The organism is Brevundimonas sp. KH_058 (genome assembly GCF_057838505.1).
Window position 1 is genome coordinate 1,904,469 of the sequence record NZ_CM174469.1, and the last position, 54,506, is coordinate 1,958,974.

Annotated in this window: 61 protein-coding genes (2 of these 61 cut by a window edge); 40 read left to right on the forward strand and 21 right to left on the reverse strand. The window is 67.4% G+C overall.

Annotated features, from left to right (window positions below; translation table 11 throughout):
• Together AC3ISA_RS09085 and AC3ISA_RS09090 are read left to right on the forward strand one after the other, a co-directional pair.
• Window positions 1-296: the 3' portion of a DUF2231 domain-containing protein gene (locus AC3ISA_RS09085; RefSeq protein WP_489177625.1), read on the forward strand. Its footprint begins 118 nt before the window's first position; the window shows 296 of its 414 coding nt (coding positions 119-414); the start codon falls outside the window, past its left edge; it ends in the stop codon at window positions 294-296.
• Between the two features lie 38 nt (window positions 297-334).
• Window positions 335-1,600: a PQQ-dependent sugar dehydrogenase gene (locus AC3ISA_RS09090; protein ID WP_489180087.1), complete on the forward strand. Its 1,266-nt coding sequence runs from the start codon at window positions 335-337 to the stop codon at window positions 1,598-1,600.
• Between the two features lie 16 nt (window positions 1,601-1,616).
• Here the strand turns inward: AC3ISA_RS09090 and AC3ISA_RS09095 are convergent, their stop codons facing one another.
• On the reverse strand, window positions 1,617-2,144 hold the full coding sequence (locus AC3ISA_RS09095; protein WP_489177626.1) for a MarR family winged helix-turn-helix transcriptional regulator: 528 nt from the start codon (window positions 2,142-2,144) through the stop codon (window positions 1,617-1,619).
• A gap of 64 nt (window positions 2,145-2,208) precedes the next feature.
• Here AC3ISA_RS09095 and AC3ISA_RS09100 point away from each other — a divergent pair, with 64 nt between their 5' ends.
• The 3 genes from AC3ISA_RS09100 to AC3ISA_RS09110 are packed head-to-tail and all read left to right on the forward strand — an operon-like array spanning window position 2,209 to window position 6,878.
• Window positions 2,209-3,984 (forward strand): N-acetylglutaminylglutamine amidotransferase, encoded by a 1,776-nt coding sequence (locus tag AC3ISA_RS09100; protein WP_489177627.1) that lies wholly within the window; start codon window positions 2,209-2,211, stop codon window positions 3,982-3,984.
• A complete protein-coding gene (ngg, locus tag AC3ISA_RS09105; protein ID WP_489177628.1) occupies window positions 3,974-5,743 on the forward strand; it encodes an N-acetylglutaminylglutamine synthetase in 1,770 nt (589 codons plus the stop codon). Before AC3ISA_RS09100 ends, ngg begins: the two co-directional genes overlap by 11 nt.
• A gap of 10 nt (window positions 5,744-5,753) precedes the next feature.
• A complete protein-coding gene (locus AC3ISA_RS09110) occupies window positions 5,754-6,878 on the forward strand; it encodes an osmoprotectant NAGGN system M42 family peptidase (protein WP_489177629.1) in 1,125 nt (374 codons plus the stop codon).
• 181 nt (window positions 6,879-7,059) lie between these two features.
• On the opposite strand, the gene AC3ISA_RS09115 is transcribed toward AC3ISA_RS09110, so the two are convergent.
• The 6 genes from AC3ISA_RS09115 to AC3ISA_RS09140 all read right to left on the reverse strand — a co-directional run bounded on the left by AC3ISA_RS09115 (window position 7,060) and on the right by AC3ISA_RS09140 (window position 17,089).
• Window positions 7,060-10,017 (reverse strand): TonB-dependent receptor, encoded by a 2,958-nt coding sequence (locus tag AC3ISA_RS09115; protein ID WP_489177630.1) that lies wholly within the window; start codon window positions 10,015-10,017, stop codon window positions 7,060-7,062.
• A gap of 105 nt (window positions 10,018-10,122) precedes the next feature.
• Window positions 10,123-11,115, reverse strand: a complete 993-nt coding sequence (locus AC3ISA_RS09120; protein WP_489177631.1) for a FecR family protein — start codon at window positions 11,113-11,115, stop codon at window positions 10,123-10,125.
• Window positions 11,116-11,202: 87 nt separating this feature from the next.
• A complete protein-coding gene (locus AC3ISA_RS09125; protein WP_489177632.1) occupies window positions 11,203-11,784 on the reverse strand; it encodes an RNA polymerase sigma factor in 582 nt (193 codons plus the stop codon).
• 45 nt (window positions 11,785-11,829) lie between these two features.
• Window positions 11,830-14,583 (reverse strand): TonB-dependent receptor, encoded by a 2,754-nt coding sequence (locus tag AC3ISA_RS09130; protein ID WP_489177633.1) that lies wholly within the window; start codon window positions 14,581-14,583, stop codon window positions 11,830-11,832.
• A gap of 141 nt (window positions 14,584-14,724) precedes the next feature.
• Window positions 14,725-16,560, reverse strand: coding sequence for a Ca2+-dependent phosphoinositide-specific phospholipase C (locus AC3ISA_RS09135; RefSeq protein ID WP_489177634.1), 1,836 nt, complete (start codon window positions 16,558-16,560; stop codon window positions 14,725-14,727).
• Between the two features lie 154 nt (window positions 16,561-16,714).
• Window positions 16,715-17,089 (reverse strand): hypothetical protein, encoded by a 375-nt coding sequence (locus AC3ISA_RS09140; RefSeq protein WP_489177635.1) that lies wholly within the window; start codon window positions 17,087-17,089, stop codon window positions 16,715-16,717.
• A gap of 217 nt (window positions 17,090-17,306) precedes the next feature.
• Between AC3ISA_RS09140 and AC3ISA_RS09145 the strand changes: the two genes are divergently transcribed.
• The 3 genes from AC3ISA_RS09145 to AC3ISA_RS09155 are packed head-to-tail and all read left to right on the forward strand — an operon-like array spanning window position 17,307 to window position 19,788.
• Complete coding sequence (locus tag AC3ISA_RS09145; protein ID WP_372692725.1) at window positions 17,307-17,654, forward strand: hypothetical protein; 348 nt, start codon at window positions 17,307-17,309, stop codon at window positions 17,652-17,654.
• Window positions 17,654-18,334: a response regulator transcription factor gene (locus AC3ISA_RS09150; RefSeq protein WP_372692724.1), complete on the forward strand. Its 681-nt coding sequence runs from the start codon at window positions 17,654-17,656 to the stop codon at window positions 18,332-18,334. The genes AC3ISA_RS09145 and AC3ISA_RS09150 overlap by 1 nt, the downstream gene beginning before the upstream one ends.
• Complete coding sequence (locus AC3ISA_RS09155) at window positions 18,331-19,788, forward strand: sensor histidine kinase (protein WP_489177636.1); 1,458 nt, start codon at window positions 18,331-18,333, stop codon at window positions 19,786-19,788. Before AC3ISA_RS09150 ends, AC3ISA_RS09155 begins: the two co-directional genes overlap by 4 nt.
• On the opposite strand, the gene AC3ISA_RS09160 is transcribed toward AC3ISA_RS09155, so the two are convergent.
• Both AC3ISA_RS09160 and AC3ISA_RS09165 read right to left on the reverse strand, forming a co-directional pair.
• The gene (locus AC3ISA_RS09160; RefSeq protein WP_489177637.1) at window positions 19,785-20,513 is read right to left on the reverse strand and encodes a Crp/Fnr family transcriptional regulator; all 729 of its coding nucleotides are present in this window, start codon (window positions 20,511-20,513) and stop codon (window positions 19,785-19,787) included. The two genes, AC3ISA_RS09155 and AC3ISA_RS09160, sit on opposite strands and share 4 nt — an antisense overlap.
• A gap of 107 nt (window positions 20,514-20,620) precedes the next feature.
• Window positions 20,621-20,821: a hypothetical protein gene (locus AC3ISA_RS09165; protein WP_489177638.1), complete on the reverse strand. Its 201-nt coding sequence runs from the start codon at window positions 20,819-20,821 to the stop codon at window positions 20,621-20,623.
• A gap of 128 nt (window positions 20,822-20,949) precedes the next feature.
• On the opposite strand from AC3ISA_RS09165, the gene AC3ISA_RS09170 reads away from it, so the two are divergent.
• Both AC3ISA_RS09170 and AC3ISA_RS09175 read left to right on the forward strand, forming a co-directional pair.
• Window positions 20,950-21,849 (forward strand): DUF1206 domain-containing protein, encoded by a 900-nt coding sequence (locus tag AC3ISA_RS09170; protein WP_489177639.1) that lies wholly within the window; start codon window positions 20,950-20,952, stop codon window positions 21,847-21,849.
• A 68-nt stretch (window positions 21,850-21,917) separates the two neighbouring features.
• Window positions 21,918-22,583, forward strand: coding sequence for a DsbA family oxidoreductase (locus tag AC3ISA_RS09175; protein WP_489177640.1), 666 nt, complete (start codon window positions 21,918-21,920; stop codon window positions 22,581-22,583).
• A gap of 79 nt (window positions 22,584-22,662) precedes the next feature.
• Here AC3ISA_RS09175 and AC3ISA_RS09180 read toward each other — a convergent pair whose 3' ends face one another.
• The 6 genes from AC3ISA_RS09180 to thiC all read right to left on the reverse strand — a co-directional run bounded on the left by AC3ISA_RS09180 (window position 22,663) and on the right by thiC (window position 28,221).
• Window positions 22,663-23,553 (reverse strand): hypothetical protein, encoded by an 891-nt coding sequence (locus AC3ISA_RS09180; RefSeq protein ID WP_489177641.1) that lies wholly within the window; start codon window positions 23,551-23,553, stop codon window positions 22,663-22,665.
• A gap of 334 nt (window positions 23,554-23,887) precedes the next feature.
• Window positions 23,888-24,064, reverse strand: a complete 177-nt coding sequence (locus AC3ISA_RS09185; protein WP_426020268.1) for a hypothetical protein — start codon at window positions 24,062-24,064, stop codon at window positions 23,888-23,890.
• Complete coding sequence (locus AC3ISA_RS09190) at window positions 24,061-24,570, reverse strand: ATPase (protein WP_489177642.1); 510 nt, start codon at window positions 24,568-24,570, stop codon at window positions 24,061-24,063. The genes AC3ISA_RS09185 and AC3ISA_RS09190 overlap by 4 nt, the downstream gene beginning before the upstream one ends.
• A 1-nt stretch (window position 24,571) precedes the next feature.
• Complete coding sequence (locus AC3ISA_RS09195; RefSeq protein WP_489177643.1) at window positions 24,572-25,516, reverse strand: hypothetical protein; 945 nt, start codon at window positions 25,514-25,516, stop codon at window positions 24,572-24,574.
• Window positions 25,517-25,583: 67 nt separating this feature from the next.
• The gene (locus AC3ISA_RS09200; RefSeq protein WP_489177644.1) at window positions 25,584-26,342 is read right to left on the reverse strand and encodes a hypothetical protein; all 759 of its coding nucleotides are present in this window, start codon (window positions 26,340-26,342) and stop codon (window positions 25,584-25,586) included.
• A gap of 49 nt (window positions 26,343-26,391) precedes the next feature.
• Window positions 26,392-28,221 (reverse strand): phosphomethylpyrimidine synthase ThiC, encoded by a 1,830-nt coding sequence (thiC, locus tag AC3ISA_RS09205; RefSeq protein ID WP_489177645.1) that lies wholly within the window; start codon window positions 28,219-28,221, stop codon window positions 26,392-26,394.
• Between the two features lie 465 nt (window positions 28,222-28,686).
• Between thiC and cuyA the strand changes: the two genes are divergently transcribed.
• The 3 genes from cuyA to AC3ISA_RS09220 are packed head-to-tail and all read left to right on the forward strand — an operon-like array spanning window position 28,687 to window position 30,087.
• A complete protein-coding gene (cuyA, locus tag AC3ISA_RS09210; RefSeq protein WP_489177646.1) occupies window positions 28,687-29,685 on the forward strand; it encodes a D-cysteate sulfo-lyase in 999 nt (332 codons plus the stop codon).
• A 14-nt stretch (window positions 29,686-29,699) separates the two neighbouring features.
• A complete protein-coding gene (locus AC3ISA_RS09215; RefSeq protein WP_489177647.1) occupies window positions 29,700-29,936 on the forward strand; it encodes a DUF3253 domain-containing protein in 237 nt (78 codons plus the stop codon).
• A 10-nt stretch (window positions 29,937-29,946) separates the two neighbouring features.
• Window positions 29,947-30,087, forward strand: coding sequence for a hypothetical protein (locus AC3ISA_RS09220; protein ID WP_489177648.1), 141 nt, complete (start codon window positions 29,947-29,949; stop codon window positions 30,085-30,087).
• A gap of 77 nt (window positions 30,088-30,164) precedes the next feature.
• Here the strand turns inward: AC3ISA_RS09220 and AC3ISA_RS09225 are convergent, their stop codons facing one another.
• Together AC3ISA_RS09225 and AC3ISA_RS09230 are read right to left on the reverse strand one after the other, a co-directional pair.
• Window positions 30,165-30,482, reverse strand: a complete 318-nt coding sequence (locus AC3ISA_RS09225) for a hypothetical protein (protein WP_489177649.1) — start codon at window positions 30,480-30,482, stop codon at window positions 30,165-30,167.
• Between the two features lie 132 nt (window positions 30,483-30,614).
• A complete protein-coding gene (locus AC3ISA_RS09230) occupies window positions 30,615-30,905 on the reverse strand; it encodes a DUF7684 family protein (RefSeq protein ID WP_489177650.1) in 291 nt (96 codons plus the stop codon).
• Between the two features lie 330 nt (window positions 30,906-31,235).
• Between AC3ISA_RS09230 and AC3ISA_RS09235 the strand changes: the two genes are divergently transcribed.
• From AC3ISA_RS09235 to AC3ISA_RS09260, 6 genes are all read left to right on the forward strand, one after another.
• Window positions 31,236-31,451, forward strand: a complete 216-nt coding sequence (locus AC3ISA_RS09235) for a hypothetical protein (RefSeq protein ID WP_489177651.1) — start codon at window positions 31,236-31,238, stop codon at window positions 31,449-31,451.
• Window positions 31,452-31,575: 124 nt separating this feature from the next.
• On the forward strand, window positions 31,576-32,265 hold the full coding sequence (gene cuyB, locus AC3ISA_RS09240; protein ID WP_489177652.1) for a cysteate racemase: 690 nt from the start codon (window positions 31,576-31,578) through the stop codon (window positions 32,263-32,265).
• An 81-nt stretch (window positions 32,266-32,346) separates the two neighbouring features.
• Window positions 32,347-33,285: a nucleoside hydrolase gene (locus tag AC3ISA_RS09245; RefSeq protein ID WP_489177653.1), complete on the forward strand. Its 939-nt coding sequence runs from the start codon at window positions 32,347-32,349 to the stop codon at window positions 33,283-33,285.
• Window positions 33,282-34,127 carry a ribokinase gene (locus AC3ISA_RS09250; RefSeq protein ID WP_489177654.1) on the forward strand — a complete coding sequence of 282 codons (846 nt, stop codon included), beginning with the start codon at window positions 33,282-33,284 and terminating at the stop codon, window positions 34,125-34,127. The genes AC3ISA_RS09245 and AC3ISA_RS09250 overlap by 4 nt, the downstream gene beginning before the upstream one ends.
• Before the next feature lie 201 nt (window positions 34,128-34,328).
• A complete protein-coding gene (locus tag AC3ISA_RS09255; protein ID WP_489177655.1) occupies window positions 34,329-35,330 on the forward strand; it encodes an energy transducer TonB in 1,002 nt (333 codons plus the stop codon).
• A 30-nt stretch (window positions 35,331-35,360) separates the two neighbouring features.
• A complete protein-coding gene (locus AC3ISA_RS09260; RefSeq protein WP_489177656.1) occupies window positions 35,361-36,089 on the forward strand; it encodes a hypothetical protein in 729 nt (242 codons plus the stop codon).
• A gap of 186 nt (window positions 36,090-36,275) precedes the next feature.
• Here the strand turns inward: AC3ISA_RS09260 and AC3ISA_RS09265 are convergent, their stop codons facing one another.
• On the reverse strand, window positions 36,276-37,406 hold the full coding sequence (locus tag AC3ISA_RS09265) for a zinc-dependent alcohol dehydrogenase family protein (RefSeq protein WP_489177657.1): 1,131 nt from the start codon (window positions 37,404-37,406) through the stop codon (window positions 36,276-36,278).
• 136 nt (window positions 37,407-37,542) lie between these two features.
• Here AC3ISA_RS09265 and AC3ISA_RS09270 point away from each other — a divergent pair, with 136 nt between their 5' ends.
• Window positions 37,543-37,977 (forward strand): acyl-CoA thioesterase, encoded by a 435-nt coding sequence (locus tag AC3ISA_RS09270; protein ID WP_489177658.1) that lies wholly within the window; start codon window positions 37,543-37,545, stop codon window positions 37,975-37,977.
• A 115-nt stretch (window positions 37,978-38,092) separates the two neighbouring features.
• Window positions 38,093-39,382: an acetamidase/formamidase family protein gene (locus tag AC3ISA_RS09275; protein ID WP_489177659.1), complete on the forward strand. Its 1,290-nt coding sequence runs from the start codon at window positions 38,093-38,095 to the stop codon at window positions 39,380-39,382.
• Here the strand turns inward: AC3ISA_RS09275 and AC3ISA_RS09280 are convergent.
• Window positions 39,379-39,579, reverse strand: coding sequence for a hypothetical protein (locus tag AC3ISA_RS09280; protein WP_489177660.1), 201 nt, complete (start codon window positions 39,577-39,579; stop codon window positions 39,379-39,381). The two genes, AC3ISA_RS09275 and AC3ISA_RS09280, sit on opposite strands and share 4 nt — an antisense overlap.
• A gap of 136 nt (window positions 39,580-39,715) precedes the next feature.
• Here AC3ISA_RS09280 and AC3ISA_RS09285 point away from each other — a divergent pair, with 136 nt between their 5' ends.
• The 16 genes from AC3ISA_RS09285 (at window position 39,716) to AC3ISA_RS09360 (ending at window position 51,401) form a co-directional block, all read left to right on the forward strand.
• Window positions 39,716-40,489, forward strand: a complete 774-nt coding sequence (locus tag AC3ISA_RS09285) for a YebC/PmpR family DNA-binding transcriptional regulator (protein ID WP_489177661.1) — start codon at window positions 39,716-39,718, stop codon at window positions 40,487-40,489.
• Between the two features lie 170 nt (window positions 40,490-40,659).
• Window positions 40,660-42,006, forward strand: a complete 1,347-nt coding sequence (locus tag AC3ISA_RS09290; RefSeq protein ID WP_489177662.1) for a hypothetical protein — start codon at window positions 40,660-40,662, stop codon at window positions 42,004-42,006.
• Window positions 42,007-42,105: 99 nt separating this feature from the next.
• Window positions 42,106-42,624: a hemerythrin domain-containing protein gene (locus tag AC3ISA_RS09295; RefSeq protein WP_489177663.1), complete on the forward strand. Its 519-nt coding sequence runs from the start codon at window positions 42,106-42,108 to the stop codon at window positions 42,622-42,624.
• 23 nt (window positions 42,625-42,647) lie between these two features.
• Window positions 42,648-43,019 carry a hypothetical protein gene (locus AC3ISA_RS09300; RefSeq protein WP_489177664.1) on the forward strand — a complete coding sequence of 124 codons (372 nt, stop codon included), beginning with the start codon at window positions 42,648-42,650 and terminating at the stop codon, window positions 43,017-43,019.
• Window positions 43,020-43,078: 59 nt separating this feature from the next.
• The gene (ruvC, locus tag AC3ISA_RS09305) at window positions 43,079-43,597 is read left to right on the forward strand and encodes a crossover junction endodeoxyribonuclease RuvC (protein ID WP_372692695.1); all 519 of its coding nucleotides are present in this window, start codon (window positions 43,079-43,081) and stop codon (window positions 43,595-43,597) included.
• Complete coding sequence (gene ruvA, locus AC3ISA_RS09310) at window positions 43,594-44,211, forward strand: Holliday junction branch migration protein RuvA (protein ID WP_372692694.1); 618 nt, start codon at window positions 43,594-43,596, stop codon at window positions 44,209-44,211. The genes ruvC and ruvA overlap by 4 nt, the downstream gene beginning before the upstream one ends.
• An 88-nt stretch (window positions 44,212-44,299) precedes the next feature.
• The gene (gene ruvB, locus AC3ISA_RS09315) at window positions 44,300-45,328 is read left to right on the forward strand and encodes a Holliday junction branch migration DNA helicase RuvB (RefSeq protein WP_489177665.1); all 1,029 of its coding nucleotides are present in this window, start codon (window positions 44,300-44,302) and stop codon (window positions 45,326-45,328) included.
• Window positions 45,325-45,600 (forward strand): BrnT family toxin, encoded by a 276-nt coding sequence (locus tag AC3ISA_RS09320; protein WP_489177666.1) that lies wholly within the window; start codon window positions 45,325-45,327, stop codon window positions 45,598-45,600. The genes ruvB and AC3ISA_RS09320 overlap by 4 nt, the downstream gene beginning before the upstream one ends.
• Window positions 45,578-45,829 carry a BrnA antitoxin family protein gene (locus tag AC3ISA_RS09325; protein WP_372692690.1) on the forward strand — a complete coding sequence of 84 codons (252 nt, stop codon included), beginning with the start codon at window positions 45,578-45,580 and terminating at the stop codon, window positions 45,827-45,829. The genes AC3ISA_RS09320 and AC3ISA_RS09325 overlap by 23 nt, the downstream gene beginning before the upstream one ends.
• Before the next feature lie 98 nt (window positions 45,830-45,927).
• Entirely contained in the window at window positions 45,928-47,394 is a 1,467-nt protein-coding gene (locus AC3ISA_RS09330) for an alpha/beta fold hydrolase (protein ID WP_489177667.1), read from the forward strand.
• Window positions 47,391-47,774, forward strand: a complete 384-nt coding sequence (locus tag AC3ISA_RS09335) for a hypothetical protein (RefSeq protein ID WP_489177668.1) — start codon at window positions 47,391-47,393, stop codon at window positions 47,772-47,774. Before AC3ISA_RS09330 ends, AC3ISA_RS09335 begins: the two co-directional genes overlap by 4 nt.
• Window positions 47,775-48,065: 291 nt before the next feature.
• A complete protein-coding gene (gene ybgC / locus AC3ISA_RS09340; protein WP_489177669.1) occupies window positions 48,066-48,533 on the forward strand; it encodes a tol-pal system-associated acyl-CoA thioesterase in 468 nt (155 codons plus the stop codon).
• 204 nt (window positions 48,534-48,737) lie between these two features.
• Window positions 48,738-49,169: a hypothetical protein gene (locus AC3ISA_RS09345; RefSeq protein WP_489177670.1), complete on the forward strand. Its 432-nt coding sequence runs from the start codon at window positions 48,738-48,740 to the stop codon at window positions 49,167-49,169.
• A gap of 139 nt (window positions 49,170-49,308) precedes the next feature.
• Window positions 49,309-50,061, forward strand: coding sequence for a protein TolQ (tolQ, locus tag AC3ISA_RS09350; protein ID WP_346494221.1), 753 nt, complete (start codon window positions 49,309-49,311; stop codon window positions 50,059-50,061).
• Window positions 50,062-50,064: 3 nt separating this feature from the next.
• On the forward strand, window positions 50,065-50,520 hold the full coding sequence (locus AC3ISA_RS09355; protein WP_489177671.1) for an ExbD/TolR family protein: 456 nt from the start codon (window positions 50,065-50,067) through the stop codon (window positions 50,518-50,520).
• A gap of 5 nt (window positions 50,521-50,525) precedes the next feature.
• Window positions 50,526-51,401, forward strand: a complete 876-nt coding sequence (locus tag AC3ISA_RS09360) for a hypothetical protein (RefSeq protein ID WP_489177672.1) — start codon at window positions 50,526-50,528, stop codon at window positions 51,399-51,401.
• On the opposite strand, the gene AC3ISA_RS09365 is transcribed toward AC3ISA_RS09360, so the two are convergent.
• Together AC3ISA_RS09365 and AC3ISA_RS09370 are read right to left on the reverse strand one after the other, a co-directional pair.
• On the reverse strand, window positions 51,398-51,838 hold the full coding sequence (locus tag AC3ISA_RS09365) for a TA system VapC family ribonuclease toxin (protein ID WP_489177673.1): 441 nt from the start codon (window positions 51,836-51,838) through the stop codon (window positions 51,398-51,400). The two genes, AC3ISA_RS09360 and AC3ISA_RS09365, sit on opposite strands and share 4 nt — an antisense overlap.
• Window positions 51,835-52,068 (reverse strand): CopG family transcriptional regulator, encoded by a 234-nt coding sequence (locus tag AC3ISA_RS09370; protein WP_489177674.1) that lies wholly within the window; start codon window positions 52,066-52,068, stop codon window positions 51,835-51,837. The genes AC3ISA_RS09365 and AC3ISA_RS09370 overlap by 4 nt, the downstream gene beginning before the upstream one ends.
• A gap of 143 nt (window positions 52,069-52,211) precedes the next feature.
• Between AC3ISA_RS09370 and tolB the strand changes: the two genes are divergently transcribed.
• From tolB to AC3ISA_RS09385, 3 genes are all read left to right on the forward strand, one after another.
• Entirely contained in the window at window positions 52,212-53,576 is a 1,365-nt protein-coding gene (gene tolB / locus AC3ISA_RS09375) for a Tol-Pal system beta propeller repeat protein TolB (RefSeq protein WP_489177675.1), read from the forward strand.
• A gap of 141 nt (window positions 53,577-53,717) precedes the next feature.
• Entirely contained in the window at window positions 53,718-54,281 is a 564-nt protein-coding gene (gene pal, locus AC3ISA_RS09380; protein WP_372692677.1) for a peptidoglycan-associated lipoprotein Pal, read from the forward strand.
• Window positions 54,282-54,406: 125 nt separating this feature from the next.
• Window positions 54,407-54,506, forward strand: partial view of a DUF3667 domain-containing protein gene (locus tag AC3ISA_RS09385; protein WP_489177676.1) — the 5' portion only. Its footprint extends 1,043 nt past the window's final position; 100 of the gene's 1,143 nt are visible here — the first part of the coding sequence; it begins with the start codon at window positions 54,407-54,409; the stop codon falls past the right edge of the window.

Genomic DNA, 54,506 nt, shown 5'->3' on the forward strand with positions numbered 1-54,506 from the left:
CCGAGGTTCAGTGGACCAACTTCTCGGCCTGGTTGATCACCGGCGCTCTGGTGTTCGGCGGGTTGGCGGGCGTCTTTTCTATCCTCGATTTCATTTTCGGCCGGTCGCGTCGCGCGCTGATCCATGTCGTCGCCCTGGCCCTGGCCTGGGTGCTGGGCCTGGTGAACGCCTTTAAACACAGCCAGGACGCCTGGAGCTCGGTCGGCGCCTTTGGCCTGATCCTGTCCATCCTCTGCACAATCCTGGTTCTGGTCGCCGGCTGGACCGCCTATGCCGCGCGGGAAAGCGTCCGATGAACAAGAACCTTCTCGCCGCCAGCGCCGCAACCCTCGCCATGGCCCTGACCGTCGCCTCGTGCGGGAACGCCAGCGATCCCAAGCTGAACCAGACCGGCGCCACGCCCGACCTGCCCCAGGTCAACGAGACCCTGGTTCCGGCGATGAAGATCAGCCCGCCTGCCGGCTGGAACGGCGAGACGCCGATCGTGCCTGCCGGCTTCACCGTCAGCGCCTTCGCCACCGACCTCAAAATCCCGCGCCAGATGCTGGTCCTGCCCAACGGCGACGTCCTGATCGCCGAGGGGCGCGGCGGCCACGCTCCGGCCATGCGGCCCAAGGACGTGATCGCCGGCGTTATCAAGAAACAGGGCAACACCAAGATCGCCGGCGGCAACCGCATCACCCTGCTGCGCGACGCCAATAACGACGGCGTGCCAGAACTGCGCACCGTTCTGGTCGAGAACCTGGATGCACCCTACGGCATGGCCTATGTGGACGGCTTCCTCTACGTCGCCGAACAGGGGGCGCTGGTTCGCTTCGCCTTCCAGCCGGGCCAGACCGGCATCGCGACGCCGGCCCAGCGGGTCACCGCGTTGCCCTCGCGGATCAACCACCACTGGACCAAGTCCCTGACCGTGAGCGCCGACGGGACCAAGCTCTATGTCGGCATCGGCTCCAACTCCAACATCGGCGAACGCGGCATGGCCGTGGAGGAAGAGCGCGCCGTGGTCTGGGAAATCGACCGCGCGACCGGCGCGCGCCGCACCCTCGCCACCGGCATCCGCAACCCGACCGCCCTGGCGATCGAGCCGACGACCAGCCTGTTGTGGTCGGTGGTCAACGAGCGTGACGAGCTGGGTCCGCAACTGGTGCCGGACTACCTGACCCAGGTGAAGGACGGCGCCTTCTACGGCTGGCCCTACAGCTATTGGGGCCAGAACCGCGATCCGCGCGTGATGCCGCAGAACCCGGAGATGGTCGCCAGGGCCATCGCGCCTGACTACGCCCTGGGTTCGCACGTGGCGGCGTTGGGTATCGACTTCGCCCGCAATGGCGGCTTTGGCGGCGCGTTCTCGAACGGCGCCTTCATCGGCATGCACGGCAGCTGGAACCGCCAGGACCCGTCCGGCTACAAGGTCGCCTGGGTGCCCTTCAACGGTGGCCGCCCCGCCGGCCCGCCAGTCGATTTCGCCATCGGCTTCCTGAAGAACGGCGAGGCGCGCGGCCGCCCGGTCGGCGTGGCGTTCGACCCGAACAAGCGCGTTCTGCTGGTCGCCGACGACCTGTCCAACACGGTGTGGCGCATCGCTCCGAGGGGTTAAGAGGCACGGGAGGGCTTCAAGCCTGATCGTGCGGCGAGGCAGGTCCGTCATCCACGCCGCCTTGCCCCGAAGCCGGCGATGTCCGCACCTGCATCATCGTCGCCAGGCGATCCACGGCCATCGCCATGGCGGCCTGGTCGTCCAGCGACAGGCGGGCCAGGCCGGAGATGAAGCCGTCGCCGAGCAGGCCGGGCGAGGTGCTCAGCGCCTGTCGTCCTGCATCCGTCAGCCGCACATGAACCACGCGGCGGTCGATGGTGGAGCGATAGCGGACGGCCATGCCCTTGGCCTCCAGCTTGTCCAGCACGGCGACCACCGTTGGCGGCGACATGGAGACATCGCGCGAGATGGCGCTGGTGCTGACCTCTCCCAGGGCGCGGATGGATTGCAGCACCAGCAGTTGCGGCAGAGTCAGACCCGTCAGGCGGGCGATCTCTCGTGACCGGACGTCGATGGCCTGGGCGATGCGCCGGACCGATCGAACCAGGGACGCCGTGGGATCAGCCGCTACATCGGGAAACGGCTGAAGGGAAATATCGCTCATTCGGTTGAACTCTTTCGTGTCCGAACCATTTGTACGCGCTGCTTCCACAATTCAAGGAGGGCCCATGTGCGGTCTTAGCGGCGAGATCAATTTCGACGGACGACCGGCCGACGCCGGCGCCGTTCAACGCATGACCGATGCGCTCTCGCCCCGTGGACCGGACGGGTCCGGCATCGTGATGCGCGGCCCGGTGGGGCTGGGTCACCGCCGCCTGAAGATCATCGACCTGTCGGAAAAGGCGCAGCAGCCGATGGTGGACGCCGACCTGGGCGTGACCTTGGCGTTCAACGGCTGCATCTACAACTATCCCGAGCTGCGCGAAGAACTGCAGGGGATGGGCTTCCGCTTCTTTTCGCACGGCGACACCGAGGTCATCATCAAGGCCTGGAAGGTCTGGGGCGAGGCCTGCGTCGAGCGGTTCAAGGGCATGTTCGCCTTCGTCCTGCATGAACGCGACACCGGCCGCACCGTGATCGCCCGCGACCGGTTCGGCATCAAGCCGCTGTATCTGGCCGAACAGGGCAAGCGCCTGCGCTTCGCCTCGACCCTGCCGGCCCTGCTGGCGGCGGGCGATGTGGACAAGACCATCGATCCGGTCGGCCTGCACCACTACATGACCTTCCACGCCGTGGTGCCGCCGCCGCACACAATCCTGAAGGGCGTGAAGAAGTTTCCGCCGGGGACCATCCGCGTGATCGAGGCGGACGGAACGGCCAAGGACCGCCTCTACTGGCAGCCCGACATGACCCGCCATGGCGAGGACGCATCCCTGACGGCCGAGGACTGGCGCGACCGGGTTCTGGACAGTCTGCGCGAGGCGGTGAAGCGCCGCATGGTCGCGGACGTGCCGGTCGGCGTCCTGCTGTCGGGCGGCGTGGATTCCAGCCTGATCGTCGGCCTGCTGGCGGAACTGGGCCAGAAGGATTTGATGACCTTCTCGGTCGGCTTCGAAGAAGCCAATGGCGAGAAGGGCGACGAGTTCGTCTATTCCGACCTGATCGCCAAACACTATGGCACCAAGCACCACCAGATCTTCGTGCCGCACCAGCGCCTGATGGAGGCCCTGCCGGGCACCATCGGCGCCATGTCGGAGCCGATGGTCAGTTACGACAATGTCGGCTTCTACCTGTTGAGTCAGGAAGTCTCGAAACACATCAAGGTGGTGCAGTCGGGGCAGGGGGCGGATGAGGTCTTCGCCGGCTATCACTGGTACCCGCCGATGCTGGATACGACCGACCCGGTCGAGACCTACGCCAAGGCCTTCTTCGACCGCAGCCACGCCACGCTGAAGACCCAGCTGAACGGCGCCTATATGGCCGACACCGACGTCAGCCGCGCCCTGGTCGAGGCTCATTTCGCCCAAGGCCGCGCGGCGACCCCGGTCGACCAGGCCCTGCGCCTGGACAGCCAGGTGATGCTGGTCGACGACCCGGTGAAGCGCGTGGACAATATGACCATGGCCTGGGGTCTGGAGGCGCGCGTGCCCTTCCTCGACCACGAGCTGGTCGAACTGGCGGGCCGCATCCCGCCCGAGCACAAGCTGTCTCAGGGCGGCAAGGGGGTGCTGAAGGAGGCCGCCCGCCTGGTGATCCCGTCCGAGGTGATCGACCGCAAGAAGGGCTACTTCCCCGTCCCCGCGCTGAAATACATCCAGGGCCCTTATCTGGAGATGGTGCGCGAGGCCCTGACCAATCAGGCGGCGCGCGACCGGGGCCTGTTCGACAAGGGCTATCTGGACACCCTGTTCGCCAATCCGACCGAGCACATCACGCCCCTGCGCGGGTCGGAGCTGTGGCAGGTCGCGGTCCTCGAAATGTGGATGCAGCAGCATGGCGTCTGACATCCGCCCCGAGCGGTCAAAGGCGCACCGGCTCAAACGCCTGCGCCACGAAGGCCTGAAGCCGCCGGTGCAGTCCGGCGACGGACCGACCCCCGACGCCGTGCTGGACTGCGGGTGGGGGCGGCTGCTGTTCGCCCAGACCTTCGAGACGGCCGAGCCCCTGGTCGAGGCCTTGCGCGCCGAGGGGCCGGACCGCCGCGACATCGCCTTCTATGTCCGCAATCCGCACGTCCTGCTGGCCTCGGCGCCGCAGGAGCTGTTCCTGGATCCGTCGCACACCTATCGGCTGGAACTGGCCACCTATCGCGCCAGCCGCCGCCAGCCCAGGGGCTTCACCGTGCGTCGCCTGACGTCGGAAATGGATGCCCAGGCGGTCAACGACATCTACGCCAAGCGCAAGATGGTGCCGGTTCCGCCCGACTTCTTCTGGTCCCATCGCGACGACAGGACCATCACCTATTTCGTCGCCGAGGATACGGCGACCGGCGTGGTCATCGGCACCGTGACGGGCGTCAACCATGCCCGCGCGTTTCAGGATCCCGAGTGCGGCTCGTCTCTCTGGTGTCTGGCGGTCGATCCCCAGGCGACCCAGCCCGGCGTCGGCGAGGCTCTGGTCCGACGTCTGGCCGAGCATTTCAAGACGCAAGGCCTGGCGCACATGGACCTGTCGGTCATGCACGACAACGACCAGGCCATCGCCCTGTATGAGAAGCTGGGTTTTCGCCGCGTCTCCTTCTTCGGGGTCAAGCGCAAGAACCCGATCAATGAGGCCCTGTTCGTCGGCCCGACCGACGATCACGACCTGAACCCCTATGCCCGGATCATCGTCGACGAGGCGCGTCGGCGCGGCATCCACACCGAGATCATCGACGCCGAGGGCGGACTGTTCCGCCTGAACTGGGGCGGCCGGTCGGTGCGGTGTCGGGAAAGTCTGTCGGAACTGACTTCGGCCGTCGCGCTCAGCATCTGCGACGACAAGCGGATGACGCGCCGCATCGTCGAGGCGGCCGGGGTGCGCGTGCCCGAGCGGATCGACCCCGAAAACCCCTCGGCCATCGATGCGGCTCTGGCCCGCTTCGGCGCCCTGGTGGTCAAGCCCGCGCGCGGCGAACAGGGGCAGGGCGTCGCGGTGGGCCTGACGACGATGAACGAAGTCCAGACGGCCCTGACCCGCGCGCGCCGCATCTGTTCCGAGGTTCTGATCGAGGAACAGGTCCAGGGCGAGGACCTGCGTCTGGTGGTGATCGACTACAAGGTCGTCGCCTGCGCCCTGCGTCGTCCGCCGCGCGTCATCGGCGACGGGCGCTCGACTCTGCGCACCCTGATCGAACATCAGAGCCGCCGCCGCGCCGCCGCGACCGGCGGGGAATCCACCATCCCCATCGACGGCGAGACCGAACGCACCCTGGCCGAGGCGGGCTATGGTCTCGAAGACGTGGCGCCTGAGGGGGCCGAGGTGCTGGTGCGCAAGGCGGCCAATCTTCACCTGGGCGGCACCATCCACGATGTGACGGAGGAGGTGCATCCCGCCCTGATCCGCGCCGCCATCGCCGCCGCCCGCGCCATCGACATTCCGGTCACCGGCATCGACCTGATGGTGAAGTCGCCGCGCGAGCCTGACTACGCCTTCATCGAGGCGAACGAACGTCCCGGCCTGGCCAACCACGAACCCCAACCGACCGCAGAGCGTTTCGTCGATCTGCTGTTTCCCCTGTCCGCGCCGGCCGCCGCGCGGACATTCCCGAGATCCGAAGCCTGAAGGAGGCCCCTTGGCCCGCCCCGCGATAGACCTCGACTACCTGAAGGCCCGCCTGGCGGACCTGCTGAACACGCCCAGCCCGACCGGCTATACGGACGAGGCCGTCTGGCTCTTGTGCCGCGAGCTGGATCGGCTGGGCCTCGACTATGAAATGACCCGACGCGGCGCCATCCGCGCGCGCCTGCCGGGCCGTGCGCCAAAGCCGGCGCGGGCCATCGTCGCCCACGTCGATACCCTGGGCGCCCAGGTCAAACAGGTGAAGGCCAACGGTCGGCTGGAACTGGTCGCCGTCGGTCACTGGTCCTCGCGTTTCGCCGAGGGCGCGCGGGCGACGATCTTTTCCGAAGGCGGCGCCTATCGCGGGACCATCCTGCCGCTGAAGGCGTCTGGCCACACCTTCAACGAGGAGGTGGACACCCAACCGGTGAACTGGCCCCAGGTCGAACTGCGCATCGACGCCGTGACCCATGGTCGTGAGGACACCCTGGCCCTGGGCGTGGACGTCGGCGACATCGTCGCCATCGACCCCCAGCCCGAGTTCATCGACACCGGCTTCATCGTCTCGCGCCATCTGGACGACAAGGCGGGCGTCGCCACCCTGTTGGCCGCGCTGGAATGCATGATCCGCGAGGAACGCACGCCCACCGTCGATACCTGGTGGTTGTTCACCATCGCCGAGGAGGTCGGGTTGGGCGCCTCGTCCGTGCTGATCCCGGACGTGGCCGCCATGGTCACGGTGGACAACGGCACCACCGCGCCGGGCCAGAACTCGTCCGAGTTCGGCGTCACCATCGCCATGGCCGACCAGACGGGGCCGTTCGACTGGCACCTGTCGCGCAAACTGGTCCAGCTGGCCCGCGACCACGACATCCCGCACCAGAAGGACGTGTTCCGCTATTACCGTTCGGACTCGGCCTCTGCGCTGGAGGCGGGCGCCGACATCCGCACGGCGCTTGTCACCTTCGGCATCGACGCCAGCCACGGCTATGAACGCATCCACGAAAGCGCGCTGGAAGACCTGTCGCGCCTGCTGATCGCCTATGCCGAAAGCGACGTCGAAATCGGTCGCGACGCCAAACCCATGAGCGGCGTCAAAGGCTTCACCCACCAGCCGCTGGATGAGGAGCGGGAGTAGCGCGTTCGTCAGAGCAAGGCAGACGCCGGCCAGGTGAAGGGCGCCTCGACGTCCGCCCTTGACCCTGCTCGTGCTGCCGACGTTTGCCGCCAAGGCGGTGCGGCGGTGCGGCGGTGCGGCGGTGCGGCGTCGCAAGGAGGAGGATCAGGCGGACTGACCCCGTCGTACGCCGCGCCGACAGCTACCAGTTCAGCTCCAGGCCGAACGAAAGCTGTCGGCCGGCCGAGCCGATCTGGAGCAGGCGGGCGGGCGTGCGCTCATAGGCCAGGTCGCGGGTGTCGGTCAGGTTTGTGGCGGCGATGGACAGGCGGGTGCGGGCGTCGATCCGGTAAGTGGCCTGCGCGTCCAGATAGCCTGCGGGGCCGACGATGAAGGCCGATACGCCGCCGCCCTGCAGGTCGGCCTCGGAGCGGAAGGCGGACCGCCACGACCAGGACAGGTTCAGCGCGAAGGGACCGCGTTCCAGGTAGGGATTGATCGACCAGGCCAGGTCCGACACGCCGGTCAGACGCTCGCCGCCCGCCAGGCGGCTGTCGGTCCAGGTGGCGCTGGCCCAGACGCCTAGTCCGCCGCCCAATCGGTGGTGCAGGCCGGCCTCCAGTCCGTCGATCCGGGCGTGACCGACATTGCGCGGGCGCGACATCAGGACCGGCGCCTGGACCGCCGCACCGGTCTGGGTCTCGAACGTCAGGATCTCGGTCGCCCAGGTCGCCTGGATGAAGTCGCGGATCGTCTTGTGGAACAGGGCCAGGCTGAAACTGGTCCGGCGGCCGGTGACCTCATAGGACAGATCCAGATTGGTCGAGACGTAGGGCGTCAGTTCGGGGTTGCCGCCGATCCCGCTGAAGATCACGCCCGGTTCGGGGTCGTCGACGGCCGCCTGCCCGTATTGGTAGATGGCCGAGACCAGGACGCTGGCAGGCACCGTCGAGGCGCGCAGGTCGGCCAGGGACGGGCGGGTGATCGTGCGCGACGCCGCCAGGCGCACGACGGCGTCGTCCGCGATGTCGAAGGCCAGGTTCAGACTGGGCAGCAGGATGGCGTCCTCGCCGTGGTGGCTCAGGGGCGTGACCTGCGCCACGCCGCCGACGGCAGACATGCGCGCGCCCTGGACATAGGTGCGTGTCCCGACCAGCCGCAGCCCGGCGTTGCCGAAATAGGACAGGCCGCCCCCGCGCCCGTCGAAGTCCGCCCGGACATAGGCCGCCGCAACCCGCTCCTCGACGCCGTAGGAATTCTGGAGGTCCGAGCCGGTCGGCGTCAGGTCGTCGGGCCGAAAGACCACGTCGTCGCGTTCGCCGGGCAGGACGAAGGCGGCGCGCAGCCGGTCGAACGCCGGCGTGATCCAGGGGCCCGGACGCGCCGCGATCAGGTCGGAAAACACATCCCCCGGCGTGGCGCTGTCATAGAGTTCGGCGATGTCGCCATGGCCGGGGCGCAAGGCCGCGCGTCGGTCGCGGCGCTGATAATCGCGGCTGCGCGTGCTGAACTGACCCCCCATCCGAACGGTCGAAAGCCGAAGGCCGCTCCAGGTTCGGTCCAGGGTGCGGCGGGCGTCTAGGACCGCGGTCACGTCCTCGTCGCGGGATTGGACCGCCCTGATGTTCAACTGGGCCAGAACCAGTTTCGAGGGATCGAGCAGGTCGAAGTCGGTCGTCAGCCGGTCTGCCCGCCGCGCGTCGGCGGCGCCCTTCAGATCGAAAACGTAGGCGACGCCTTCCGGCGACTGGGCCGACAGTCGCTCCAGCGGCGTGTCGAGCACGGAACGGGCGCTGGAGACGCTGAGGCGCGGGGTCAGCCGCCAGTTCCCGAGCTTCAGTTCGGCCCCCAGCGAGGTGGCGATGTTCAGGTGCGACTGGTCCGAAAACTCGGTGTTGTTGTCGATCCGTCCGGCGGCGATCCGCCCGGCCGTGACGACCCCATCCTGAACCCGCTGGATCGCGCCTGGCGTCGTCAACCGCTCGCCCAGGCCGAAGACCAGCCGGTCCTCGCGGATGGCGTTGTCGAAGGTCGAGACCAGGGCGTCGAGATCCAGACGAAGGTCCGGCGAGACCTGCCAGTCCGCGCCGACGAAGCCGCTGCGCCGGCGTCGATCCTCGCTTTCGACCGTGGTGCGCAGGTCGTTGGGAACCGCCAGGGTGCGGCCGTCCACGACGATGTCGCCATACCGCATGACCTGAAACCGGTCGTAGCGGACCGACCTCTGCTCCTGTGAAAGACCGGCGACCAGGCCAGCGAAACCGCTCGATGAGACCCATCGTCCGCCTACGGACAGATTGGGGCTGATGCGTCCGTCGCGCGTTGTCGCCTCGCCGCCCAGCCGAAGCGTCAGGAAAGGATCGCCGTCAAGCCCGCCGGCCGTTTCGATGTCGATGTTGGAGCCTATGCCGCCCTCGGTCATGTCCGCCGTCGCGGACTTGGTCAGGCGCGCGCCCGCCAGCAGATCGACCGACAGGGCGCGAAACCGGAACTGCCGTCCGCTCTGGGTCGAGTTGCGGATATTCTCGTTGAAGGCCACGGGCGCGCCGTTCAGGGTCACGGACTGGAACAGCGGCCCCAGACCCCGCACGCTGACGAATTGACCCTCGCCGACCTCGCGCTCGATGGCCACGCCCGGCACACGCTGCAGGGCCTCGGCCAGATTGGCGGAGGGCAGGTCGCCGATCCGTTCGGACGACAGGCCGTCGGAGATGACGTCGGCGTCGCGCTTGCGCCGCAAGGCCTCGTCGATCCGGTCCGACAGACGACCGACGACCTCGACGGCTTCCAGTTCGGTCGTTTCGGCCGGGGGCGGCGCGGCCGGGGGGACTGTCGGGGCGACGGCCCAGATGCGCACGCCCCGCGACCCGACGAAGCGATAGCGCAGGTCGGTCCCCTCCAGCATCCGCGCCAGGGCGGCGCGCCAGCTCATTCGTCCATTGACTGCGCGCGTGCGCACGTCCCGGCCGGGCCGTTGGACGAAGGCCAGTTCGCACCCCGCCTCAAGGCATAGACGCAACAGGGCGGACGAGGCGCCCTGGCCGGCGATGTCGAAGGTCTGAACGCGCGACTTGGACTGGGCCAAAGCAGGCTGGGCGAGCGCCGACATCACGGCGGCGGCCGCAAACCCGCAGACGACGCGCCGAGGCTTGCGTCGCACGCCGGCGGGCAGCGATGCAGCGGGCGGTTTCAAACAGCGGGCCTCGGGGAGATGTTCCGTGAAGCCCTTAGCGCAGTCCCATGACAGGTCTGCGATACGGTCGCCTCACTCCGCGCGGATCAGCCTTCGGCCCTCTCGGTCCTGCACGATTCGGATCGGCAGCAGGGTCGCCATCCGGTCCTCCAGCGCGTCCTCACCTTCAAGCGGCAGGACCACCGTCACGCGCGTCCGGCCAAGCACAGGATCGGCCAGGATCAGGGGATGGTCCGAGTAGCGGGCGACGGCGGCGACCACGGCCGACAGGGGCGCATCCTGAAACACCAGGCGACGCTTGCGCCAGGCCGTCGCCATCTCGACGTCGTCGGCGGTCTTGCGGATGCCCGGCTTGCCCGGCTGGAAGTCCGCGCGCTCGCCCGGCGACAGCGTCAGGGCGTCGTCCAGCGCAGCCTTGGCCGTCACGTCGCGCGTCCCCACCGCGACCCGCCCCTGCAACAGCGAAATCTGCGCGCCGTCGCCTGTCAGGGCGGTGACGAAGCGCGTGCCGGTCACGATCACCCGACGATCCCCGACCGCCACCTGGAAAGGACGCGCGGTGTTGTGGGCCACCTCGAAATAGGCCGCGCCCCGCTCCAGCGTCGCACGGCGCGCATCGTCTGCCATTTTCACGCGGATTGCGGACCCGGCGTCCAGCGTCACCCGCGACCCGTCGTCCAGGGCGATGTCGGTGATCCGGCCGGGTGCGGCCTCGTAAAGCCGACCCTGTTCGGCGCCGTTCAACATCGGGACCAGCACCACCGCTGCGGCGACGGCCGCCATCGCGAGACCGCCCGCAAACAGAGGACGGCGCGTCACGGCGGTCTTCCGCTCGGTGCGACGCAGGGCCGCCAGGTCGCCGGCGAAGGCGCCCCGCAGCGGTTCCAGCGCGGCCTGGTCGGCCTTGGCCTGTTCATATTGACGCAGATGGTCGGGGTCGGCCTCCAGCCACGCCATCAAGCCCGCCTGCTCGCGCGCGCCCGCGCCCGGCCTCGCCATACGAGCCAGCCACGCCTCGGCCGTCCGTGGACCAGCGGCGATCAGGATGTTCAGGCGCTCCAGCATCAGCGTGGCGATTTCCTCTTCAATGCGCGGTGCAGGTCGCCTTTGCGGCCCGCCTCAAAAAGCACAACGATCCAGATGCGAGACACCTCAGTCGCCCCGCGATTTCTTCAGTTGACGGAGGGCTTCGGCGATATGTTTTTCGACCATACTGACCGATACGCCCAGCCGTCCGGCGATCTGGCGATAGGTCAGGGCTTCGAACCGGTGCAGCAGAAAGGCGTCGCGTGTCTTGGGCGGCAGGGCGCGGATCACGGCGGCGGCGGCGGCCAAGTCCTGGCGGCGGATCAGGCCCGTCTCGGCGTCGGGCGTCTCGCTGGCGATCGCGCGCGGTCCGTTGTCCAGGTCATGGATGTCATGGGCGCTGCGTCGGGCGCTCTCGCGTCCGTCGGACTTCCATCGGTCCAGCTGGATGTTGCGCGCGATGACGAACAGCAGGGGCCGGGCGTCGGCGCTGTTCAGGTCGTGGCCAGCGCGGTGGAAGCGCACGAAGGCCTCCTGAACCACGTCCTCGGCGTCGCCGGCGCCGCGGGTCTTGCGCAGCAGATAGGCGACCAGATCGGCCCGCAGACGGTTCACCTCGGCCTCGACGCCCGTGTCCGCCGCAGGCGCAAAGACGCCCCCTCCTGAACAGGACGAGGCGTCACGGCGAGGCGAACGCGCGGGGATCACGCGCTCGCCTGACAGTCAGGGCAGAGGTTCAGGTCCACGAACGGATCAGAACTCCATCCGCAGGCCCAGATTGATCCGGCGTCCCGACATTTCGTACATCGTGGGGAAGGACGGATCCATCGTGTAGCCCTTGGTCGCCTCGTCGGTGACGTTGATGCCTTCCAGGTTGATCTGGATGGCGTCAGTCACGCGGTAGCTGGCCGACAGATCGACCTGGCCGTAACCCTCGCGCCAGATCGGATACATTTCGTAGCCGATGGCTTCGACGTATTTGTCCTTGAAGTTGTAGGACGCACGCGCCTGGAACCTGGCGTTCTCGTAGAACAGGGTGACGTTGTAGGTGTTGTCGGCCAGGCCGACCGGCGGGGTGGGAATACCCAGTTTCGACGTGCCGGTCAGCGAGCTGTCCAGAACGGTATAGTTGGCGTTGATCCCGAACCCTTCCAGCGGCGCGTAGAACTGGCCGAACGGCACCACGGCGACCAGCTCGACCCCGCTTACCTCATAGGAGCCCGGCTCGTTGATCGGCTGATAGACGTCGAAGGTATAGACGCCGTCGATCGTACCGTTGGCGTTGTATTTGGTCACGTTCGGCACGGTGCCCGTCAGGGCCTGACGCACCACGCCCTCGATTTCCTTCCAGAAGTACGAGACCGCCAGCAGGCCGCCGTCGCCCAGATATTGCTCCAGCCCGACTTCCCACTGTTTGGCGTAGGTCGGCTTCAGGTTGGGGTTGCCGTCGGTGAAGCGGAAGGAGTTGAAGCTGGCCGTGCGCTTGTAGGCCAGGTCGGTCAGGGCCGGGCGGATCAGGGTCTCCGAAGCCGCCGCGCGGAAGATCAGGCTGTCGGTCAGTTCGGCCGTGAGGTTCAGGCTGGGCAGGAGCTTGTCGTAGCCGCCGTCGCTCGAAATGGGCGCAGGCGTGAAGCCGGTCGTGCCATTCGGGTTCTGGATCTGGTGATAGCCCGACGAGGTGATCGAGGTGTCGACATAACGCGCGCCGCCGTTGACCGAGACCGGCACCGGGCCGATGTCGAAGTTCAGGTCCGCCATAGCGTAGAGCGACAGGACTTTTTCCGACACTTCGTAGTAGTCGCCAGGCGTGAACGGCGTGAAGAAACCGTCGTAGCGGAAGGTGCGCCGCGCATAGTCGTTCGACACCTGGCTCCAGTTCAGATCACGAATGCTGAAGGCGCCTCCGGGAACCAGCTCGCCGATCGGCGTCAGTTCGCTTTGCGACATCGGGCGGTTCAGATAGTCGACGCGCCCCGGTCCGGTCCCCTGGATGTTCAGGGCGCCGTACTGACGCTCCTTGGACTTGTCGGTATAGCGCGCGCCGAACTGAACGCTGGTCAGGGCCGGGAAGAAATCCAGGCCGAGATATTTGGTGAAGTCGATCTGGGCGGCGTATTTGTCGTCGGTGATCTGTTCCAGCGTCGTCTCATAGGCTTCGAACAGATAGCTCTGAGGCGAGTTGTACATGTCGATCGAGGCGGGGTTGGCGCTCTTGATCGTTTCGCCGCCATCGGCGGTCCAGCGCGTCCGCGACGGCGCATAGGCGACGTGCTTCAGGTTGGCGTAGTCCAGCGTCTTCTCGGCGCCGGAATAGCCGGCCAGGGCGTGCAGCTTCCAGCTGTCGCCGCTCCAGTTCAGCTCGGTCCCGAACTGGCGATAGTCGGTCTCGTTGATCTGCTCCTTGCTGAGCATCTCGTGCTGGGTGGCGGTATAGGAGACGTCGCGCAGCACGACCATGCCGTACTCAGCCAGGGTGGTCTTGTCGGACTCGTGGATCGTCTCCAGCGTCGAACGGCTGGAGGCCGAATAGGCCGCCGCATCGTACTGGTCTTCGGTGGTCTCGTAGCGACCGATCAGGGCGTCGAACGCCAGGCTGAAGTTGGCCGACGGACGATACTGCAGCGAAAGAGAGCCGCCCCACTGGTCCTGGGTGTTCAGATAGGCGCGGTCGCCCACCTTGTCCTGGAAGATGATCCGGTCGGTCTCGGCGGCGTTCAGACGATTGTTGACGATGACGCCGGCGTCGCGCGCCAAGACGGCCTGGGCCTGGGTTCCTCGTGTGCCGCCGGCGCTGAGGAAACGCGTCAGGGGACGGAAGTTGATGCCTGATTCCGAGTCCGTGCGGTTGGTCCGGCGTGCGGTCGAGAAGGACACCAGCGCGCCCCAGTCGCCCCAGGTGTCGCTGGCCAGGAAGGACAGTTTCGGATCGGTCTTTTCCGAGATGGAGTTGTAGGCGCCCTCTGCGGACGCCACGACGCGACGCCCCTCGTAGTCGAACGGACGCGCGGTCGAGATGTTGATCGAACCGGCGATGCCGCCTTCCTCGTCCGCCGCGCGGGGGGACTTCTGGACCGTGACCTGCTGGATGATTTCAGAGGCGAAGATGTCGAACTCGACATCGCGGCCGCCGCTGCCCGAGGCGGTCGCCAGGCCGTTGATGGAGACGAAGGTGAACTCGCTGGGCAGGCCGCGCACCGACACGCGCTGGCCCAGGCCCCTGTTGCGTTCGATGGTCACGCCGGGGATGCGCTGCAGCGCCTCCGCCAGGTTCTGCTCGGGGAAGTTGGCCACGTCGGTCGCCACGATCGAGTCGGAGAAGCCGACCGTCTTGCGCTTGATGTCGACGGCCTCTTCCAGGCTGCGGCGATAGCTGCCGGTGACGATGATCTCGTCGACCTGGGACACATCAGACTGCGTCGCGACTTGATCGGCCGTTTGCGCGAACGCGGCGAACGGCGAGACGGCCGCGACGACCAGCGCCGTCGTGCCGAGAATTCGGTTCTTCATTTGGACTACCCCCAGAGAGCTTGACGCGTTTCACCCGCGAAACACGTCGACCGGCCCATGGCGTCACGCCGGCCGATCTACCGCCCTCAACGACGGCGTCACCCCGCCCCTCAGCGTGTGACAGCCGATTTCATCCAATGTTCACGGCGCTGTCGCGTTCGACCCCGCAACAGCCTCTGGACGGCCCCAGGCCAGCGCCGCCTGCACCTCCGCGCGCGCCGCCTCCATGTCGCGACGGAAGGTCTCCGAGCGTTGTTCGGCGCCATAGATGACCGCGCCCGACAGGATGCCGGCTTCGGCAGCGCTGTAGCTGTGGGAGCCGCAGATGAAGCGGCTTTCGGCGAACTCACGACCGCGGGCATACAGGGCGTCGGCCCGCTGGGGCGCCAGTTCGGCCAGGATCATGGCGATGTGCATCCCATGCGCCGAATGGCCCGACGGATAGTCGGGATTGCCCGCCAGGTGATTGCTCTTCGCCTCGCAGATCGGCAGTTCAGTGCCGATATAGGGCCGCTTGGTTCCCCAGTATTCCTTGGCCACGCCGACGACTGACCGGTCATCGCCCGATCGGTCCAGCAGGGCCGTCAGCACCGGCGCCTGTTCCGGCGTCAGGCGCACGCCCAGCGCCTGGGCGAAATGGTCGTATTTGTCACCCGTGACATCGGCGGTCGCTACGTCCCAGCGCGCCGTGCCCTGAAGCGCGCGGGTCTCGCGGAACACCTCGGCGTTGGCGCGGTCGCGGGGCGAGCCCGGCTCGGGCGGCGGGGCCAGCACCATCGTCAGGTCCGGCCGATCCCCTGGCGCCAGATAGCCGCGCACGGGCGCGCCCGTGATCATCTCGACCGCCAGCCCGTCGCAGCGCGCCGCAGCCCGCACCGGATTGCACGCCGCCGCCTGGGCGCCCGGCAGTCGCACCTCATAGGTCGGGAAGCGTGGATCGGCCCAATAGTAGTCGGTCGACACATATTGCGCCCCGCTGGCGAAGGCGGCGGTGCGGCGCGCCACGTCGGCAGCCCTGGCCTCGACCGTGTCGGCGTCGGCGCGGGTGCGTACGATGAAGCCCTGGCGCACGGCCGCGCGGATGCGATCCTGCTGGGCCACCGGATCGTTCAGCGTCAGATAGGCGGCGGCGGGGCTGGCCTCGTCGGTGTTGACGAACATCGCCCGGCCCTGAAGCGACGGCCGGCCGGCCGCATAGGCCGCGACCTTTTCCGGGCCTTCGTCCAAGGCGAAGAAGACCTTGCCGCGCGCCTCGCCCACCGTCGGCCATCCGCCTGCCAGCACGCCCTCGCGCAGGGTGGCGTGGTCGCCGCGCACCTGGTCCGGCGTGATCAGGCGACCGGCGTCGAACACCGCGCGAATCTCGGCGTCCAGCGCGTCCCAGGCCGCCGCGTCGAAAGCCATCGGCGACACGCCGCCCGGCATGGAGGCCGCGCCCGTCTTGGCGTTCAGCATGATCAGGATCGGCGCGTGATCGGGATGGGCGGTCGACCAGTCGCGAACCTGCGTCAGACAGGCGACGAAGGTCAGGCAGGAACTGCGAAAATCCACGTCGGGCATATGCAGCACCTTCATCCCGGGCCGCGACATGGCGTCCTGGAAGCGCGCGCTCGTCGGCGCGCTGTGGTCCGCCTGACCCAAAGCCGAGGCCGGACGCGCATAACGCCCGCCCTGGGGATCGTTCAGCACGTCGATCTCCAGCTGACGCGCGCCGGCGTCCAGTTGCTCCGTTAACGGACGATGAGCGTAGTCCAGCCCCATCGCGCGCGGATCGACCGCCGTCATCGCCGCCAGTTCCGCCTCGGGAATGGCCAGTTTGTAGCTGTTGTGGGTGCCGACCGCGGCGATGTCGTTCATCCGCAGCGACCGATCCATCCAGACCCGAGCACAGCCATCCCCGCCCGCCGAGCCCACATCGGCGGCGGCCGGATCGCAGGACGACGCGCCCAGAAGCAGGGCGATGACAAGAGCGCTCATGATCGATCTCCGGGGGGACGCCGCTGGAAATCGCGCGTCCTTCAGACAACGACCGTGAACCACGCTTCCTCAACAGCGGCGTGACAGGCGCCGCGTGAACGCAAAAGGGCGCGACTTTTCGGCCGCGCCCTCAGGGCGTCAACGGGACGGGGCCTCAGCCGCGACGGTGGTCGCGGTCGTTGCGCTCGTTGCGGATCTGGGCCGACAGGCGGTCGAAGCGACGGTCTAGGTCCTGGCGCTCCCAGGCGGTCAGGCCGCCGCGGCGATAGTTGGCTTCCAGGCGCAGCAGGCTGTTGAACTCGCCGCGCAGGCGGGTGGATTCACGACGGCTGATCTGACCATTGCGGACGCCCTGGTCGATGCGGCGGTCCAGGTTGGCCTGACGGGCGTTGATCGACTGCCACGAGCCATAGCCGGCGTGCTGGGCGCCATGATGGGGCGGGGGCGGACGGTTGTAGGACTGGGCGAAGGACGGGGCGGCGACCGAGGCGGCGGCCAGGACGAGGGCGGGGACGATGAGCTTGCGCATAGCGATCTCCTCAAATGTTCTGTCGGTCGGGGTGACCAGCGATGAGGAAAGTTGACCACCCGGCGACTGAGCCGGTTCTGAACAGCGACGATCAGGTTCGGTTCATCGGCATGACAAGGACGACAGGATCGGCGTTCGCCGGTTTGGCGCGAAGGTCGCTTTAAACTATACGACGTATTCAGCGCCCGTTCAGATGATTGGGCCTAGATCGGTCGCCATGTCCCGTAAACCCGCCAGTCTTATCCTCGCTCCCCCGGCCCTGGCCTTGGCTTTGACCCTGGCCTTTGCTCCCGTCATGACGACGCAGGCGCTCGCCCAGTCGCGCGACCCGGATCCTCGCTCGCAGGACCGCGGCCCCCGCGTCAGCCCGGACGAGGCGCGTCGTCGTGGCGGCGAGGCCGGGGGCGGCCGACCGATCGACACCCAGCCGCGCCGCGACGGCAACTATTCCGTCCTGGTCGAGCGCGACGGCCGCGTGCGCGAGGTCGTGGTCGACGGCCGGACCGGCCAGGCCCGTCAGGGCGGCTCGGACGACAACAACAATCAACGTCGCAGGCCCAACTGATGCGCGTGCTTCTGGTCGAGGACGACGCGGACCTGTCGCGTCAGCTGAAGGCGGCGTTGGGCGACGCGGGCTATGCCGTGGATCACGCCCCGGACGGCGAGGAAGCCCATTATCTGGGCCAGAACGAACCCTATGACGTCATCGTCCTGGACCTGGGCCTGCCCAAGATCGACGGGGTGTCGGTGCTGGAACGCTGGCGCCGCGAGGGCAAGGCCACGCCGGTCCTGATCCTGACGGCGCGCGGCGCCTGGTCGGACAAGGTGGCGGGCTTCGACGCCGGCGCCGACGACTATCTGACCAAGCCCTTCCATACCGAGGAGCTGCTGGCGCGCCTCAGGGCGCTTCTGCGCCGGTCGGCCGGCATCGCCTCGGCGACCCTGGCGTGCGGCGGTTTAAGGCTGGATCCACGCGCGGCGCGGGCCAGCGTCAACGGCGAACCCCTGCGCCTGACCTCGCTGGAATACCGGCTGCTGCACTATATGATGATGCACCAGGGGCGGGTCATCAGTCGCACCGAACTGGTCGAACATCTGTACGATCAGGACTTCGACCGCGACTCCAACACCATCGAGGTCTTCATCGGCCGGGTGCGCAAGAAGGTCGGATCGGACCGGATCGAGACCGTGCGCGGCCTCGGCTATCGGCTGACGCCTCTGGCGGGCGAATCCGAAGCGGCGTGACCGGCCAGGCGGCTTCGAACCGACGAGCCAAACGACCCCAGGATTGGGGCCGCTGGTTCGGGCGGCCCGGCCGTTCGCTGACCCGGCGGCTGATCTGGCTGGCCTCGGCCTGGATCCTGGTGGCCCTGGTCGTCGCCGCCCTGGTCCTGACCCAGGCCTTCCAGGAATCGGCGTTGCGGCGTCTGGGGGCCATGCTGAACGAGACCATCGACGAGATCGTGGTCGGCGCCAGCCGCACGCCTCACGGGGGCTTGGCGCCCCAGATCCAGGACGCCCGCACGCTGCGCCTGCTGTCGGGCAAATACTGGCAGATCATGGAGGTGCGGCCGGATGGGCGGCTGGTCAGCCTGGCGCGCTCCAACTCGCTGTGGAGCTATGATCTGACCCTGCCGCCCGACCTGCCCGAACGGCTGAATGCGGCGTTCGGGGACGTCATCACCTTCAACACCACCGGCCCCAAGGGCGACGCCGAGACACGCGAGCCGTTGCGCGTCGCCGCCAGCATGAAGTCCATCCCACGGCACGAACATCCGGTCATCTTCATCGCCGCCATCGACCGATCCGAGGTGGACGCCGACACGCGCCAGTTCGCCCGCGTCACCTTGACGGCGCTGTTGATCCTGGGCCTGGGCCTGGTGTCGGCGGTCTTCATCCAGGTTCGGATCGGCCTGCGCCCCCTGTTCGACCTGCGCGACGAGATCGCCGATGTGCGCAAGGGCAAGTCGGCCCGGATCGGACGATCCTATCCGCTGGAGATCAAGCCCCTGGCCGAACAGGTCAATCGTCTGCTGGACCACAACCAGGAGGTCGTGGACCGCCAGCGCACCCACGTCGGCAACCTGGCCCATGCGCTGAAGACGCCGATCTCCGTCATGCTGGCCGAGGCGGGGACCACCCAGGGCGACCTGCCCGAACTGGTGCGGCGTCAGACCAAGGTCATGCAGGGCCAGGTCGATCACCACCTGCGTCGCGCCCGCGCCGCCGCCCGCGCCGCCCACGGCCTGGGCGAGACCACGCCTGTCGCCGAGGTGCTGGACGAGCTGGCTGTGATGATCGAACAGGTGTTCCGCACCAAGGACGTCGAGATCGACTGGCGTGCGCCCGACAGTCTGTCCTTTCTGGGCGAGCGTCAGGATCTGCAGGAAATCCTGGGCAATCTGATCGAGAACGCCGCGAAGTTCTCCAAACGCCGGGTTCGCATCTCGGCCGGCGGTAACGGCCTGGGGCAGATGGTCCTGGTGGTCGAGGACGACGGCCAGGGTCTTCCCGCCGATCAGCGCGACACGGTCATGCAACGCGGCGCGCGGCTGGACGAGAGTGCGCCGGGCTCGGGCCTGGGCCTGTCGATCGTGGACGACCTGACCCGCGCCTATGGCGGTCGGCTGACGCTGGCGGACAGCGACATGGGCGGGCTGAAGGCCGTGCTGGAACTGCCCGCCGCCCAGGCGGACTAAGGTTGGTCGCCGCCGCGACGGTGGCATTCGCAGGCCGCCCGTTCCAGCGCCGCCCGGTCCAGAACGGTGATCCGGCCGCGCGAATAGGCGATGGCGCCGGCCTTCTGCAGCCCCTGCGCCGCCTCGTTCACCGTGGTCCGCTGCGACCCCAGCATCGACGCCAGATACTCCTGCGTCAGGCTGAGCGTATCGCCCTCGACCCGATCGTGGCAGCGCAGCAGCCATTTGGCGAACCGCTGGCCGGCGTGGTGCAGGGCGTTGCAGGCGGTGGATTGCTCCAACTCGCCCTGAAGCCGCGCCATATAGTCGCCCACGGCGTCGCGCACGCTCGGCCGCTGGGCCGACAGGGCGTCGCGCACGCCCGGCCGCTGGGCCGACAGGGCGCGAAAGCGCGCGGCATCCACCCGCCGCGCCGTGCCGGCGACCTGGGCCACGCTGCGGGTGTGGGCGTGGTGCGGCACGACCGAGGCGACGACGCCCAGCACGCCCTCGCGCCCGATCATCACCGTCTCCACCGTGCGCCCGTCCTCCAGCACCGCCACCGAGGAGCAGAAGCCGCTGTCGATGAAATGCAGGTGTTCGATGGCGTCGTCCGGCTCGTTGAACACATGGCCCAGGGCGAATTCGACGGGGGTGGCGATCGCAACGAGGGCGTCGCGGTCTTCGGGATTCAGGCCGTGGATCAACCGGTTGCCCGGCGGGAGGCTGCGCATGAGTTCGCGCATAAGGCGATCCGTCGGCCTCGTCTGTCGGAACCCGACACAGCGTGGCTGTATCTGGCGATAGTTCTTGGGGAAAAGTTCTGACTTAACTGGGCTGTGTACGCAAGCGGTCAGATTTTAGCCGGCGCCGTCCGCTCGATTCGGGCCACCAGACGTTCCGCCTCATGAACCTCGACCCCGATACAGGAGGCGTGGTCGGCCAGGCGGTTGCGGGCCGCCGCCAATGCGATGTCGTCGTCGGCCCCGTCGAAGAAGTCGAGCAGGGGGCGGCGGTCGGCTTCGTCGAAGAAATGAAACTCGTAGATGCGCAAGCTTGGCTCCTGAGGCTTGACCGTAGCGGCATACGCGGGCCGGCGTCTGTCGGATGTCGACACAGCGCAGGGTCGGGAGCCTTTGCTGTGCGACAGGCGTTAGGCAGCCTCTCGCCGCCGGAGACGCGATGACCGCCGCCAAGACCCTTCGCCACGCCGCCGCCGACCTGGGCCGCGCCTTTCGCCTGCCGCCTCTGGCGACGCTGGTCGAGTGGGCGGCGCGGGTCGGATACGGCGCGCGGGGCTTCGTCTATCTGTCGGCCGGGGCGCTGACCCTGCTGGCGGCGACCGACCGGATCGGCGAGGCGGTGGGGACCAGCGGGGCGGCGGGCTGGCTGGCGGCCCAGCCGTTCGGCAAGGTCTGGCTGGTGCTGCTGGGCCTGGGCCTGTGGGCCTTCGTCGGCTGGCGCGTGCTGCAGGCCGTGTTCGACGCCGACCACGAGGGAACGGACCTCAAGGGCTGGATGACGCGGGCGGGCCAGGCGATCAGCGGCCTGTTCTACGCGCTGCTGGCGTCGGGCGTGTTCGAGTATCTGGACGAGTTCGGCGAGGCGACCAGCGCATCGTCCGCCCAGGCGGAGAGCGTGGCCGAGAACCAGCAGAAGGCGGCCATGCTGCTGGGTTTGCCGTTCGGCGAGGTGCTGCTGATCGGGGCGGGACTGACCGTGCTGGGCGTCGGCATAGGCAACATCGTTCGCGCCTTTCGCGACGACTTCGACGACGCCCTGGCCTGTCCCGAGGGCTTCTGCGGCACGGCGACGGCCCTGGCGCGGACGGGCTATGCGGCGCGGGGGTTCGCCTATCTGCCGCTGGGCGTGTTCGTGGTTCTGGCGGGGCTGCATGCAAGCTCCGGCGACGTCACGACGACGGCGTCAGCGCTGGACGCGCTGGAGGGCCAGCCGGGCGGATCGTGGATCCTGGGGCTGACCGCGGCGGGGCTGATGGCCTTCGGCGCCTTCGCTTTCGTGGAGGCGCGCTGGCGCAGAATCCGGCCGCCCAAAAACCTGGCGCGTGAACTGCTGGGCTAGGCCTTGTCGCCTGACACGGCGTCGCCATATGGTTCGCAACACACGCTGTTCCAGAAGAGGCCGCGCCGATGACCGCTCCGCTCAAGACCCTGAAGATCGACTTCGTCTCCGACGTGGTCTGCCCCTGGTGCGTGGTCGGCCTGGGCGGGCTGGAGACGGCGCTGGACGCCCTCAAGAGCGAGGGGATCGCCGCCGACATCGCCTTCCAGCCGTTCGAGCTGAACCCCCAGATGGCGGCTGAGGGCGAAAACATCGTCGAGCACATCGGCCGCAAATACGGCGCGTCGCCTGAGCAGTCCGCCGCCAACCGGGCCATGATCCGCGAGCGGGCCGGCGAGGTCGGCTTCGACATGCGGATGACCGACGATAGCCGGATCTGGAACACCTTCGACGCTCACCGCCTGCTGCACTGGGCGCACGAGACGGCGCCGGACAAGCAGAAGGCCCTGAAACAGGCGCTGTTCACCGCCCACTTCACCGAGAACAAGAACCTGACCGACGCTGGTGTCCTGACCACCGCCGCCGAGGCCGCAGGGCTGGACCGGGCCGAGGCGGCAGAGGTGCTGGCCTCGGGCCGCTATGCCCAGGCCGTGCGGGCGTCCGAGGAGCTGTGGCGATCGCGCGGCATCACTTCGGTCCCCGCCGTGGTGGTGGAGGGCAAATACCTGATCAGCGGCGGCCAGCCGGCGCAGGCGTTCGAGGACGCCCTGAGGAAGATCGCGTCGGAGGTTTAGCGGGTGAGTAGTGAAGGGTGATTCGTGAGTGGAGTTATTTACGCGGCCGCCTCTTCACTTACGATTCACCCGTCACGCGTCACGGCGAAGCCTGTGGCTCGGTTTCAGACGCTCCCTCCGCAAAAACACCGTCTGAATGGTGCAATTCGTCTGAAATCGGGGACGGCTTCAGGTCGTCCAGCGCATCCACGCGGGCCATCAGGGCGTCGCGGCCGGCATAGTCGCCGGGGGTCAGGGCGGCGGCCTCCAGGGCGATGACCTCAATCTGCCGCGCGACGGCCGTGGCGCGCTCGGCCATGTCGGGTTCTTTCGGTTTGGGTTCGGGCTTCGGGGCAGGCGGCTCCGCCTCGCGCGCCAGGCGGGTCAGATGGGCGTGCAGCCGCACCCAACGCGCCGCCTCCATCGCGCGCCCGGCCTGGACCGCCCGGCCCATCCGCACCAGGGCGTGGGCCGCCATCTCGGCAAAGTCGGGCAGGCCCTGCGCCGTCTCGAACGGCAGGTCGATCGGTTCATCCATAGGCAGGGGAGAGGGATCGTCCTGGTCCTCGCGCCGCCAGCCTTCGTCCCTGGCGCGGGCGCGGAAGGTGCTGACCCCCATGCCGTAACGGGCGCTGACCGCCTCGGCCGTGGCGCCCTCCAGATAGGCCTCGCCCGCCGCCTGCCAGGCCTCTTTCGACAGGCGGCGATAGCCGCGATTCCGGCCCCGGTCGGCGTCGCGCGCGGCGTCGGAGGCCGGGAGGACCGGCGGCCGCAACAGATGCATCGGCAGGCCGTGCGTGCGCCAGAACCGCACCTCGGCCTCGGCCGAGCAGTCCAGATGAAGCGCGTCGCGATACGCCTGTTCCAGACCCGCCGCGCGCAGGACGCGGATCTGATCCAGCCCCTGCTGCGTCGCCGCATCGTAATGCGGGTCTCGCGGCCCATCGAACCCGCCGCCCTCGCCGTCGTCATAGGCCTGATCGTCGTCCATCCCGTCCCCCGGCTGTCGCCCACGCCCGATCCCAGGACGCGCCCCCAGTCTAAGGCCGTCCCGAACCGTGATAGGGTAGAGGCCGTCGATTTCGCGAAAGCCGAGGGATTTCAGAGGGCCGAAGGTCGGCATCGTGTATAGGAAGGCGGTCTTCCTGCCCATTTCTTTCGTCATCCTCCGGCGCGAAGCGACCGGGGGACCCAGCGGCGCCGCAGGCGATCTGTTCACGCAGGATATTGGGCGTCAGCCGCCGCGACAGGGTCCTGCTCGCGCAGGCCGCTGGGTCCCCCGGTCAGCGCCGCGAAGACGCAGCTTGCCGGAGGATGACGAAAGCTTAAGCGCGCTTCTTCTTCGGCGCAGCCGGGGCGTCGGCGGCGGTGACCAGATGCCCCTTCCAGCCGGGCGGCGGCAGGAACTTGCCGGACTTCTCCTCGCGCGTGCCGGTGCGCGCGATCAGGGCGGCGTCGCGCCCAGCCTTCAGGACGGTTTCGGTGTCGAAGATCTTGCTCATCGCGGGCTCATTTCTAGCAGTTCCAGGCCTTCGTCGCTACTCGCATAGACCTCCCACGAGTCCACCAGCGGTTTGTAGACCGTCTCCAGATAGTCGAGGCTGAGCGTGAAGCGGCGGCGTAGCGTGTTTTCGGGAATGCCGTGACCGCCTTGGGCCACGCGGCGCGCCACGCGGGCGACGGAGAAGTCCGCCGAGGGCGGACGCAGATAGATCAGTTCGACCCGGTATCCGGCGGCCTTGAACCGGCGGATGCGCGGGGCGTGGGAGCGGGTGGCCAGGGTCGTCTCCAGCACCACGTCCGCCCGCTCGACGAACAGGGCGTTCAACCGCTCCAGCACCAGCCGCCCAGCCGCCAGATCACGCGCCGCGCCTTCGCCGTTCAGGCCGCGCGCGACCTCGTCCGGGTTCACGAACCGAAACGCCTCCGCCCTCTGACGCAGGAAGCGGTTGATGAAGGTGGTCTTGCCGGCACCGTTCGGCCCGGCGAGGAGGACGAGGGTGGGCATGCTAGGGCTCGGCCGGTCGGGCGATCTCGTCGTCCCAAGCTTGGAGCCGCTCATGAAGGCCATCTATGGCACTCCTAAGCCCAGCAACGACGGCGTCCCACTGATCTTCCGGCACCTGATCATTTTCTGCTTCGGTCGCCAATCTCCGCAAAAGCTGAGCGGCGCCCGATGCTGTGTCGAGCGCCCATAGCGTGCCATCGACAAGAAAATTGCGCTCGGCTAGGCCTTCGCGAACTCGGTCGAGATGGTTCACCGTCATTGAGAGTTCGCTCAAAGCAAGCGATAAGCGATCAGGATCGCGTGCTGCCGCTGAAATCTTTCCCAGCGAGTAGGTGAAATCGAACTTGAGAAGGTCGATCAGCGGACTTTCGCGCTCTGCGGCTCGGAACGACTCTTCTCTGGATATCATTGCGACCTCCACAGCGATCAAGGCCGACGTCAGCCCGAGTTTCATCCGACGAATGTAATCGTGGACATCGATCATGACGACCTCAAACCCATCGTCGTAATAGATGCCACCTTCGAGCCTAAGTCCTTCGGCCGTGCGCATGAGCGACAAAATGCCTGTCGAAGGTCTAATCTTGCCACGTTCACGTCGAGCGGGATGGCCCACCAGCCGATTACGAATATCGCGTATCTTGGCTACATCTGCGTGATCAAGGGCTTTCTTGGGAAGTCCAAGTGCATTTTCCATCTCCGCGACGGCGTCGCCCTGAACGTAAAGCGCTTGCAGAAATCCATAGGCAGCGAGTTTCGCCGCAGCCTCTGTTGCCGGAAGCCCGTTCGAGAGGCTTAGAAGCGCTTCTTCAGTGTCATGAAGCGCGTCCAAACCGCCGGTCAGACGATTGCGTTCTACGCCTCTCCACCGGCGCGGGGAGAAGGAAATGTAGAGGTTGAGATGGTTGTAAATCCGCTCTCGAACTGCGGAGAACGCATCTTGCGTCATTGGTATTTTTTTCTTTACACCGGTCGTGGCGGACGAGATTATGAAAGGGTAAGCTGTAGAGCGTCAGTTAGACGTACTTTCCACTGTCACGTTCTTCTACCAAGGCCTCCAGAACGAAAATCGTTTCTGGATCTGGCTCGCCATTATAAGAGCGAATAATCATGAGAGCTTCGGAGGCGGTGATTTTCACATCAGGCAGGCGCGACGGAATGTTGTTGGCGACACTCTGAAGGGCCAAGGACGCATGATAAAAGATGAAGGGAGCGTCTTCTGAAAAGCGTCGCAACAGCCAGTTCAGATCAGCTTTTTCTGGCTGAATCTGCATCATGGCGACCGCAGCCAGGCGACTGCCAGCAGAGCTAGAGGACGTGTAGACGTTCATGTTATCGGATACCGACGGACCCAACATTCTCATTCGAACGAGCACCTGCGTCATTGCGCGAGTTCTGCTAGCGCTTGGCGGCATGATGCGACGTATGGTGTCATACTCGACGCACAGCTTGTCTAACTGCGACAAAAGGGGTTGTTGCCCAATCTCATGCGCCTCGCCTTTGATTTTTCCTGCAACTATTAGTTCGCTTGGGCTGATACTTCCGCCTTTGTTGGCATCACTTTTGACAGCTTCGTCAGCGACTTTTTCTAGCTCCGCTTCGATCTCGAATATCTTTATGGATTTCATACGGTCGAAAAGGTTGGGCACCTTCTCGATTGCGTGACGAATTTCCTTCTTGAACGTTAGAAGCCCCGCAAGAAGCGCTGCCGGCCAGGCGACTGCAGCGAGCAGGGCGGCAAGAGCTGTCACGAGTTCTGCAATGGATTTGATCATAAGGCCAAGCTAGACCTCCACGCGCACCCTCGCAACTGGTCCGCGAGCGTCACACCTTCACCTCCACCACCCCGCCGCCGGCGCGGAACTTCGCGCTCATCTCCGCCATGCCGGCCTCGGCCTCCGCCAGCGAGCCCCCGGCATCGTTCTGGGCCTGGGCATCGCGGCGGATGTCCTGGCTGATCTTCATGCTGCAGAATTTGGGGCCGCACATGGAGCAGAAGTGGGCGGTCTTGTGGGCCTCCTTGGGCAGGGTGGCGTCGTGGTATTTGCGGGCGGTTTCGGGGTCTAGGCCCAGGTTGAACTGGTCTTCCCAGCGGAACTCGAACCGGGCGCGCGACAGGGCGTCGTCGTGCAGGCGGGCGGCGGGGTGGCCCTTGGCCAGGTCGGCGGCGTGGGCGGCGATCTTGTAGGTGATGACGCCGTCCTTGACGTCCTGACGGTCGGGCAGGCCCAGATGCTCCTTGGGCGTGACGTAGCAGAGCATGGCTGTGCCGAACCAGCCGATCATGGCCGCACCGATGGCGCTGGTGATGTGGTCGTAGCCCGGCGCGATGTCGGTGGTCAGCGGGCCAAGCGTATAGAAGGGCGCCTCGTGGCAGTGTTTCAGCTGCTCATCCATGTTGGCCTTGATCTTGTGCATCGGGACGTGGCCGGGGCCCTCGATCATGACCTGGCAGCCCTTGGCCCAGGCGATCTTGGTCAGTTCGCCCAGGGTGCGCAGCTCGGCGAACTGGGCCTCGTCATTGGCGTCGGCGATGGAGCCGGGGCGCAGGCCGTCGCCCAGGCTGAAGCTGACATCATAGGCGCGCATGATGTCGCAGATGTCCTCGAAATGCTCGTAGAGGAAGCTCTCCCTGTGGTGGCTCAGGCACCATTTGGCCATGATGGAGCCGCCGCGCGAGACGATGCCGGTCACGCGCTTGGCCGTCATCGGCACGAAGGGCAGGCGCACGCCCGCGTGGATGGTGAAATAGTCGACGCCCTGTTCGGCCTGTTCGATCAGGGTGTCGCGGAACACCTCCCACGTCAGATCCTCGGCGACGCCGTTCACCTTCTCCAGCGCCTGATAGATGGGGACGGTGCCGATGGGGACGCTGGAGTTGCGGATGATCCAGTCGCGGATGTTGTGGATGTTGCGGCCGGTCGACAGGTCCATGACGTTGTCGGCGCCCCAGCGGGTGGCCCAGACCAGTTTGTCGACCTCGTCATCGACGCTGGACAGCACCGCCGAGTTGCCGATGTTCGCATTGATCTTCACCAGGAAGTTGCGGCCGATGATCATCGGCTCGACCTCGGGGTGGTTGATGTTGTGCGGGATGATGGCGCGGCCGCGCGCGATCTCTTGCCGGACGAACTCGGGGGTGACGAAGTCGGGGATGGCGGCGCCGAAGTCCTCGCCGTCGCGGATGCAGGGGCTGTTCTGCTCGCGGCGCAGGTTCTCGCGGATGGCGACATATTCCATCTCGGGCGTGATGATGCCGGCCTGGGCGTATTCGTACTGGGTGACGGGGCGGCCCTCGACGCCCTTGAACACCTTGTGGTTGGAGACGTCGAAACGGGGGGCGAGGTTCTTGCCGCTGGCGTGGCCGTTGTCCTCGGGCTTCACTTCGCGCGGGTTGAGGACGGGGGCGATGTCGCCGCGGTCCAGCTGCCACGACGACTTGACCAGGGGCAGGCCCTTCTTGATGTCGATGGCGACCGTCGGGTCGGTGTAGGGGCCGGATGAGTCATAGATGGTCACCGGCGGCTCGTTGGCGCTGGGGTGGACGGCGACCTCGCGGAAGGGGACGCGGATGTCGGGGTAAAGTTCGCCGGCGACATAGACCTTGCGGCTGCCCGCCCGTTCGCCGGTGGGGATGGTGCCGGTCTCGCGCATGACTTCTTTCCTCGCTTCCGCGAGGGGGAGGCTATCGCTCGCGACGCGGTCGCTCTCTACTTGAGCCTCGACGGAGTTCGATTCCGGGGTGACTAGAATGTTCATGGCGGCCTCTGTGCGTTGAGGTCCGCCGACGTCGGGCGAGACGGTCCTGTCGTGAGGACCTGAAGCGTTTCCCATCCCTTCGCCGGCATGACCCGGATCAGGTTCGACGGGTCAGGCGGCTACGCCAATCTCAGCCGCTGGGCGCTTTCAGGCGAAGTGGTCGCCGGTTCGCCGCCCGGAAAGCGCCCACTTAAGTGGCGCGCCTTCGAACCGCTCGCTGGAACCACTCGCTGAAGGCGCGCTGTGCGACCCCCCGGAGAACGAGGATCAGGGTGACGCCGGGTGAGGGCGGCGTCAAGCCGCCTCGCTTGGGCCTGTCATGCAGGCGCGCTATCAAGGCGGCGAACAGGAGCCGACCCCATGCATCTCGCCCGTTTCGCCCGCATCCGCCTGGCCCATCTGCCGACGCCGCTGGAGCCGTTGCCCCGGCTGTCGGAAGAGCTGGGCGTGGATCTGTGGATCAAGCGCGACGACTGCACCGGCCTGGCGGGCGGGGGCAACAAGACCCGCAAGCTGGAGTTCCTGCTGGGCGCGGCGTTCGAGGCGGACGCCGATACGCTGGTGACGCAAGGAGCGGTGCAGTCGAACCATGTGCGCCAGACGGCGGCGGCCGCCGCCGCGCACGGCCTGACCTGCGAGATCATTCTGGAAGAGCGCACGGGGTCGAAGGCGACGGACTATGTCGGCAACGGCAATGTGCTGCTGGACCGGCTGTTCGGGGCGACGATCCGCACCGTGCCGGGCGGGACGGACATGGTCGCCGAGCTGGAGAAGACGGCGCAGGCGGTGCGGGCGCGGGGCGGCAATCCGTATTTGATCCCCGGCGGCGGATCGAACGCTACGGGCGCTTTGGGCTATGTCGACTGCGCGCGCGAGATCGTGGTCCAGGCCGACGAGATGGACCTGGAGGTCCACCGGATCGTGACGGCGACGGGCAGCGCAGGCACCCATGCGGGCCTGGTCGCCGGGCTGGCGGTCATGGGGGCGGACATTCCGGTGCTGGGCATCGGAGTGCGGGCGCCAAGGGAAAAGCAGGAGGCCAACGTCTTCAAACTGGCCGAGGAGACGGCCGCCCTGCTGGGCCATCCGGGACGGGTGAAGCGCGAGCAGGTGGTGGCCGACTGCGACTATGTGGGCGAGGGCTATGGCCTGATCGACCAGGGGGTGATCGACGCCCTGACCCTGGCGGCGCGTCTGGACGGAATCGTGCTGGACCCTGTCTATTCCGGCAAGGCGATGAAGGGGCTGATCGCCCTGGCGCGGGCGGGTCGGTTCCGGGGCGAGACGGTGGTCTTCCTGCATACGGGCGGGGCGCAGGGGTTGTTCGGCTACCAGAGCGAGATCGAGGGCGCGCTGTAGGGGCAGCGCGCCGGGTGGACGCGCGCGAGGCGATCTTGGCGCTGCTCGACGCCCGCGCGCACGACGCGACCGTCTGCCCCAGCGAAATGGCGCGGGCGGTGACCGCGACGGGCGGGGAATGGCGTGAGGCGATGCCGGAGGTTCATGCGGCGGTCGATCAGATGGTGAGCGACGGGCTGGTGCGACTGAGCTGGAAGGAACGCAGGCTGGCGGTCAGGGCGGGGCCGTATCGGATCGGGCGCGGCGGATAGGAGAGACGCTATGACCAGAACCGATTGGCTTCAGTTTCTGTCCTACTACACGTGGGTCGGCGTTCTGTTTCTCGTGTCCGAGCTGGTCGTCGTGGTCTTCACTGTCCTTGTCGAAAGGCGTCGCACCCGGCGACGGAAGGATCGCCAATGAGCTCCATCAAATGATGCAGCGGCGTGGGGTCCGCTTTTGGGCCAAGCGCTAACTTCGCAAACCGACCCGTGGCGGACCTACGGCCTCAGCCAGACCTCGAACTCCGTGTCGTCCGCCACCTGTAGCTCAGCGTAATGCTCGAACGTCCAAGTAATGCTCTTCGACGCGATAATGCTACGCTCCTCGCCCGCGTCTTCAAGATCGTCGAGGTGGACATAGAAGCTGAACTCAGAACGGGGAATGCGTCCGTTCTCACCAGTCGCCTCAACCACCGACACGGGCAAGCCTTGTTCTTTCGCGGCTTTGAGCAGTGTTGTCATCTCAGAGAAAGACAGGCGACCTGATCCCTTTGCGGTGAGCGCGCATGTCAAAACGGCATCGAGGTGCAATGTCATGGACAATCCTCGCAGCAACAACTTCCGCTTACCACCCCTGGCGGACGACGGCGACGACTGCTTTCCGGCCTGGAGGCCAACATCCGCTTTCGGCGGCGAAGCCAAAGACCGCACACGACCCATTGCGGACGTTCAGATGCGAACGACGCTTGTTGGGCCATCGGCATTGACCGACCACATGCTTGCGAACTCAGTCGCTTCCTCAAGCGTCTCACCGGGGTGGCTGGATGTAGTTATGAACCGACTGTCGTCCGTCCCATCGCCAACGATCAGCCAATCGATCTCATCTTCGATCTGTTCACAGCCCTCACCAACGACGGCGATCAGAGACACGTCGTCGGCGATGCACTGCTCGACAAAAGCGGGAAGTAGCGCCTCATCTGAAAGCGGCAACTCCAGAACGATCTTGGGTTCAGTTGGCATTGGCAGACGGTACGAAAAGCGCCAGCCGCTTTCTACCCTTAAGCGAACTTCGATACACGACCCATGACGGACCGTCGCAAGATCAGATAGAAAAAGCTCGTGAGCGCCGAAAGACAGCAACGCATATTGGACCTTCGTCAGAAGAAGCTCCGCTCAACGCGCCTGCCAGCGCTCGTCGCAGCCTGGGCCGCTCTTGGCACTCGCATTTCGCCACTTTCGGATGAGCGACAACGGGAAATAGTCCATTGCTTGCGAGCCGCTGGACCATTCACCCTCAAGCCGATGCCTACGATCGATAGGGCGCTAATACCCTTCGCTGAACAATTCGAAATGGTCGTTGTCGTAGCGTGGGACGCGAACGAACACCCCGCAGCCCTCATATCGACAGAGGCTCTCGTGCGCTCCGCGGCGAAACTCAGCAGCATCTATCGTGATGGGTTTTGGCTGGCGGACCCGACGCTCGGTAAGGCGTTGGTCGTGAGCTTCGAAGACGACCGGGCTGAGGTCGAGATTGCTACTTTGGAACTTCCCTACGCGCAGGTGTGAACCTGAACCAATGTCCGCTTCCCACCCATGGCGGATCCTGGGACTGTCCGCTAAGCGCAACTTCGTTCAGGCGAGATGTCGTCTTGCTGCGTCGAAACGCCGAAGCTTCATCTGGAATAGCGACATGAGCAAGATTCTGGGCGTCATCGGGGGTATGGGGCCGGCGGCGACGGTGGCGTTTCTGGAGCGGGTGCAGGCGTTGACGCCGGCCCAAGGGGATGCGGATCACATAAGGGTTCTGATGGATCTGAACCCGCAGGTGCCGGATCGGAACACGTGGCCGGGCGAGGCGGAGGTGGTGCTGGGTCGGATGGCGGCGCGGCTGGCGGCGGCGGGGGCGCAAGTGATCGCCATGCCGTGCAACACGGCTCATGCCCAGGCGGCGGGAATCCGAGCGGTGTGCGAGGCGGAGGGGTTGAGCTTCATCGACATGATCGCGGCGACGGCGGATGCGGCGGTCGCGGCCCATGACCTAAATGACGGTGTGCAGCGGATCGGGGTGCTGGCGACGCCGGGGGGCGAGCGGCTTTATCAGGCGGCGTTGGCGTCGCGCGGGGTCGAGGCGGTGCTGCTGGACGGCGCGGATCGCGAGGCCTTCATGGCGCTGGTCTATGGGGTCAAGCGCGGCGATGTGGGCGAGGCGGCGCGGGCGGGGATGTTGCGGCTGGCGGGCGTGCTGGCGGATGCGGGTGCGCAGGCCTTGATCGCGGGGTGTACGGAGGTGCCGTTGCTGCTGCGGGCGGAGGATGCGCCGGTGAGACTGACGGATTCGGCCGAGGTGCTGGCGCGGGCGTGCGTGGGGGCGTGTCTCTGACCTCCGATCTCATCCGTCGGGGGTGTTGACGAAAGCCGAACGGGGCTTGCTACCCGGCGTTTGGGGCGTCAAACGAAGCGGGTGTCCATTCAGTCCCTTATCATCGATTGCGACCCCGGCGTGGATGACGCCGTGGCGTTGTTCCTGGCCTTTGCGGCGCCTCAACTGAACCTGCTGGCGGTCACCACGGTGGGGGGCAATGTTCCCGGCGCCCTGACCCAGCGCAATGCGCGGATCGTGCGCCAGATCGCCGGGCGCGAGGACGTGCCGGTGCATGGCGGGGCCGAGCGTCCGCTGAAGCGGCCGCCGGCGGGGGCGGGGGCGTTCCACGGACCCGAGGGGCTGGGCGATCTGGAGCCGTTCCAGCCGTCGGGCATCGTCGGCGACGGCCCGGCCGCCAACGCCATCGTCGACCTGGTCATGAGCCGGCCGCAGGGTTCGGTCGCCGTCGCCGTCATGGGGCCGATGACCAATCTGGCGCTGGCGATGCGGCGCGAACGGCGGCTGGCCGACTGGCTGGGGCCGGTCGTGGTCATGGGCGGCGCGCGGTCGGAGGGGGGCAACATCACGCCGTCGGCCGAGTTCAACATCTGGGCCGACCCGGATGCGGCGGCGGTGGTGTTCGGATCGGGGTGCGAGGTGATCGCCCTGGGGCTGGACGCGACCCATCAGGTGCGCGCGACCGAGGACCGGATCGCCGCCATCGAAGCCATCGACAGCGAGCCGGCGCGGACGACGGCGGCGATGCTGCGGTTCTCGCAGCGGGTCGAGCGCGAGGTGGTCGGTTGGGATTCCGCCCCGCTGCATGATCCCTGCACCGTGGCCTGGCTGATGCGGCCCGACCTGTTCGAGACGCGGGCGTGCCGTATCGAGGTCGAGACCACATCGGAACTGACGCGCGGCCATACGGCGGTGGAGTTCCGGATCGATCCGGCGACGGCGCGGCATCGCTGGGCCGTGTCTGCGGATGGGCAGGGGGTGTTCGACCTGATCGTGGAGACGCTGAGGGCTGCCGCATGAGGATCACCGTCGTCGGCTCGATCAACCTGGACCTGGCAGCCACCGCGCCGCATTTGCCGGCGCCGGGCGAGACGGTGACGGGGGCGACCCTGGCGCGCCACCCCGGCGGCAAGGGCGCGAACCAGGCGCTGGCGGCGGAGAAGCTGGGGGCCGAGGTCTGCCTGATCGGACGGGTCGGCGACGACGCCATGTCGGGCGAGGCCCTGGCACTGATGGCGAACATGGGCGTCGATCTGTCGGGGGTGGAGACGGACGTGGCGGCGCCGACTGGGGTCGCCCTGATCGCCGTCGATCCCGGCGGCGAGAACCAGATCGTGGTGGCGGCGGGGGCCAATCACATGGTCACGCCCGAACAGCTGCCGCAGCGCATCGAGGGCGCGCTGATCGTTCAGCTGGAGCTGCCGATCGAGACGGTGGAGGCGGCGGTGGGCCGGGCGACGGGGTTCGTCTGCGCCAATCTGGCGCCCGCCGCGCCGGTGTCGGAAATGCTGCTGGGCCGCTGCGACCTGATCGTGGTCAACGAGATCGAGGCCGCCTACTATGGCGACAGCCTGCACCGGGGTGGCGGCCGGGTGGTGGTGACCAAGGGCGCCAAGGGTGCGGCCATGTACCAGCGCGGCGTCGAAATGGCCTGGGCGACCCCGCCCGCGGTCGAGGCGGTCGACGCGACGGGGGCCGGCGACGCCTTCGTGGCCGCCATCGTCGTGGCGTTGCTGGAAGGGATGGATCCAGCCGAGGCGTTAAAGTTCGCCTGTGCGGCCGGGGCGTTGGCGGCGACGCGCGCGGGGGCTCAGCCGTCTGCGCCCGAGCGGGATGAGGTCGAGGCGCTGCTGGCCGAGTGAAGTCCTTCAGGAACACAACCTGTCATTGACGAAATCCCTTCGCGTTGCGAGTGTGCGGGCGGGGGAGTGCGAATGTATTCAAACGCGAGGCGCGTCTGCGCCGTTTTGCTGGTTCTGGCCGCTAGCCAGATCTTGGCGAGTTGTGATCGCAAGAAGACCGAAGAGGCGCCCGTACAGACGGGGACCACAAATACGCCTGCCTTGAATGACGCGGCCCGCGACCAGGCGGTCGCGATGATTACGGGCGATCTTAACGCGCCCCTGGCCGAGCTGCACGCGGTTCTGACACGCGCGGCGCAAGACGGTCGTATCGATCCGGACGAACTGACAATCCAGGGGGTGTCTGGCCCGATACCCATCGACTGGTGGCTTTGGAACAAGGGCTATCTGCGCCTGTCCGAGGATGAGTATTACGGCCCGTATCTGGTCCTGTCCGACAAGGGCGGGCGGTTCGTCGGTGGGCCGCAGCCGGTCTGGCTGAGCGCCAAGAGCGAAGGCGCGCCGAACATGGAATGCCAGTCGGCGGGCGGGCTGACCCGCGCCGTGTGCACGGCCAGCGTCGCCTATTCGGTCGGTCTGACGCCTGGCGGCGACCTGGCTCGCGTCGCGGTTCCCGCATCATCGGCCAATCTGGAAGCGGCGTTCTCGCCGAGCGAAGGCTGGTCGGTGTCACAGCTGTCGGTGGACGGAGAAGCGCCACGCGACGTGGCGCGCACCGCGATCTTCGGGACGCCGGAAATGGCCGTCGAACCGCGCCGTCTGTTCTTCGAGGCGATCCGCTTTCAGTTGCAACGGCGTCAGGCGCCGACGCAAGAGCCCGCTCCATCCAAGATAGACCCCTACGTCCCCGAGCGCCAAGCCGTAACGGCGCAGAACGCCGCGCCGACAAAGCCAGCCGCAAGCCAGGCTCCGGTCGTCACGAACGCCCGGCTTCTGCGCCAGCCGACGGAAGCCGAAATGAGAGCCGTCTATCCGCCGCGCGCGCTTGGCCAAAACATTCCTGGACGGGCGACGATGTCCTGCACCGCCACTGTCGAAGGTGTGCTGAGCGACTGCATGACGCAATCGGAGTCGCCGCCCGGCCAGCGCTTCGGCCAAGCCGCCGTCGCGCTGGAGTCGCGTTATCGCGTCACCCCCCGGACCATCGACGGTCAACCCGTTGAGTCTTCCGTGACGCTCAATCTCTCTTGGACAACAGACTGAGGCCGTCGCCTCGCTCGATTGGATGATCCCATGCTGAACAAGCTCGAAGCCCTCTATCTCAACATCCTGCGGGTAGTGATCATCGTCCTGGCGACGGTGCTGCTGGCGGTCGCAGCGGTCGGGGTCGTCGTGGCGGCGCCCATGCTGCTGTCGTCGTTTGGAGGCAAGGACGCGGATGCCGCGCGCCTGGTCCGCAACGACAGTCTGAACGACTATCTGAACCGGAACTCTGGCGGTCAGGGGATGTCGGCGCCGGATCAGGCGGAGCTGGAAAACCGGACGCGAGACGCCGACCGGCGGTTCAAGGACGCGGCCACCAACATCGTCCGCTACGTCAAGGCCAAGACGGGGATGGCGCCGCCTGAAGCGGGGGTGATCGACTACATCCAGACCTTGTCGGACGGCCTGCCCGTGAGTTTGCAGGATCGTTATGCCGACAGCCTGCTTTCGCTGTCGCAAGACCTCGTGCGGGCTCCTGCGACGACGTCCGTGGACGTCGATCAACTGATCCAATGGCATTTCGACCAGTTCAGCGCGGCGGCGGAAACGGCGATGCAACAGGACACGACACGCGCCATCGAAGAGGGCGCGCGGCGCCAGACGGCGATCCTTGCCGGAACCGCCGCAGCCGGCTTCTTCATGATGTTCCTGTTGCTGGTGTTCGTCTTCGTTCTGGTGAAGATCGAACGCAATCTGCGTCGCCTGCCAGTGGCGGTCGAAAGGCAGGCGGAACCCCTATCTTCAGCAGCGTCCATGTGACGTCGTCACTATGCGGCGCCGAAGGGGCTGGAGGCGACTGCGCGTTACGTCACCCCGCGGCTGGAGGCGCACGGCTGTCGCGCGCAGGAATCGCTGGGCCACACCCTGTGGAAGATGACCCGCTGGCTGGACCACTATGTGAAGAACGCGCCGCCGAAGCCGGCGGAGTGAGGTCTGGGCTGGCCGTCACGGTCTGACGATCAGCCGCACCACCTCGCCGGCGTGCAGGCGGTCGAAGCCGGCGTTGATGTCGTCGAGCGGGATGACCCCGCTCATCAGGCGGTCCACCGGCAGGCGGCCCTGGCGATATAGGGCGACGTAGCGGGGGATGTCGCGGCTTGGGACGCAGGTTCCGATGTAGGAGCCCTTCAGCGTGCGCTCCTCGCCGACCAGGGAGACGACGTTGACGGCGAGGGCCGCATCGGGCGGCGGCAGGCCGGCGGTGACGGTGGTTCCGCCGCGCCGGGTCATCTTCCACGCATTGTCCAGCGCCCGGACCGAGCCGGCCATTTCGAAGGCGAAGTCGGCGCCGCCGTTCGTCAGGGTGCGGACCTGATCGACCGCGTCGGGGGCGGCGCCGTCGACGGTCTGGACCGGACCCAGGGTGCGGGCGAGGGCCAGCTTGTCCTGCGACAGATCGACGGCGACGACGGGGGAGGCACCGCTGGCCAGGGCGCCCAGGACGCTGGCCAGGCCGACGCCGCCCAGGCCGATGACAACCACGCTCTGGCCCGCCTTGACCCCGGCGGTGTTCACCACGGCGCCGACGCCGGTCAGGACGGCGCAGCCGAACAGGGCCGCCTCCTCGAACGACAGATCCGGGTCGATCTTCACCAGCGAGCGGCGAGAGACGACGGCGTGTTCGGCGAAGGCGGAGCAGCCGAGGTGGTGGTTGACCGGCTGACCCTCGCGGAAGAGGCGACGGCCGCCGGAGAGCAGTTCGCCCCGGCCGTTGGCGGCGGCGCCGGGTTCGCACAGGGCGGGACGGCCGCCGGCGCACGGGTCGCAATGGCCGCAGGACGGCATGAAGACCATGACGACGTGATGGCCGATACTGAGGTCCGTGACGCCGTCCCCCAGCGCCTCGACCACGCCGGCCGCCTCGTGTCCCAGGGCCATGGGCAGGGGGCGGGGGCGGTCGCCGTTGATGACGCTGAGGTCCGAATGGCACAGGCCGGCGGCCTTGATGGCGACCAGGACCTCGCCGGGGCCGGGCGGGTCCAGCGTCACGGTCTCGACCGACAGGGGGCGGCTGTCGGCATAGGGGTAGGCGGCGCCCATGCGGGACAGGACGGCGGCGCGGGTCTGGAGGCTCATATCGGTCGGCCCTCTGGGGCGCTGTCGGCCAGCGCGTTCGTGATCAGACTCCTACCGATAGGCGCTTGACGCAACGTCGTCCAAGCTAGAGCGTCGGTATCGAGAGCGACGGTTCGCGTCGCCGAGGGAGACGACGATGCCGAAACGAGACGAGGGCGCCCTGGCCCACCGTGCGACCTACAAGGCCTTTCACATGGTCTCGACGCGCTGGGCCGACAACGACCAGTACGGGCACATCAACAACGCCAAATTCTATGAGTTCGTGGACTCGGCGGTGAACGCCCACCTGATGATCGCCAATGCCCTGGACGAGTCCATCGGCCTGGTGGTGGACTCGGGCTGCCGCTACACCTCGTCGCTGAAGTTCCCCGACGTGATCGAGGTCGGGATCAAGGTCGACAAGATCGGCACATCCAGCGTCACCTACGGCTTCGCCGTGTTCAAGCGCAGCGCCGACGTCCCCGCCGCCATCGGCCATTTCGTGCATGTCTATGTCGACGCCGAAACCCGCCGGCCCAAGCCGCTGCCGGCCAAGCTGAGGGCGGTGGTGGAGAACCTGCGGGCGGGGTGAGGGCGGTCCTCTGCGCCTGTCCAAAGCTTAACTAGGGCGGCGATGTTTCGCCGGGTAGCCTTCGTTCGACCTCGGTGATCGTGGTCTGACGAGGGTGGCAAAGATGCGACATTGGATGATCGGGCTGACCGTTCTGGCCGTGGCGAGCCCGGCCGTGGCTGCGCCTCAGACCTGGTTGGTATCCGTCGACCGTTGGGGCAACGCCGAACATACGCTGCTGACGCTTGAGACGGTGGACGGCGTGCTGTCGGGCCGCTTCGGCGACTGGGCTCTGGAGGGTCGTCAGGACGGGGATCGTCTCGTCTTCTCTGCGACGGACGGCGACGGCGTGCCTTACAAGTTCGAGGGAACGCAGGCCGACGGCGTGCTGAGCGGGTGGGCTGACTATCCCGACACCAGCAACGCCGGACCACGCGTGCGACATGGGTTTCGCGCGCAGCGGCTGGAGATCCCGACGGGCGCGCCGGGACGGCGGACCTATTCGCCGGAGCGGTTCTCGAACACCTTCACCGCCGATCTGGCGCCGGCGATGGTGATCCGGCCGGGCGATGTGGTGGCGACGCGGACCATCGATTCCGGCGGCATTGGCGAACACGGCGATGTCGTCGCCCTCTACGGCAATCCCCAGACGGGTCCGTTCTTCGTGGCGGGCGCCAAGGCGGGCGACGTGCTGGCGGTGCATATCCGGCGGCTTCGGCTGAACCGCGATTTTGCCGACAGTCTGGATGGGGTGACCGGGCGGGCGATGTCCCTGGGCCTGGCGGCGCGCGCGGCGGACCTGGGCAAACGAGTGCGCTGGCGTCTGGATCGGCAGGCGGGCACGGCGCGGTTGGAGAACCCTCCCGAGAGGCTGAAGAACTATGTCGTTCCCGTTCGGCCCATGTTGGGCGGCCTGGGCGTCGCGCCGGACTTCGGTTTCGCCGAGCAGTCGGCGGGCGACAGCGGGCGTTGGGGCGGGAATATGGACTTCAACGGCATCGGCGAAGGGGCGACGGTCTATCTGCCCGTGTTCCAGCCGGGAGCCATGCTGTTCCTGGGCGACGGCCATGCGCTGCAGGGTGACGGCGAGACGACGCAGTGGGCGCTGGAGACCTCGCTGGATGTCGAGTTCAGCGTGGACATCCTGCCGTCGCATCCGCTTGCGGCGCCCCGCATAGAGACGGCCGACAGGATCACCGTCCTGGGGCAATCGTCATCCATGGACGAAGCGGTGAAGGCTGCGACGGCCGCCATGATCCAGTGGCTGGAGCAGGACTATGAACTGAGCGTATCCGAGGCTTCGCTGATCCTGGGCACGGCGGCTGAATACAGGGTCGCGACCCTGGCCGGTCGCAACGCCGGAATGGCCTTGAGCCTGGAAAAGGTGCGTCTGCGCGATGTGCCGCGCAAGCCGCCGGCGGACTAGTCGTCCAGGCGGCCGATGAGGAACAGGGCGCCGACGGCGGTCAGGGCGCCCAGGGTGAAGGCGGCGACGATGGAGCCGGCGGCGACGGCGGCGGGGACGGTGACGGGGCGGGCCTCGTACCATTCCACGATGTCGGCCTCGTGCAGGTCTTCGTCCATGAAGCCTTCGGCTTCGTAGATGGTGTCGTCTGCGGTCATGGCTGCGCTCCGTCTGTCTTGCGGGGGATCAATACGCGCAAACGGTCGAGGTTCCACCCCTGTCGTCCATCGTGACAGGATGCCGCTCATCGTTTAGGAGGCCCGCTCAGGTTCCAGAACGCACGAAGACGATCCCATGGCCGGCCACTCGAAATTCAAGAACATCATGCACCGCAAGGGGCGCGCGGATGCGCAGCGCTCCAAGCTGTTCTCCAAACTGTCGCGCGACATCACCGTGGCGGCCAAGAACGGCATGCCCGATCCGGCGCTGAACCCGCGCCTGCGTCTGGCGGTCAACAACGCCAAGGCCGAAAGCCTGCCCAAGGACGTGATCACCCGCGCCATCAACAAGGCCGCCGGCGGCGACGTCGATACGATGGAAGAGGTCCGCTACGAGGGCCGGGGGCCGGGCGGCGTGGGCATCATCGTCGAAGCCCTGACCGACAACCGCAACCGTGCGGCGTCCAACATCGGCGCGGCCTTCAAGAAGAACGGCGGCGCGCTGAGCGAGATGAACTCGGTCGCCTTCATGTGGGATAAGGTCGGACAGATCATCTACAAGGCCGAGGCCGGGACCGAGGACGAAGTCATGGAAGCCGCCATCGAGGCGGGCGCCCAGGACGTCGAGAGCGACCTGGTCAAGCCCGACATCTATGAGGACGCGCCGGGCCATACGATCTGGACCGCCTTCGAGGACCTGAACGAGGTCGCCGAGGCCATGTCCAAGGTGCTGGGCGATCCGAAATCCACGGCCATCGTCTGGAAACCGCAGTCGGACGTGCCGGTCACCGGCGACGCGGTGGGGACGCTGTTCAAGCTGCTGGACGCGCTGGACGCCGAGGACGACGTGTCGTCGGTCTATTCCAACGAGGACATCTCGGACGAGGACGCGGCCAAGTACGCGGGGTGAAGTCAGGCGAACGCGTAGGTCGTCCCGATCCAGCGATCGACGAACGCAGGTCTCGACACTTTGTTAACGCGTCGTTAACGTCTCGGGCAATGAGGCGGTGAGCCTTTCGATTCGCCATATGGGGGTAGGGTCGGGGTCGTCACCGCACATCGCATAGAGGCGGGGCGACCATGAAACTGACCAGGATCGACAGGGTGCTGTCGCGCGGCAAGAGCGATGCCTCAAACGAGGTGTCCGTCAGCCCGGATCGCGCGTCCGAGCAGGATGTCGCCGGCCTGATCGGCGAGCGGTTCGAGACCATCCAGGGCAGCCTGGATCAGCTGTCGGAAATGGCGCAGCGGTTCGGGACGTTCGAAGCCCTGTTGGGAGAATTGCGCGATCCGCTGGAAGCCGAGTTCCAGTCGCGTCGTGACAGCCATGTCGAACTGGTCAACCTGCGTCACGCCAATGCGGAATCGGCCAAGCAGTTGAGCCTGCTGAACGCAGAGGCGCGCAAGCTGTCGGACGCTCTGGCCGAGGCCGAAGCCAAGGCAGACGACCATGCGGCGCGCGCCAGCGAACATTCCGTCAACCTTCAGGAGGCCCGCGTCGAGATCGGGCGCCTGCGCGCCGAGCTGGCCCAGGCCGCCACCCGCATCGAAGGGCTGGAGACGGTGGACCGCGCGTCGACCCAGCGCATCAGGGAGCTGGAGCAGGATCACGAGGCGCTGCGCAACCAGATGACGCAGGCCGAGGCCGCGCGCTCGGAATCGGAAACCACGCGCAGCCAGATTCAGCGCGACCATGCCTTGGTGTCGGAAGAAAACACGGTCCTGCGCCGTCGTGTCGACGAGGTCGGGATCGAGGTGGCGGGGCTGGCGCGCGCCGCTGCGGCGGGTGAAGGCCTGCTGTCCAATGAACGCGCCCGCGCCGCATCGGAACAGGCCGAGGCCGCCCGCACCATCCGCTCGCTGGAAAGCCAGGTCGAATCGACCCGCGCCGAGATCGCCGCCGTCACCGCCCGCCTGGACACCGCCACGGCGCGCGCCAACGGGCTGGAACTGCTGAACGGCGAACAGACCTCGCAGCTGAAGGATTTGCAGAGCGGCGGTCATGTCGCCGAACGGCGCGCCGACACGCTGCAGATCGGGCTGGACCGTGCGATGGAACGGGCGCGCACGCTTGAGGTCGAGGTCGAGGAATCGCGTCGACGTCAGGTGTCGATGGAGGCCGCACGCGCCGCCGCCGTCGATCGCGCCGAGGCCCTGACCAAGGCCGCGATGGCGCATGACAAGGCCATCGTCCGCGCCGAAGAGCGGATGACCAAGATCCAGGCCAAGCTGACCGCCGCACAGGACGAGCACGATGCGCGCGTCCAGGCCATGGGCAAGCAGCTGACCGCCCTGCGCGACGATCTGGAAACCGCGCGCGCAGAGGGCGCCATGTCGGCCGCCGCGCTGGATGCAGCGCGGCGCGGCCGTGGCGGTCGTCCGGTCATCGCCGAAGCGGCGGCCAATCTGCAGGCCATCGTGGGCTGAGCCGGCCCTGGTCGTCTGACGATCAGCGCGAGTCGTTCGCACGGAACCGGGGGGCGGCGCAGGCGTAACGAGGCTTCACCGTTACGCCTGGAGCGCCCCATGGACATCACCCAGCTCATCCTCGACGATCATGCCGAACAGCGCCGGCTGTTCTCGATCATCGAACAGATCGATCCCAAGGACACCGACGCGCTGAGCGCCGTCTGGTCGCGGTTGTCGGCGTTCCTGGATGTGCACGCCGAGGCCGAGGAGCGGTTCTTCTATCCCGAGCTGCTGAAACAGGGCGAGGGCGCCAACGACGCCGAGGACGGCACGGTCGAGGGCGAGACCGAAGACGCCATCGAGGATCACAACAAGCTGCGCGATGCGGTCAAGGCGGTCGAGAAGCACAAGGTCGGGAGCAAGGCCTGGTTCGACGCCGTGGGCGAGGCGAACGTCGTCAACTCCAAACACATGGGCGAGGAGGAGCGGCAGGGGCTGACCGACTTCCGCATGAATGCGGACATCGAGACGCGCCATGCGCTGGCGGTCAGGTTCGCCGCCTTCGAGGCCGAGCACATCACGGGGGTCAAGCCGGTCAACAAGAATCCCGAGACCTATATCGAAAAGCACGGCTGAGGCGGGGCGGGGAGAGACGGACGATGCCGCAGGATCGCGATCCGAGGTCCGATCTGCCGGGCGCCGCAGGTCCGCCGGTGGAGGGACGGCAGTGGGCGTGGGTGAAGGTCTGCGCCTGGGGCGGGGCGGTCGTCGTGCTGTTGTGCGCCGCCGCCGTGGCGACCTGGCTGGTTTCGCGTGTACAGACGGCGCTAGTGGATCGACCGGAGGCGGCTGAGCCTGAACGGCTGGTCGTCGAGGGCCCTTCGGTCGTGCCGACGCTGCAGCCGGCGCCACCGCCCGTGACCGTTCCTGTGAGCGTCGAGACGGTCGAAGCGGATCCGCCCCCGCCGGAGCCGCCTGCGCCTGTGGCGCCGCAAGCCGAGCGTCGGCGGCCCTTGTTGATGCAGCGCTGAGCGCGACGGCCGAAACCGTTCATTGCCCGATAACCCTCTTTGCGGCATGAGGGGAACGGATGGCGAACGAACCTGTCAGAATCATCGGCCTGGACCCCGGTCTGCGACGCACAGGCTGGGGGGTGATCGTGTCCGACGGCGCGCGCCTGAGGTGGGTCGCGCACGGGGTGGTGGCCCCGCCGGAGAGCGCGCCGTTCAGCGAGCGGCTGCTGCATCTGTTCGAGGCGCTGGGCGTCATCTGCGCCGACCACGGCTGCGAGGAGGCGGCAGTGGAAGAGGTGTTCGTGAACGTGAATCCGTCCTCGACCCTGAAGCTGGGTCATGCGCGGGCGGCGGTGATGCTGGCCCCGGCCAAGCTGGGGCTGACGGTGGCGGAATATTCGCCGAACCTGATCAAGAAGGCGGTGGTGGGCGCGGGTCATGCGGACAAGAGCCAGATCGCCTTCATGATCAAGCGGCTGCTGCCGACCGCGGGGGACGTGAAGGCGGATGCGGCGGATGCCCTGGCCGTGGCGGTCACCCATGCGCAACTGAGGAAGCGGTCCTTGCTGGAAGCGATGCATCGGGGGGCGGCGTGATCGGACGTTTGCGGGGCGTCTTGGCCGAGGTCGGAGAGGCGGAGTGCCTGATCGACTGCGCCGGCGTGGGTTATGTCGTGGCGTGCGGGGCGCGGACGCTGGGGCGGTTGCCGGCGCCGGGCGACGAGGCGACGGTGCATGTGCATTCGCAGTGGAGCGAGGACGCGGGGCCGCGCCTGTACGGATTTCTGACGCGCGACGAGCGGCGGGCCTTCACCACCCTGTTGGCCATCCAGGGCGTGGGGCCCAAGGCGGCGCTGGCGGTGCTGGACGTGCTGCCGCCCGGCGAACTGGCCGGGGCCGTGGCGCGCGAGGACAAGGCTGCCGTGGCGCGGGCCAATGGGGTGGGGCCGAAACTGGCGCTGAGGATCGTGACCGAGCTGAAGGGCAAGCCGCTGGGCGACGTCAGTTTTGCGCCGACCGCGCCGGGCATGCATGTCGAAATCGCGCCGCCGCCGCCGTCCATCACCGGCGAGGCCGTGTCGGCGCTGCTGGGGCTGGGCGTGGCCGAGGTGAATGCGCGCCGGGCCGTGGATCAGGCGCTGATCCGGCTGGGCGAGGAAGCCGAACTGCCGGCCGTGATCCGGGCGGCCCTGCAGGAGCTGGGGCGGTGAAGGGGCGTGAGTGGGGATTCGTGAGTCGTGAGTCGTCGGCGACTATGAATCACGAGTCACGCCTCACGACTCAAAGCTGGAAAACCGCATGACCCGCGTCATCTCTCCAGAGGCCGAAACCGGCGAAGCGTTTGATCGCGCCTTGCGACCGCAGACGCTGTCCGAGTTCGTCGGGCAGTCGCAGGCCAAGGGCAATCTGAAAGTCTTCATCGACGCGGCGCGGGGGCGGGCCGAGGCGCTGGACCATGTGCTGCTGTTCGGTCCGCCGGGACTGGGCAAGACGACGCTGGCGCAGATCGTGGCGCGCGAGCTGGGGGTGGGGTTCCGGGCCACATCCGGTCCGATCCTGGCCAAGGCCGGCGATCTGGCGGCGATCCTGACGAACCTGGAGCCCCGCGACGTCCTGTTCATCGACGAGATCCACCGACTGAGCCCCAACGTCGAGGAGATCCTGTATCCGGCCATGGAGGACCATGTGCTGGACCTGATCATCGGCGAAGGGCCCTCGGCGCGCTCGGTGCGGATCGATCTGGCGCCGTTTACGCTGGTGGGGGCGACGACGCGGGCGGGGCTGCTGGCCACACCGTTGCGGGACCGGTTCGGGATCCCGCTGCGGCTGGAGTTCTATTCGGCCGACGAACTGACGGCCGTGGTGCGCGGCACGGCGCGCAAGATGGGCGCGGCCATCGACGAAGAAGGCGCGCGCGAGATCGCGTCGCGGGCGCGGGGCACGCCGCGGATCGCCGGGCGGCTGCTGCGCCGGGTGCGGGATTTTGCGTCGGCCGAGGGGGCGGAGACGATCACCAAACTGGTGGCGGCGCGGGCGCTGGCGCGGCTGGAGGTGGACGAGGCCGGGCTGGACAGTCTGGACCGGCGGTTCCTGAGGGCGCTGATCGAGAACTACGGCGGCGGGCCGGTGGGGATGGACACATTGGCGGCCGCCATCGCCGAGGCGCGCGACGCGGTCGAGGACGTGATCGAACCCTATCTGCTGCAACAGGGCTTCATCATGCGCACCCCGCGCGGACGGGTGGCCTGCGCCAAGGCCTACGCGCACCTGGGCTTGAGCGCGCCAGCGCAACCCGCCGGCCCCGTGCCGGGCGACCTGTTCGAGTGAAGGTCGCGTTCGATCCGGGCAAGGATGCGAGCAATCGCGAGAAGCATGGGCTGTCGCTGGCCGCCGCCGAGGATGCAGACTGGACGGCGGCCTTCGTCGCTTTGGACGACCGCCGCGACTACGGCGAGCTTCGGTGGTATGCTTATCTACCGATCGATGGTCGGGTTCACGTCGCCGTCTATACCGAACGCGGCGACGCGACCTGGATGATCAGTCTCAGGCGGGCCAATCCCCGCGAGGTCAGAAAGTATGACGAACTCCGCAATCGTTGACCCGGTCGACGACGACAACCCCGAACTGACCGACGCCGACATCGCGCGCATGCGCCCGGCGCGCGAGGTGCTGTCTTCGGCCGCCTATGCGCGTCTGACCGGGGTGAGCGAAGTCGAGTTGACGCTGCCCGCCGCCACCATTCGCGCCTTCGTCGAAGAGGGCGAGGACTGGCGCGAGCGGATGGCCGAGGCGTTGACGGAAGCGGCGCGAAAGAAGCGCGCGGCCTGATGCAGGGCTGATCGGGGGCTGATCGGGGCCTGATCTCCGATAGGCGGTTGCCAAGCGGGGCGGGCGGGGGTTTGCTGGGGGCGAACCGGAGCCGTCCCATGATCCTGCGCACCCTGGCCGTCCTGGCGGTCATGTCCGGCCTGACGGCGTTGGCTCCGCCTGCGAAGGCGGCGGCGCCGGTGTTCACCGACAAGGCTTGCCCCAGCGACTGGCCGACGGGTCTGCGCGAGGTGCTCTGCGGCGCCCTGACGGTGGATGAGGCGCGCGATGGGTCGGTCAGCGACCGGCGCATCGACATCGCCGTGGTGATCGTCAAGGCCAGCGCGCCGTTCAAGGACGCCTCGGGACAGGCGCTGCCGCCGATCGTGATGTTCCATGGCGGACCCGGCGGGGATCTGACGCCCGGCGTGGGGCCGATGTTGCAGGCCCTGACGCGCAGGCCCGACGCCTTCGCCGTGGATCAGGACGTGATCCTGTTCGATCAGCGCGGCGGCGGTGCGAGCAAGCCGTCGATGGATTGTCCGGGGGTGCAACTGACCGACGCGGGGCCGCCGTCCGACGCGGATCGCGACGGGCTGATCGCCTGTCTGAAGGGCTATCAGGCGCAGGGCGTCGATCTGAACCAGTACAACGCCGCCGCCATCGCCGACGATGTGAAGGACATGGTCCAGGCGCTGGGCCTGGCGAAGATCGACCTGTGGGGCGGATCGTACGGGCCGCGTATCGAGGCCGCCGTCATCACGCATCAGCCCCAGATCGTGCGCGCCGCCGTAATGGACAGCCCCTGGCCGCCCGAGGGCAACTGGGCCGTCGGCACGCCGGAACAGGTGTCGGCGGCGGTGAAGATCATCCTGGCCAAATGCGCCGCCCAGACGGCGTGCGCGGCGCAGCATCCGAACCTTCAAGCAAGGGTCGAGGCCGAGGCGCGCAAATGGCTGGCGGGACCGGTGACGGGCAAGGACGGGCGAACGTTCAACGTCGACGACCTGTCGGCCTTTCTGATGGACACGACCTATAGCGCCACGGGCGTGCGGGGGCTGCCGGTCGATCTGGAGAAGATCATCGCCGGCGACCTGAGCCCCGTCGCCGAGATCGCCGAGGACCGGACCTATTATTTCGAGGGCCAGCACATGGCCCATCTGTGCAAGGAGGAGCTGCCGTTCGAATCCAGGGCGCGGCTGGCGGCCGGCGCTGCGGGTGATCCGGTGGCGGAGGTGCTGGTCCCGTCGCTGTCGCGGCTGTTCGACGTCTGCGCGGCGGTGGGCGAGCGGCCGGCCAAGCCGATCGAGAACCTGCCGGTCCAGACCGACATCCCGACCCTGTTCGTCGCCGCCGAGATCGATCCCGGCTGTCCGCCGCCCCTGACCGAGGCCGCCGCCAAGGGCTATTCCCACAGCCAGGTGGTGATCGTGACCAATGCAACGCACGGCGTGATCAACGCCAGCCCCTGCACGCGCAAAATGGCGCGCGACTTCCTGCGTGACCCGTCCGCGCCGGTGGATCGCAGCTGCCTGCCGGCCGCCGACGCGCCGCTGGACTTCACCCTGGATGCGCCCGCCGCATGAGGATGACGCCGCATCGCAGCCCGCGACAGCGGTGGACGATGATCGCGGCGGCGGTCGTTCTGGCCCTGTGCGCCATCGCCGCCTGGGTCGCGATGCGGCCGGCGAACACGCCCTCGCCAGAGCCGGCCTCGACGCGGGTGACGCGCCAGATCCACGTCCAGGCCGGACACGCCGCCGAGCTGCGCTATGCCGAGGCAGGACAGAGGCGCGCGGTGTGCGGCTATATCGGGCGGGTCGCGGGCGGTCCGGCGGTCGGCTTCGTGTCGATCCCCAACCGCATCCTGTTCAGCGACGATCCCCTGCCGACCGAGTTTCGCGAGATGCGTCAGCGGTATTGCCCCGGATTTTTGGAGAGGCCTTCGTCGCAGGCGGTGCGCTAGAGCCATGGACGATTGAGTTGGTGCGGTCCTGAAAGGCGTTCCATCACAACGGGCACGACGAGGCCACGGAGAACACGACGGGACCGAACGCGCGTCGGCTCGCAGCTCCATATCCAGGCCGTCCATCGATCTGCGGCTTCGCCGCCGCAGGCCATCAAGCCTTTGCCGAACCGGCATGGCTCCGTCGTGTTCTTCGTGCTCTCGTCGTGATCGCTGTGATGAACCTTGTTCTGAACGGCGCTGATGAGTTGGCCGGTCCAATTCAACCGCCGAATGCCCTAGAGTAGCCGGATGAGCATCGACCAACCCACCGCCGGCCGTTTCGAGGGGCGCGACCACCTGTTGCCGGTGCGCGTCTATTACGAGGACACCGATTTCACCGGCCTGGTCTATCACGCCAACTATGTGCGCTATTTCGAGCGGGGGCGGTCCGACTTCCTGCGCGCCATCGGGGTGGGGCATGCCGACCTGCTGGAAGAGGCCGAGCCCCTGGCCTTCGTGGTGGCCGAGATGAACATCAAATACCTGAAGCCCGCACGGATCGACGACGCCCTGGTGGTTCGGACCATCTACGAGAGCGTGAAAGGGGTGCGGTTGATCATCCGCCAGAGCGTGGAGCGGGCGGGCGAGGAGCTTTGCCGGGCCGAGGTGACGGCGGTCTGCATTCATCTGGACGGCCGGCCGCGCCGGCCTTCGAAGGGGCTGGTCGAGAAGGTGACGCCTTGGCTGGCGGCGGGCGGGGGCGCGGGCAAGGTTTAGACTTTCCCTTCCCGCTCATCCCGGCGAAAGCCGGGACCCAGTTCTGTCGCATCTTCAGTGCGTCGGATGACCAATAGCCTGTGATCTCAGACAACCTTCGCCCAAAGCACTGGGTCCCGGCTTTCGCCGGGATGAGCGGAAGAGGGGGGGCTGTCGGGCGTCGCCGATTCCGCTAAAATCGTTCCGAAACGAGGGGGAAACGTCATGGCTGCCGAAACCTACAAGATGTCTACCAGCGCGGTGATCGTCACGGTCCTGCTGTTCCTGCTGCTGGTCGGGGGCGGGCTGGTGGGCTGTCCCTATTACAAGGTCTGGGAACGCAAGATGGCGGGCCAGGCCGAGCTGCAATACCAGCAGGGCGCGCGTCAGGCGCTGATCGCGCAGGCGGCGGCCGAAGACGAGGCGGCGATCAAGCGGGCCGAGGCGGCGACACGCCGGGTGCTGGGCTGGACCGATGCGGCCAAGCGCGGCTGCGCCGAACTGGGCCGGGCCGGAGACCGTCTGTGCGAAGAACAGCTGCTGCGCGACGCCGCCACCTATTCCATCGCCAAGGAAGGCCACGAGGGCGTGATCATCAGCGTCGGCGCCCCTGTGGCGGTCGCGGTCGATCCGAGCCGCAGATCGGGCGCGGAATAACCCCCTGTTAACCCTTATGACGCGCCTGTCAGATGACGGGCGGTCGGGTCGGAGCTAAACGGGCCGCACGCCACACAATGGTCACGTCCGCTGGGTCGAAGAGGGCGTGAACGAACTCGATTCCGCCCGGAGCGCCTGAATGACAATGCCCGTCGACGCCTCGATGATGAACCCCGTCGAGCTGTTCATGACCGCCGACTGGGTGGTGAAGACGGTGATGATCGGTCTGGCGGCGGCCTCGATCTGGTCGTGGACCATCATCATCGACAAGGCCGTGCGGTTCACGGCGTTGAACAAACAGGCCGACGACTTCGAAAAGGCGGTGCAGTCGGGTCGGTCGCTGGAGGACGTGGCGGCCCAGGCCGGGCCTGCGCCGGACCACGCCCTGCCGCGCATGCTGGTGATCGCCCTGTCTGACTGGCGCGAGGCGCGTCAGCGCGGGGCGCTGAACGAACACCAGGGCGACCTGCTGATGACGCGCATCGACCGGGCGATGAACAGTCTGATCACGCGCGAGAGCCAGCGGATCGAGAACGGGCTGGGCGTGCTGTCGGTCGTGGCGACGGCCTCGCCCTTCATCGGCCTGTTCGGCACGGTCTGGGGCATCATGAATGCGTTCGGGCGCATCGCGGCGGCGGGCAACACCAATCTGACGACCGTGGCGCCGGCCATTGCGGAAGCCTTGTTCGCCACGGCCATCGGTCTGGCGGCGGCCATTCCGGCCTATATCGCCTACAACAAGTTCTCGATCGACGCGGGCAAGTTCTCGAACCGGCTGGAGGCGTTTGCGGACGACCTGCAGGCCGCCGTGGCGCGCCGCCTGGGCAGTCCGTCGGCCCCGCCGCCTCCGCCCGTGGCGTCCAGCGACCTCAGCCTGAAGCGGGGCGGCTGAGCCATGGCCCTGGGCGGTGGTTCGAGCGGCGGCGGCGGTCGTCGCGGACGCAGAGGGCGTAAGGGCCCGCTGACCGAGATCAACGTCACGCCTCTGGTGGACGTGATGCTGGTGCTGCTGATCATCTTCATGATCTCGGCGCCGTTGCTGACGGTCGGGGTGCCGGTGGAACTGCCCAAGACCGAGGCCAGTGCGGTCGAGATCAAGTCGGAACCCCTGTCGGTCAGCATCGATCAGCAGGGCGCCATCTTCGTCGGCGACAGCGAGACGGCGTTCGACGCCCTGTCGGCGCGCTTGCAGACCGAGGCCGGCGGCGCGGACAAGGCGGCCGAGCGGCCGGTCTTCGTGCGGGCCGACGGGCGCGCGCCCTATCAGGCGGTCGCGCGGGTGATGGCGCGGCTGAGCGCATCCGGCTTCACCAAGCTGAACCTGATCACCGATACGGCGCCGGAGGCCTGAGCCCCTTGCGTCGTCCGAGCCCCGCGATCCTCGGATCCCTCGCCCTGCACGCCGGGGCAGTCGCGCTCGCCTTCGTGACGTTTTCCCACAAGGTGGACGAAGAGTTGACGCCGCTGGTGGCGTCAGTGCCCGTGACCATCGTCTCGGAGGATGTGGTTCAGGCGGCGCCGGCCGACAATCCGCAGCCCGAACCCTCGCCCGACGACGCCGCGACCGCGCCGGTGCAGCAGCCCGACCCCGTGCCGCCCACGCCCCAGCCGACGCCGCCCCAGCCTGCGCCACGTCCGACGCCCACGCCACCCCGTCCGACGCCCGCGCGCCCCACGCCCGCGCCGACACCGACCCCTACGCCGCGTCCGACCCCGCCGCGCCCTACGCCCCCCCGGCCTCAGCCTGCGACGCCCACGCCGCCGACCAAGGCCCCGACCAATCCACGCCCGGCGACGCCTGCGCCCGCCCGCCCGGCGCCGCAACGGCCCGAGCCGAGCCTGGACCTGGACGCCCTGGCCGGGCCCACGCGCCCGACCAACAATCGCGGACGACCGGCGACGGGACAACAGGGAGCGGGCACGGCGTCACAGGCGACCGGGCCGCAGATCACGGCCATCTTCAATCAGGTCTATCCGAACTGGATCCTGCCCTGCGACATCCCCGGCGCGGACCAGCTGCGGATCCAGGTCGAGCTGACCCTGTCGGCGGATGGGCGGATCACGCGCGGACCCAGCCTGATCAACGCCCAGTCCACCAGCGTCTATCGCGCCGCCGCCGACGGCGCCCTGCGCGCCCTGCGCCAGACCGCTCCGTTCGACGTGCCGCAGGGCTTCCCCGGCGGCGTCTATCGCCCGACGTTCAACACGGAACGGGCGTGCCGAAATCGTTAGGCGTCAGGTGCGATGAGATGCAGCGCCGACTTGCCGCCTGTGACCGCGTCGGGCGCCAGGCGGCGGTCGAATGTCGCCAGCCGACCGCCGTTCGAGACGGCCAAGGCGAGCAGGTAGGTGTCCGTCAACTGGCCTGATGTGAGCAGGCGGTCCTGTGCGATCAACCGGTCGCCGAGCAGGCTGATGTCGTCGGGCCAGAAGGCATGGCCGGGTTGGCTCAGCAGGGAGTGAAGCGCGGGCAGGACCTGAGCCGGTGCGCCCGGCGAGTTCGGATATTTGGGATTGCTGAGGATTCGAAGGACGCCGTTCTCGGTCAGAGGACAGGTCGCCCAACCGGCCCTGTGCTCACGTGCGAACCAGACGTGGGCGTTAAGATGCTCTGTGTGCGACGGATCGATCAGTGCGATGAGGACGCTGACGTCCAGCAGCGCGATCAAGGCAGTTCGTCGCGCAAGGCGTTGATCTGCTCGGTCGTCACAACGACGCCTTTGCGGAGCGGCAGCAGGAGAATCCCGTTGCGGAACTCGGGCGGCTTTTCGGGTTTGGCCTGGGTAATCGAGCGGCGAGCGAGATCGGAAATGACTTCGCCCACGGAGGTGCGGGTCTGGACCGCGATGGCTCGCGCCGCGTTCAGCACGTCATCGTCGATGGCGAGGGTGGTGCGCATAACCACAACATAATGCATCACGCATCACGCATCAATGTGATCGTCGCCGTCCCGAATGTCGCCCCATTCCCCGTGAAGCTGGCGAAAGTCGAACGGCCCGGCGATAAGGGGCGGCGATCCTTCGAGACTTATGGGAGCATCTGATGCGTCTGAACCTTCTTCTGGCCTCCGTGACGGCCCTGGCCTTGGCCGCGCCTCTGACGACGGCGGCCCAGACGCCTCAGCAAAGCCAGCCCGTCGAGGTCGAGATCGATCAGGGCGTGTTGCGGCCGCTTCAGATCGCGGTCGCGCCGTTTGCGGGGACGCACGGGTCGGACATCTCCAATGTGGTCAGCGGCAATCTGAAGCGGTCGGGGTTCTTCGAGCCGTTGAATCCGTCCAGCTTCATCGAGACCGGCCTGACGCTGGCCAATGCGCCGAACTTTCCGCAGTGGACCCAGATCGGGGCGCAGGCGGTGCTGTACGGCGGTGTGACGACGCGCGGCGACGGGCGGCTGGACGTGGGCTTTCGCCTGTATGACCCGTATCGCCAGTGCCAGCTGGTCAGCTATCAGTTCACCGCGACCCAGGAACAGTGGCGCCGGATCGCGCACAAGATTTCCGACGTCATCTATCAGCGGATGACGGGCGAGAGCGGCTTCTTCGATTCCCGCGTGATCTTCGTGTCCGAGGAGGGCACGCAGCTGAACCGGATCAACCGCCTGACCATCGCCGACCAGGACGGGTTCAACCCGACCTATCTGACTCAAGGCGACGAGGTGATCATGTCGCCGCGCTTTTCCTTGTCGCAGCCGGACGAGATCACCTATGTGGCGCTGGGCAAGGATTACAGCCGCATCTACCTGTATAATCTGACGACCGGCCGGCGCGAGAGCCTGGGCGAGTTCGACGGTCAGGTGCTGGCGCCGCGCTTCTCCAACGACGGCAACAAGATCGCGTTTTCGATCATCCGGGGCGGCAATACCGACGTCTATGTGATGGACCTGAGAAGCCGTCAGATTACGCGCCTGACCAACGATCCGGGCATCGACACCTCGCCCTCGTTCAGCCCGGACGGCAGCCAGATCGTCTTCACCTCGGACCGTTCGGGGTCGGCGCGCCTGTATGTCATGCGCTCGGACGGATCGGGCCAGCGGCCGATCTCGCGCGGGGGCGGCCTGTATACGGCGCCGTCGTGGAGCCCGACCGGCAATCTGATCGCCTTCACCAAACAGGGCGGCGGCCGGTTCTCGACCGGGGTGATGAACGCCGACGGATCGGGCGAGCGCATCCTGTCGTCCAGCTATTTCGAGGAAGGCCCGAACTGGGCGCCCAACGGTCGCTACGTCATGTTCGCCCGCCAGACGCGCGGCGGCGACACACGTCTGTGGACCGTGGACCTGTCGGGTCGGGTGGTGTCGCAGGCGGGATACAACGGGCGCGGCACCGACCCCGCCTGGTCGCCGCTGCTGGACCGTCCGCCGACCAACCTGGGCTTCGGCCAGGGCGCTGACAGCTGCCCCGCCTAGGTCCGACCCCGATCACGTCGGAGCCTTAAAGCTCAACTGTGCGTTATCGCCTCTGGCGCCGAAAAATCGCCCAAGGCAGACAGTAACGCCAAGCTTGAGGGCTGCGGCCTCGCATAAGAAACACCGTCAGGAGACGACCCCATGAAGACTTCCCGCATTCTGAAGCTGGCGATGGTGGGCTGCGCCGTCGCCGCCATGGCCGCCTGCACTCGCAAGCCCCCCGTCGAGACCGGCGTGCCCGGCCCGAACGACGGCACGACGCAACCGACCGGCCCGGCCTATCCGACCGCCCCGACCGGGCCGGTGTCGGGCGGCAACCTGGGTTCGTCGGTCCCCGGCTCGGAACAGGATTTCGTCGTCAACGTCGGCGACCGCATATATTTCGACCTAGACTCCTATGAGGTCCGTCCCGAGGCCATGCCGCGGCTGGACGCCCAGGCCCAGTGGCTGCAGCGTTATCCGTCAGTGACGATCCGCATCGAAGGCAATGCCGACGAACGCGGCACGCGCGAATACAACCTGGCCCTGGGTGCGCGCCGCGCCGAATCGGTGCGGACCTATCTGATCAACCGGGGCATTCCGGCAGGCCGGATCGACACCATCAGCTTCGGCAAGGAGCGTCCGATCGCCGAAGGGTCGAGCGAGGATTCGTTCGCGCGCAACCGCAACGCCCACACCGCCATCGTGTCGGGCGCGCCGCGCTGAGCCACGGCTGAACGGCTGATCTGAAGAGAGGCGTCGGCGCAGGTCGGCGCCTCTTTTCGTTTCGGCGCTTGTCCTGACGACGGGCGGGCGGCAAGAACGTCCCGTTGGCGTTGGGGGATGACCATATGGATATCGAAGGGGCGGGCGGCGCCGTCACGGGCGGCCTGGTCGCGGGCGCGATCGAGAAGCCGACGGGCAAGGCGGGCGAGGACCACGCCCGTGGCG

Coding starts and splice junctions, on each gene's coding strand:
- AC3ISA_RS09100 (WP_489177627.1), top strand. CDS start 2,209: ATGTGCGGTCTTAGCGGCGAGATCAATTTCGACGGACGACCGGCCGAC.
- AC3ISA_RS09250 (WP_489177654.1), top strand. CDS start 33,282: ATGAGGATCACCGTCGTCGGCTCGATCAACCTGGACCTGGCAGCCACC.
- AC3ISA_RS09175 (WP_489177640.1), top strand. CDS start 21,918: ATGACCGCTCCGCTCAAGACCCTGAAGATCGACTTCGTCTCCGACGTG.
- AC3ISA_RS09150 (WP_372692724.1), top strand. CDS start 17,654: ATGCGCGTGCTTCTGGTCGAGGACGACGCGGACCTGTCGCGTCAGCTG.
- AC3ISA_RS09160 (WP_489177637.1), bottom strand. CDS start 20,513: ATGCGCGAACTCATGCGCAGCCTCCCGCCGGGCAACCGGTTGATCCAC.
- AC3ISA_RS09335 (WP_489177668.1), top strand. CDS start 47,391: ATGAGGATGACGCCGCATCGCAGCCCGCGACAGCGGTGGACGATGATC.
- AC3ISA_RS09180 (WP_489177641.1), bottom strand. CDS start 23,553: ATGGACGACGATCAGGCCTATGACGACGGCGAGGGCGGCGGGTTCGAT.
- cuyA (WP_489177646.1), top strand. CDS start 28,687: ATGCATCTCGCCCGTTTCGCCCGCATCCGCCTGGCCCATCTGCCGACG.
- AC3ISA_RS09195 (WP_489177643.1), bottom strand. CDS start 25,516: ATGACGCAAGATGCGTTCTCCGCAGTTCGAGAGCGGATTTACAACCAT.
- AC3ISA_RS09325 (WP_372692690.1), top strand. CDS start 45,578: ATGACGAACTCCGCAATCGTTGACCCGGTCGACGACGACAACCCCGAA.
- AC3ISA_RS09300 (WP_489177664.1), top strand. CDS start 42,648: ATGCCGCAGGATCGCGATCCGAGGTCCGATCTGCCGGGCGCCGCAGGT.
- AC3ISA_RS09225 (WP_489177649.1), bottom strand. CDS start 30,482: ATGACATTGCACCTCGATGCCGTTTTGACATGCGCGCTCACCGCAAAG.
- AC3ISA_RS09235 (WP_489177651.1), top strand. CDS start 31,236: ATGGTCGTTGTCGTAGCGTGGGACGCGAACGAACACCCCGCAGCCCTC.
- AC3ISA_RS09200 (WP_489177644.1), bottom strand. CDS start 26,342: ATGATCAAATCCATTGCAGAACTCGTGACAGCTCTTGCCGCCCTGCTC.
- AC3ISA_RS09145 (WP_372692725.1), top strand. CDS start 17,307: ATGTCCCGTAAACCCGCCAGTCTTATCCTCGCTCCCCCGGCCCTGGCC.
- ngg (WP_489177628.1), top strand. CDS start 3,974: ATGGCGTCTGACATCCGCCCCGAGCGGTCAAAGGCGCACCGGCTCAAA.
- tolB (WP_489177675.1), top strand. CDS start 52,212: ATGCGTCTGAACCTTCTTCTGGCCTCCGTGACGGCCCTGGCCTTGGCC.
- AC3ISA_RS09275 (WP_489177659.1), top strand. CDS start 38,093: ATGATCGGGCTGACCGTTCTGGCCGTGGCGAGCCCGGCCGTGGCTGCG.
- AC3ISA_RS09090 (WP_489180087.1), top strand. CDS start 335: ATGGCCCTGACCGTCGCCTCGTGCGGGAACGCCAGCGATCCCAAGCTG.
- AC3ISA_RS09330 (WP_489177667.1), top strand. CDS start 45,928: ATGATCCTGCGCACCCTGGCCGTCCTGGCGGTCATGTCCGGCCTGACG.
- AC3ISA_RS09260 (WP_489177656.1), top strand. CDS start 35,361: ATGCTGAACAAGCTCGAAGCCCTCTATCTCAACATCCTGCGGGTAGTG.
- AC3ISA_RS09280 (WP_489177660.1), bottom strand. CDS start 39,579: ATGACCGCAGACGACACCATCTACGAAGCCGAAGGCTTCATGGACGAA.
- ruvC (WP_372692695.1), top strand. CDS start 43,079: ATGGCGAACGAACCTGTCAGAATCATCGGCCTGGACCCCGGTCTGCGA.
- AC3ISA_RS09130 (WP_489177633.1), bottom strand. CDS start 14,583: ATGAAGAACCGAATTCTCGGCACGACGGCGCTGGTCGTCGCGGCCGTC.
- AC3ISA_RS09285 (WP_489177661.1), top strand. CDS start 39,716: ATGGCCGGCCACTCGAAATTCAAGAACATCATGCACCGCAAGGGGCGC.
- AC3ISA_RS09220 (WP_489177648.1), top strand. CDS start 29,947: ATGACCAGAACCGATTGGCTTCAGTTTCTGTCCTACTACACGTGGGTC.
- ruvB (WP_489177665.1), top strand. CDS start 44,300: ATGACCCGCGTCATCTCTCCAGAGGCCGAAACCGGCGAAGCGTTTGAT.
- thiC (WP_489177645.1), bottom strand. CDS start 28,221: ATGCGCGAGACCGGCACCATCCCCACCGGCGAACGGGCGGGCAGCCGC.
- tolQ (WP_346494221.1), top strand. CDS start 49,309: ATGACAATGCCCGTCGACGCCTCGATGATGAACCCCGTCGAGCTGTTC.
- AC3ISA_RS09295 (WP_489177663.1), top strand. CDS start 42,106: ATGGACATCACCCAGCTCATCCTCGACGATCATGCCGAACAGCGCCGG.
- AC3ISA_RS09370 (WP_489177674.1), bottom strand. CDS start 52,068: ATGCGCACCACCCTCGCCATCGACGATGACGTGCTGAACGCGGCGCGA.
- AC3ISA_RS09230 (WP_489177650.1), bottom strand. CDS start 30,905: ATGCCAACTGAACCCAAGATCGTTCTGGAGTTGCCGCTTTCAGATGAG.
- cuyB (WP_489177652.1), top strand. CDS start 31,576: ATGAGCAAGATTCTGGGCGTCATCGGGGGTATGGGGCCGGCGGCGACG.
- AC3ISA_RS09095 (WP_489177626.1), bottom strand. CDS start 2,144: ATGAGCGATATTTCCCTTCAGCCGTTTCCCGATGTAGCGGCTGATCCC.
- AC3ISA_RS09355 (WP_489177671.1), top strand. CDS start 50,065: ATGGCCCTGGGCGGTGGTTCGAGCGGCGGCGGCGGTCGTCGCGGACGC.
- AC3ISA_RS09270 (WP_489177658.1), top strand. CDS start 37,543: ATGCCGAAACGAGACGAGGGCGCCCTGGCCCACCGTGCGACCTACAAG.
- AC3ISA_RS09265 (WP_489177657.1), bottom strand. CDS start 37,406: ATGAGCCTCCAGACCCGCGCCGCCGTCCTGTCCCGCATGGGCGCCGCC.
- AC3ISA_RS09185 (WP_426020268.1), bottom strand. CDS start 24,064: ATGAGCAAGATCTTCGACACCGAAACCGTCCTGAAGGCTGGGCGCGAC.
- ybgC (WP_489177669.1), top strand. CDS start 48,066: ATGAGCATCGACCAACCCACCGCCGGCCGTTTCGAGGGGCGCGACCAC.
- AC3ISA_RS09140 (WP_489177635.1), bottom strand. CDS start 17,089: ATGCGCAAGCTCATCGTCCCCGCCCTCGTCCTGGCCGCCGCCTCGGTC.
- pal (WP_372692677.1), top strand. CDS start 53,718: ATGAAGACTTCCCGCATTCTGAAGCTGGCGATGGTGGGCTGCGCCGTC.
- AC3ISA_RS09135 (WP_489177634.1), bottom strand. CDS start 16,560: ATGAGCGCTCTTGTCATCGCCCTGCTTCTGGGCGCGTCGTCCTGCGAT.
- AC3ISA_RS09170 (WP_489177639.1), top strand. CDS start 20,950: ATGACCGCCGCCAAGACCCTTCGCCACGCCGCCGCCGACCTGGGCCGC.
- AC3ISA_RS09120 (WP_489177631.1), bottom strand. CDS start 11,115: ATGCTGGAGCGCCTGAACATCCTGATCGCCGCTGGTCCACGGACGGCC.
- AC3ISA_RS09345 (WP_489177670.1), top strand. CDS start 48,738: ATGGCTGCCGAAACCTACAAGATGTCTACCAGCGCGGTGATCGTCACG.
- AC3ISA_RS09190 (WP_489177642.1), bottom strand. CDS start 24,570: ATGCCCACCCTCGTCCTCCTCGCCGGGCCGAACGGTGCCGGCAAGACC.
- AC3ISA_RS09290 (WP_489177662.1), top strand. CDS start 40,660: ATGAAACTGACCAGGATCGACAGGGTGCTGTCGCGCGGCAAGAGCGAT.